We start from the raw sequence: 50908 nt of genomic DNA on the forward strand, positions 1-50908 counted from the left end.
TGCCATCACGTCGCGGCCCAGGTTCAGCGTGTAGGCTGCAAGTTCCTCCAGCGCGGCCTGGGCGGCGGCGGCATCACGTGTTTCGATTGCGTCGGCGATGCGCGTGTGAAGGTCCACGATCGCCCCGCGCGACCGGGCGGTGAACGTGATCATGTTCATCAGCGGCTGCATCGCCTCTACCGCCCCGGCCAGCTGGTAGCTCAGCACCGGGTTGCCCGCGGCATCCACCATGGCACGGTGGAACGCAACGTCCGAGGCGCAGAAGCTCTCGTCGCTGAGCCCCGGCTGTGACTGGCGGTGGATCTCGGCGCGCATGGTGGCCAGGTGGTCGGGGCTGCGGCGGGCTGCGGCCAGCGCCGTGCAGGCGCCCTCAAGCGCGTAGCGCGCCTCGCACGCGGTCTCGAAGCTAACCGCGTTCATGGACAACAGCAGGGTGGAGGTCGTGATCTGCTGGCCGTACGCCTCCTCGTAGGACAGGCGCTTGACGAAGGCGCCGCCGAACGCGCCGCGCTGCGTGCGTATCAGCGATTGCGCCGCCAGCCGCTTCAGCGCCTCGCGAACCGTCGGCCGCGAGACCTCGAACTGCTCGGCCAGCTCCGCTTCCGACGGGAGCCGCTCGTCCTCGATCATCCGGCCGTCCACGATGGCATCGCGGATGGCCTGGGCGATCTGGGCCGAAAGGTCGGGCTTGGCAGCGGCCGGGGCGCGTGGGGGCTGTGTAGTTTTCATTTGTCTTACATTTAAATGTCTGACAATTTGTGCGCAACAACGGACTCAATCGACCGGGCCGAAATGCTGACTGCGCGGATCAGACGGATGACGGGTGTGCACTGGATCGCGCTGTTCGCGCTGATCCTGGCCAGCTGGACCGCGCTCTACCTCATGGCGGTGCCGGCCGAACTGCGTGCGCTCGGGCACCTTTACGGCGCGGATTTCTGGGCAGAATTCTGCCGCGTGACGCCGGACGCGGCGGGGTATCTGCGCATCTCGGCCATGTGGATGCTCATGTCGGCGGGAATGATGGCGCCCACCGTGCTGCCGGCACTGGCCACCTATGACGACATCGGCAACGCCGGTCCGACACGTTTCGGATCGCTGCTAGCGGGCTACCTTGCCGTTTGGCTGGGCTTTGCCGCGCTGGCGGCGGGGCTTCAGCTGGGGCTGTTCAACGCCGGTCTGGTGAGCGCCTTCGGCGACAGCCGCTCGGGCCTGCTGACCGCCGCGTTGCTGGCGCTGGCAGGCGGCTACCAGTTCAGCCCGATGAAGGAGGCCTGCCTGTCACGCTGCCGGGCGCCGCTGACCTTTTTCTTCCAGCACTGGCACGAGGGACCGTGGCGCATGGGGCTTCGGCTGGGGCTTGTGTGCCTGGGCTGTTGCTGGGCGCTGATGCTGCTGGCCTTTGCCGGCGGTGTGATGAACCTCGGCTTCATGGGGCTGGCCATGCTGCTGATGGTGACCGAGAAACTGCCCCAGCTGGGCCGGCCGTTGACCAAGCCGCTGGGCGGACTGCTGCTTGCGTTGGCAGGCTGGTCTGCCCTGACCGCCGTGACTTGAAACAGGAGACACCGAAATGCCGTCGGAAAAACTGGAAACCGCCGAGCGTATCGATAACCGGATGCCGGGTGCGCCGAAATCGGGCGACGGCACCGTGCCGTGGGCGATCAGGGGCGAGCTGATCCTGAATTGCAACTGCACGGTGTTTTGTCCCTGCGTCATCAGCCTCGGCGACCATCCCCCCACCGAGGGGCATTGCATGGGATGGGCAGGTATCCGGATCGACGAGGGCCATTACGGCGACACGGACCTGTCGGGGCTCAACGTCGGCCTGTTGCTGGAAATCCCGGGAAGGATGGCGCGCGGAAACTGGAAAGCGGCGGCGTATATCGACGAGCGTGCCAGCGATGATGCCTACCAGGGGCTGGTGGACATCATGAGCGGAAAGGCCCGCGGCACAACCGGGCTCTTCAAGGTGCTTGTCAGCGAATTCCTCGGCGCCGAGCGCGCGCCGATCGCCTTCGAGACCGAGGGCAAGACGCGCCGCCTCATGGTCGGGCGCGCGATCAACGGGGCGGTCACGCCGGTCGAGGGCGCCGACGGCGAAGACGTCGTTGTCACCAACACCAAGTACTGGATGGGCCCCGACATCACCGTGGCAAGGGCCGACCAGGGCCGGGTGCGCGCCTTCGGCCGGGTCTGGGATTTCGACGGGCGCAGCGCCGAGATCTGCCAGATCGACTGGAAGGGGCCGCGCTGACCGACACGGCTGGAGGAGGCCGTAACGTGATGATCACGCCGGAGTACTGCCGCCTGATGGCGCGCTACAACGCGTGGCAGAACCGCCAGTTGGCGCGCCTGCTGCGCGACGTGCCGCTTGATGATCTCAAGGCCGATCAAGGGGCCTTCTTCGGGTCGATCCTGGGTACGCTCAACCATGTTCTGTGGGCCGACAGGATGTGGATGAGCCGTTTCGACGCCGGGTTCGCGAAACCGGAGGGCGGGATACGCGAAAGCGTCGATCTCTGCCCGACGCTCGGGGTGTGGGACGCGGAGCGCTTTGCCATGGACGGCAGTATCGCCGCGTGGGCGGACCGTTTGGGCGCCATCCGGCTGTCGGGCGATTTGTCGTGGCACTCGGCCGCGTCCGGGCGCGATCAGAGCAAGCCGCTGGCGCTTTGCGTGGTGCACATGTTCAACCACCAGACGCATCACCGCGGGCAGGTCCACGCGATGATGACCCGTGCCGGATTGGAGGCGCCCGTGACAGACCTGTTCCTGATGCCGGAGGATGATACATGACCGCGCCACTTCTTTCGCCGTCGCGCCGGCTGCGCCGCACGCCCTTCTCGGAGGGGGTCGAGGCGGCCGGTGTCAAGGCCTACACGGTCTACAACCACATGCTCTTGCCCACCGTGTTCCGGTCGCTGGAAGAGGATTACCGCCACCTCAAGGAAGCGGTGCAGGTCTGGGACGTGGCCTGCGAGCGGCAGGTGGAGCTGCGCGGGCCCGATGCCGGGCGGCTGATGCAGATGATGACCCCGCGCGATCTGCGCGGCATGCTGCCGGGGCAGTGCTTTTATGTCCCGATCGTGGACGAGACGGGCGGGATGCTCAACGACCCCGTGGCGGTCAAGCTCGCCGAGGACCGCTGGTGGATCTCCATCGCCGACAGCGACCTGCTGTTCTGGGTGAACGGCGTGGCGCAGGGCTGGCGGCTGGACGTGCTGATCGACGAGCCGGACGTGTCGCCGCTGGCGGTGCAGGGGCCCAAGGCCGACGAACTGATGGCGCGGGTGTTCGGGGACGCGGTGCGCGATATCCGTTTCTTCCGTTTCGCGCCGCTCGAATTCCAGGGCCGGGCGCTGGTGGTCGCGCGATCGGGCTATTCCAAGCAAGGGGGCTTCGAGATCTACGTGGAAGGCTCCGACATCGGCATGCCGCTTTGGAATGCACTCATGGAGGCGGGCCGCGATCTCGACGTGCATGCCGGCTGCCCGAACCTGATCGAGCGCATCGAGAGCGGGTTGCTGAGCTATGGTAACGACATGACGGATGACAACACGCCGCATGAATGCGGGCTTGGCCGGTTCTGCAACACGCAGTCGGCCATCGGCTGCATCGGGCGGGACGCGCTGCTCCGGGTGGCCAAGGAGGGGCCGGTCCAGCAGATCAGGCCGCTGGCTATCGAGGGGGCCCCCGTGCCCGTCTGCGACGTGTGGTGGCCGGTCACGGCCGGCGGCAAGCCCGTCGGGCGGGTGAGTTCGGCGGCATGGAGCCCGGATCACGATACGAACGTGGCGATCGGGATGGTGCGCCTGAGCCACTGGGATCCCGGAGACACGGTGGAGGTTCACGCCCCCGACGGGGCGCGCCGGGCCGTGGTGCAGCCGGGGTTCTGGAACTGAAAAGCGACTGCCGGGAGCGAGGGGCCAGTCCCTCGCGCTCCCCGGGATATTCGAGGCCAGAAGAAACGGCGGGGGGCTGGCCCCGCGCAGGCGAAAGGGAAGGACATGTTCAACGCTCTGGTGGTGGAAAAGGACGAGGACAGCGGCAAGACGTCCGCGGCGGTAAAGCAGATCGGCGAAGATGATCTGCCCCATGCGGATGTCACGGTGGCGGTGGAGTATTCCACCTTGAATTACAAGGATGGGCTGTGCATCGGCCCGGGTGGCGGGCTGGTGCGGCATTACCCGCACGTGCCCGGCATCGATTTTGCCGGCACGGTCGAACACAGCGACGACGACCGCTACAAGCCCGGCGACAAGGTGGTGCTGACGGGCTGGCGCGTGGGCGAGGCGCATTGGGGCGGCTACGCGCAGAAGGCGCGCGTCAAGGCGGATTGGCTGGTGCCGCTGCCCGACGGGCTGGATACCCGCGCGGCCATGGCCGTGGGAACCGCCGGGCTGACGGCGATGCTGGCCGTGCAGGCGCTGGAGGATCACGGGCTGGAGCCGGGGCATGGCCCGGTTCTGGTGACGGGCGCCGCGGGCGGCGTGGGATCGGTCGCCACGGCGATCCTTGCCAATATGGGGCACGAGGTCGCTGCTGTGACCGGGCGGCCCGAACAGGCGGAGTATCTCGGGGGGTTGGGTGCAACGCAGATCGTGCCGCGCGACGACCTGACCGACGTGACCAAGAAGCCGCTGGAGAGCGAGAAATGGGTCGGCTGTGTCGACTCCGTTGCGGGGTCCATGCTTGGCCGGGTGCTCAAGCAGATGAAGTACGGAACCTCGGTCTCGGCCGTCGGTCTTGCCGGCGGGCCGGCGATCGAAGGGGCGCTCATCACCCCGTTCATCCTGCGGGGCGTGAACCTGCTGGGAATCGACAGCGTCATGCAGCCCTACGAAAACCGCGTGCGGGCGTGGCAGCGGATCGCGCGCGACCTGCCCATGGAAAAGCTGGAAGCGATGGTGCAGCCCGCCGGGTTGTCCGACCTGCCGCGGCTCGGCGCGGATATCCTCAAGGGGCAAGTGCGCGGGCGTGTCGTGGTGGACGTGAACGCCTGATGCGCGCCCGCGCCTGACGACAGGGCCATCCGCGGTATCCCGCGGATGGCCCTTTTTCTTGCGCGTGCCCGGCTGAGGCCGCGGCGGGTGACAGACGCCCGTGTTTGATTTCCCGAATCACCTGTGCGACAAGACGGCGGCGGCGCAAGCCCGTTATCCGGCTTTTTCGGCGTTGTTTTGATAATTTTTTTGGGAAATCACGGGAAATCATGGGCGCTATTGTGATACCAATATATTGTGCAAAGTTTCATAGAAAACGCTAATTGAGCCACTCAAACTGACCAATCGGGCACATGATCTTGATTCTGTCAGGGTTCAAAATCAAGATTGTGCGGCTGTTTCCCAGAAAAAAGAATTGATTTCCATGAATTCCCATGGCATCCCTGATACCACGATGAGGACGGGCACAAGGGGCAGCAGAGAAGACCCCGAACAAACTCCCAAGTCAGGTTTCATACAGGCACCCGCTTTCATCGACCAAAAGATCCGGCGCGCGGGCAACGCAGACATCCCCCCAGGTAGCGCGCGTAGTCGGACACCCGCAGAGGCGGGACGAGGGCGGCGGATTGGGCACTGGCAGCAGCTCAATCCGCCGTTTCGCTTCGGGGTACCCCGATCAGGGACGGGGGAGAGGAGAGGCAGGCACGCGTGGTTTCGAGCTTCCTTGGCGAATACAACCAGAAGGTTGACAGCAAGGGTCGCATGTCGATCCCGGCCGACTTTCGCGCGGTTCTCGCCGAGGGCGACCCCAACTGCCCCGAGAACCCGCTCCCAAGGGTTGTCGTTCTCCATGGCGAGCATCTAAAGAATTGCCTGCACGCCTACACGGTCGAGGCGATGGCCGAGATCGAGGAAGGCATCAAGAGCCTGCCGCGTGGCTCCGAGCGGCGCCGCCGCGCCAGCCGGCTGATCCTCAGCAAGGCATGGCGCACCGAGATCGACAAGGACGGCCGCATCGTCCTGCCACAGGAGATCCGCCAGAAGATCAACCTGGAAGGCGAGGCCAAGATGGTCGCCATGGGCGACTATTTCGAGATCTGGAATGCAAAGACCTTCGACCAGGTGGACGGGGCCGAGATCGAGGCATGGCTTGCCGAGCAGGGAGACGATTTCGATCCGCTCGCCCTGATCGACCCGCAAGCCGAGGAGTGAGCGATGGCCGCCGCTGCCCGCGCCGCCGACACCGACCTGCATATCCCCGTCCTGTTGCGTCCGCTCCTGGCCGCGGTGGCGCCCGTGAAAGGAACCTGGATCGACGGCACGCTGGGGGCGGGAGGTTATGCGCGCGCATTGCTGCGCGAGGGGGCGGAGCGTGTCATTGGCATCGATCGCGACCCCCTCGCGCTGGAGCTCGCCCGGGGCTGGGCCGCGGATTACGGCGACCGGCTCGTGCTGGTTCAGGACACGTTCTCGCGGATGGACGAGCATGCCGCCGCGGCCGATGGCGTCGTGCTGGATCTCGGCGTGTCCTCGATGCAGCTGGACCGGGCCGAGCGCGGGTTTTCCTTTGCGCGCGAGGGGCCGCTCGACATGCGGATGAGCCAGCAGGGGCCGACGGCCGCGGACATCGTCAATACCGTGCCCGAGGCGGAACTGGCCGACATTCTCTACCTCTACGGCGAGGAGCGGGCCAGCCGGCGCATCGCCCGCGCCATCGTTCGTGCCCGCGCGCAGGCCCCGGTCGAGACGACCTCTCAGCTTGCAGAGATCGTCGCCGCCTGTCTGCCGCGCCCCAAGAAGGGTCAGGCACATCCTGCGACGCGCAGCTTCCAGGCGCTGCGGATCGCGGTCAACGACGAGTACGCCGAGCTGGTCGGGGGGCTGGAAGCGGCCGAACGCGTCCTGCGCCCGGGGGGCTGTCTGGCCGTCGTGACATTCCATTCCATCGAGGACCGGATCGTGAAGCGGTTCCTGCAGCTGAAATCCGACAGGGGCGGCGGCGGAAGCCGCCACGCACCGGCGCCGGCTGAAAGGACGCCGACCTTCACGCTCGCGCGGCGCAAGCCGATCGAGCCTGCCGCCGAAGAGCTTGCCGAGAACCCGCGCGCCCGCAGCGCCCGCCTGCGCGTGGGCATCCGCACCGATGCCCCCGCCGCGCCGGCAGACCGCCGCGCCCTGGGCATGCCGCAAGCGGAACGGAGGATGTGATGCGCAGCCTGTTCTACCTGTTCACCGCGCTGTTTGTCATCGGGCTGGCCTTCTGGGCTTATCACGAGAACTACAAGACGCAGGAGGCGCAGGCGCGGGCCGAGAAGCTTCAGCGCGAGATCGGGCTCAAACGCCAGCGGCTGCGCATGCTTCGCGCCGAATGGGCCTATCTGAACCGCCCCGAACGGCTGCGGGAGCTGGCCGAGATCAATTTCGACAGGCTGGGTTTGCTGCCCTTGCAACCCTACCAGTTCGGCCGGATCGACCAGGTGGCTTATCCGGGGCGGGTGCCGCTGGAGGTGACGGACCCGGTTGCCGTCTCCGGCATGGAGGCAGCCGGTGACCACGCGCGCAAGGAGGAGGCAGAATGACACGCACGCCGCTGCGCCCGCTGGCGCGTATCCTTCAGGCCCGAGATCGCGGTGAAAACCCCGACGTGATCGAACGCGAGAATATCCGCCGCCGCCACGAGGAGATGCGCGACCGGGCGCGGCGCCGCGCCGAGGGCCGGCTGCTGGTTCTGGGGTTGTTCTTTTTCTGCGCCTTCGCCGTGATCGGCGGGCGGATGGGCGTGCTGGCCAATTCCGAACCTGCCGAGCCTCAGGCCAGCGTGGCCGGGGCGCAGATCCTTGCGCAGCGGGCCGACATCGTGGACCGCAAGGGCCGGATACTGGCCACAAACTTCGAGACCCACAGCCTGTACGCCCAGCCCGAGCAGATGATCGAGCCCGAGCGCGCGGCGGCGGCGTTGGCCCGGATCTTTCCCGATCTGGATCGCGCGCGGCTGGTCCGGGATTTCACGGGCAAGCGCAAGTTCCTGTGGATCAAAAAGAAAATAAGCCCCGAGCAGAAGCAGGCGGTGCACGATATCGGCGAGCCGGGGCTGCTGTTCGGCCCGCGCGAGATGCGCCTTTATCCCAATGGACGGCTCGCCGCGCATGTTCTGGGTGGGGCAAGCTTCGGGCGCGAGGGCGTGCACGCGGCCGAGGTCGTCGGCGTGGCCGGTGTGGAAAAGCATTTCGATACCCGCCTGCGTGACCCCGCCCGCGGGCACGAACCGCTGACGCTGTCGCTTGATCTCTCGGTGCAGGCGGCGGTCGAGCGGGTGCTCGGCGGTGGCATGACTCTGATGAATGCCCGTGGGGCGGCGGCCGTTCTGATGGATGTCGAGACGGGCGAGGTGATCTCGCTCGCGTCCCTGCCGGATTTCGATCCCAACGACCGTCCGCGCCCGCCGGTGGCGGGGCGGGCGTCGGACAGCCCCCTGTTCAACCGCGCGGTGCAGGGGCTCTACGAGCTCGGCTCGACCTTCAAGATCTTCGCCGTGGCCCAGGCGATGGAGCTGGGGCTCGTCGATCCGTCCACGCGGGTCGACACGAGCGGGCCGCTGAAATGGGGCCGGTTCACCATCCGCGATTTCCATGATTACGGCGACGAGCTCTCGACCTCGGAGGTCATCGTCAAGTCCTCCAATATCGGGACGGCGCGGATCGCACAAAAGATCGGCGGCGATCGGCAGCGCGGTTTTCTCGACCGTCTCGGGCTGCTGTCTCCGACCGGGCTCGAAATGGTCGAGGCTGCGGGCGCCAAGCCGCTTCTGCCTCCGAAATGGTCCGAGCTGTCGACGATGACGATCTCTTACGGGCATGGCCTGTCGGCCAGCCCGCTGCATCTCGCCGCGGCCTACGCAACGATCGCCAACGGTGGGCGGCGCGTCACCCCGACCCTTCTCAGGCAGGCGGCGGTCCAGCCCGGCCCGCAGGTCATGTCCGAGCAGACAGCCGCCGATGCCTTGACGATGCTGCGAAAGGTCGTGCGCGAGGGAACGGCATCGCTGGGGGACGTGCCGGGATATGCGGTCGGGGGCAAGACCGGCACCGCCGACAAGCCCAAGGAAAACGGCCCCGGCTATCACGAGGACAAGGTGATAGCGACCTTTGCCAGCGTCTTTCCGGCGCATGATCCCGAATACGTGCTCGTTGTCACGCTGGATGAACCGGTGGAAACCTCCGGTGACGAGCCGCGCCGCACCGCCGGCTGGACCGCGGTGCCCGTCACGGCCGAGATCATCCGACGTGTGGCGCCGCTTCTGGGGCTCCGTCCCGAGATTGAACCGGCGGAACTGGCTGGTATAACGCTTACGTCGGACTAGGCCGGCAACGGGCCAGAACGGGGCGGAACGATTTGGCGCAGTCGAAATCACTTGCAGAGCTGGGCCTGACTGCCCGCGACGGGCGCAAGGCCCGGATCACCGGGCTGTCAGTCGACAGCCGGGCGGTGAAAGAGGGGCACCTGTTCGCCGCATTGCCGGGAACACGCGTTCACGGTGGCGAATTCATTCGTTATGCCCTGAGGATGGGTGCCGCGGCGGTGCTGACGGATGCACAAGGGGCGCGGATCGCCGCCGAAACGCTGGCCGCGCATGACGCCGCGCTGATCGTGGCGGAGGATCCGCGGCAGGCCCTCGCCTACACGGCCGCGCTGTGGTTCGGGGCGCAACCCGAAACGCTCGTCGCCGTGACAGGAACGAACGGCAAGACCTCGGTGGCCAGCTTCACCCGCCAGATCTGGGCGGCAATGGGATTGGACGCCATCAGCATCGGGACCACGGGGGTCGAGGGTGCCTACGAGACACCTCTCGCGCACACCACGCCCGACCCGATAACCCTGCACCGCGTTCTGGCCGAGGCCGAGGCGGCGGGCGTGACCCATGCCGCGATGGAAGCCTCCAGCCACGGCTTGCAGCAGAGGCGTCTGGACGGCGTGCGGCTGGCGGCGGCGGCGTTCTCGAATTTCAGCCAGGATCACCTCGATTATCATGCCAGTTTCGAGGAATATTTCGCCGCGAAGGCGGGCCTGTTCTCGCGCGTGTTGTCCGCCGACGGTGTTGCCGTGATCAATGTCGATGACGCCAAGGGCCCCGAAATGGCCGGGATCGCCCGGGCGCGCGGGCAGCAGGTGCTGACGGTCGGGCAGACGGACGGCGCGGACCTGCGCATCCTTGCCCGCAACTTCAGCCCGACGGGGCAGGTGCTGCGCTTCGAGTGGCAAGGGCGCGCGGCGCAGGCCGAGCTGGCGCTGATCGGCGGCTTCCAGGCGGAGAACGTTCTGCTGGCGTCAGGGCTGGCCATCGCCGCCGGGGGCGATCCTGACAGGGTTTTCGAGACGCTGCCCCGGATGGAGACGGTTCGGGGGCGGATGCAGCTTGCGGCGCGCCGGGCGAGTGGGGGCGCGGTCTTCGTCGATTACGCGCACACGCCCGGTGCCTTGGCGACGGCGCTCAGGGCGTTGCGTCCGCATGTCATGGGCCGCCTCGTGGTGATCGTGGGCGCGGGTGGTGACCGCGACCGCGCCAAGCGTCCGATGATGGGGCAGGCGGCGGCCGAGAACGCCGATCTGGTCATCGTGACGGACGACAACCCGCGGGGCGAGGATCCCGCGGCGATCCGCGCCGCGGTCATGCAGGGATGCCCGGAGGCGCTGGAGGTGGGCGACCGGGCCGAAGCCATCCTGCGGGGCGTCGACGCGCTCGGGCCCGGTGACACGTTGTTGATTGCCGGCAAGGGGCATGAAACCGGCCAGGTGGTGGGCGACGACGTGTTTCCCTTCGATGACCGCGAGCAGGCAAGCGTCGCGGTTTCCGCCCTTGATGGCGGGTTGCCATGACCCTTTGGACCGCAGACGAGGCCGCGGCGGCGACGGGTGGCCGCGCCACGCGCGACTGGCAGGCGCGCGGCGTTTCCATCGACACGCGCACGCTCCGGCCCGGGGATTTGTTCGTGGCGCTCACCGCCGCGCGGGACGGGCACGATTTCGTTGCGCAGGCACTGGAGAAGGGGGCCGCCGCCGCGCTGGTCAGCAGGGTGCCCGACGGCGTGCCCGCGGATGCGCCGCTGCTGGTCGTGGAGGACGTCCAGACCGCGCTGGAGGCCCTTGGCCGTGCGGGCCGCGCCCGGACGCGGGCCCGTGTTGTCGCCGTAACCGGTTCGGTCGGCAAGACCTCGACCAAGGACATGCTGCGCCACGTGCTGGGCCGCCAGGGCCGGACCCACGCCGCGGAGGCCAGTTACAACAACCATTGGGGCGTGCCGCTGACGCTGGCGCGGCTGCCACGGGATGCCGATTTCGCGGTTGTCGAGATCGGCATGAACCATCCCGGGGAAATCGCACCGCTGTCGCGGCTTGCCCGTCCCCATGTCGCGATCGTGACGACGGTCGCGCCCGCCCATCTGGAGGCGTTCGAGTCCATCGAGGGCATCGCCCATGAAAAGGCCGCGATCTTCGGCGGGCTGGAACCGGGCGGCGTGGCCATCATGAACGGCGACATCGCAACCGCCCCGGTCCTTGCCGAGGCGGCCGGCCGCGCGAGGGCACGCCTTGTTACCTTCGGGGTCGGTGCCGGCCACCATCACCGCCTGCTGAGCACGGAGCTGCATGCATCGGTCACGGTGGCCCGTGCCCGTGCGTGGCGCACGCCGCTGGTTTTCAAGGTGGGCGTGGCAGGGCGGCATTTCGCGCTGAACGCGCTCGCCGTTCTGGCAGCCGTGTGGCAACTGGGTTGCGACCGGGCCGTGGCGATTGCCGATCTGGCAAGTTGGCGCCCGCCTTCGGGCCGCGGAACGCGCGAGGTCTTGCAGCTGGACAGCGGCGAGGAGGGCTGGACCATCGACCTTATCGACGACGCGTTCAACGCCAATCCCGCCTCGATGGCGGCCGCGCTGGACATGCTGGCCGCCAGCCATCCGCGCGATGACCTGGGCCGGATCGCGCGCGGCCGCCGGCTCGCCATTCTCGGTGACATGCTCGAGCTGGGCGAGGACGAGGCGGCGCTGCATGCCGGGCTGGCGGATCTGCCGTCGATGCGCGATATAGACGAGGTGCACTGCGTGGGGCCGCTCATGCGGACTCTCTGGGCGGCGCTGCCCGAGGCGAAACGCGGGCACAGCGTCGACCGGGCCGAAGAACTGGCCGGCCGGGCCCACCGGCTGATAGACGCGGGCGACGTGGTGCTGGTCAAGGGGTCCAAGGCCAGCCGCGTCAGCCTCGTGGTCGAGGCCCTGCGCAGATCGGGGCGCGCGCTGCGCCGCGAAGAAGAGGACGTCTGAATGCTCTACTGGCTGACCCTGTTCTCGGACGGCGGGGATTTCTTCAACCTGTTCCGCTACATCACGTTCCGCTCCGGCGGGGCGTTCATGACGGCGCTGGTGTTCGGCTTCATCTTCGGCCGTCCGCTCATCGACGTTCTGCGCAAGAGCCAGGGCAAGGGCCAGCCCATCCGCAGTGACGGGCCAGAGGGGCACATGACCAAATCCGGCACGCCGACCATGGGCGGGCTGCTGATCGTCGGCGCGCTGATGACGTCCTCGCTGCTTTGGGCGCGGCTCGACAACCCGTATGTCTGGTTGGTGCTGTTCGTGACGCTGGCCTTTGGGCTGATCGGCTTCTGGGATGATTATGCCAAGGTGTCCAGCCAGACGAGCAAGGGCGTGCCGGGCAGGGTGCGGCTGATCCTGGGCTTTGCCATTGCCGCGCTGGCCGCGATCTGGGCATCGTGGCACCACCCGGCCGAGCTGCAGAACCAGCTTGCGTTTCCGTTTTTCAAGAACCTGCTTCTCGATCTCGGGCTGTTCTTCATTCCCTTTGCCATGTTCGTCGTGGTCGGGGCGGCCAACGCCGTGAACCTGACCGACGGTCTGGACGGGCTGGCCATCATGCCGGTGATGATCGCGGCGGGTGCACTGGGCATCATCGCCTACGCCGTGGGACGGGTGGATTTCACCGACTATCTCGAGGTGCACTACGTCCCCGGTACCGGCGAGATCCTTGTCTTCGTCGCGGGGCTCGTTGGCGGCGGGCTGGGGTTCCTTTGGTACAACGCCCCCCCGGCGGCGGTGTTCATGGGCGATACCGGGTCGCTGGCGCTCGGCGGGGCGCTCGGCGCGATCGCGGTGGCCACCAAGCACGAGATCGTGCTGGGCATCGTCGGCGGCCTGTTCGTGGTCGAGGCGCTCAGCGTCATCATTCAGGTGATCTATTTCAAGCGCACCGGCAAGCGGGTGTTCCTGATGGCCCCCATCCACCACCACTACGAGAAGAAGGGCTGGGCCGAACCCCAGATCGTCATCCGCTTCTGGATCATCGCGCTCATCCTCGCGATGATCGGTCTGGCGACGCTGAAGGTGCGGTGAGGATGGCAACGCCGGTGCACGAGACGGCCGCGATGATCGCCGGAATGGCGCCCGTGCGCGACCCCGCGACATGGCATTTCTGCACCGTCGCGGACGCGGCCGGGGCGGCGCTGCATTTCCCCGAGGCGCTGGCCATCTTCCGCGAGGCGGAAGGCATATCCCTGGTCCTGGACGCGCAGGCCGCCGCGCGGCACGGCTTCGACACCGGCCTGCCGATGGCGCGCATCACCCTGTCGATGCATTCCGCGCTTGACGGGGTGGGGCTGACCGCCGCGGTGGCGCGGGCGCTGGCGGGTGCCGGCATCCCCTGCAACATGGTTGCCGCCTACCACCATGACCATGCCTTCGTGCCCCTCGAGGACGCGGACCGCGCGATGGCCGTCTTGCAGGATCTCAGCCAGAGGGGGGCGCCATGATCCCGGTGCACGGTTTCGAGGGCGCGCGTATCGGCGTGCTGGGGCTCGGCCGGTCGGGCATGTCCGCCGCGCGTGCATTGCGTGCGGGCGGCGCCCGCGCCGTCTGCTGGGACGACAACCCGGCAGCGCGGGAGGCGGCACAGGAGGAAGGCTTCGACGTGGCCGACCTGACCCGCGCCCACGCCTTCGACGATATCGCCCGGCTGATCGTTTCACCCGGAATCCCGCATCTCTATCCCGAGCCCAACCGGGTCGTGCGCGCCGCGCTGGAGGCCGGCGTGCCGGTGGACAACGATATCGGCCTGTTCTTCCGCTCGCTTGGCAGCGGCGCATGGGACGACTTCGACCAGCCGCCAAGGGTGGTGGCGGTGACCGGCAGCAACGGCAAGTCGACCACCGCTGCCCTTGTCCACCACGTGCTGGAGCATGCCGGCACGCCCGCGCAGCTGGCCGGAAACATCGGGCGCGGCGTACTTGACATCGACCCGCCGGGCGACGGCTCGGTGGTGGTGCTGGAGCTTTCCTCCTACCAGATTGACCTTGCCCGCGCACTGACGCCGGACGTTGCGGTTTTCACAAATCTCTCGGCGGATCACCTCGACCGGCATGGCGGTCTGGGCGGGTACTTCGCGGCCAAGCGGCGGCTTTTTTCCGAGGGCGGTCCCGATCGCGCCGTGGTGGGCGTGGACGAGGCCGAGGGGCTCTTTCTCGCCGGCCAGCTGGCCGAGGGGCCGGGGGACGCGCGGGTCATCCGGGTGTCGGCCACGCGCAGGCTGGCCGGGCCCGGCTGGTCGGTCTTCGCGCGCAAGGGATTTCTCAGCGAGTATCGCAAGGGACGGCAGGCGGGGGCGATCGACCTGCGGACCATCAAGGGCCTGCCCGGCGCCCACAACCATCAGAACGCCTGCGCCGCCTATGCCGCGTGCCGCGCGCTCGGGCTGGCGCCCCGCGTGATCGAGCAGGGCCTGCACAGCTTTGCCGGGCTGCCGCACCGCAGCCAGGTGATCGCCGAGGCCGCCGGCGTCACCTATGTCAACGACAGCAAGGCCACCAACGTCGACGCGGCGCTGCGCGCGCTCATGGCCTTCGACCGCATCCGCTGGATCTGTGGCGGGCTGGAAAAGGAGGGCGGGCTTTCCGCGCTCGCCCCCGGTCTTGCACATGTCGAGAAAGCCTACGTCATCGGCCGGGACGCCGCGCAGTTCGCGCTCGGCCTGGACGGTATCGAGGCCGAGATCTGCACCACGATGGCCGCGGCGGTCGACCGCGCCATGGCCGACGCCCGGCCCGGGGAGACCGTGCTTCTGGCCCCCGCCGCGGCCAGCTTCGACCAGTACGACAATTTCGAGCAGCGCGGCGACGACTTCATCGCGCAGGTGCGTGCCCGGCTCTGAGGCCGGGATCGTGGGTATTTTCGCCAAGAAGATGCGCCGGCCCGTGGCTTCTTCTTGGTCCAAATATCCCGGCGCGCCGGTCGCGGTGCGTGTATGTGGTCACCTGCCTTGCGTGATGGCCCGGCCCGCGGCCCAGCCCGAGGACCAGGCCCACTGGAAATTGTAACCGCCCAGCCAGCCGGTCACGTCCACGCCTTCCCCGATGAAGTAGAGCCCGGGCACGTTTCGTGACATCATGGTTCGCGAGGACAGCCCGGCCGTGTCCACGCCGCCGAGGGTGACCTCCGCGGTGCGGTAGCCCTCGGACCCGGTCGGCTTGAGCCGCCAGTCCCTGAGCGCGGCCACGATCGCTGCGAGGCGCGTATCCGGCTGGTCGGCGAGGTTGCCCGAAAGGCCGAGCGCGGGGGCAAGGTGCTCGACCAGCCGGGCCGGAAGGTGGCGCCCGAGCTCGGTGGTGATGTTGCGCCGCCCCGAGACCTGTCGCTGCGCCCGCAATTCCCCCAGCAACCGCCCGTCGGGATCGAGATCGATCACGATCCCGTCGCCGTCGCGCCAATAGGAGGACGCTTGCAGCACCGCCGGGCCGGACAGGCCGCGATGGGTGAAAAGGACCGCCTCGTCGAAACTGGCGTCCCCCGCTTTCACGCGGGCGGGCGTGGCGGTGCCCGAAAGGGGCGCGAACCGCTTGTCCGAGAAGGTGAGCGGCACCAGCGCGGGACGCGTCTGCGTGACCGCATGTCCGAACCGGCGCGCGATGTCATAGGCCATCCCGGTGGCACCCATGCCGGGGATGGACTTGCCGCCCGTGGCCACGACGAGATGATCCGCCGTCACGGTCCGGCGCGTGCCCTGGCAATCGAGTTGCGCGGTGAAACGGGTGCCATCATGGCCGAGATCGACCAGCGACGTGCGCAGCCACAGATCCGCCCCGGCCGCCGCCATCTCGTCGCGCAGCATGGCGATGATCTGGGGCGAACGGCCGTCGCAGAAGAGCTGGCCACGTGTCTTTTCGTGCCAGCCGATCCCGTGCCGGGCCACGAGGTCGATGAAATCCCACTGGGTATAGCGGCTCAGCGCGGACTTGCAGAAATGGGGATTGGCCGAGAGAAAGGCCTCCGGCGCGGTATGCAGGTTGGTGAAATTGCATCGTCCGCCGCCTGAGATGCGGATCTTCTCTCCCGGCGCGCGGGCGTGGTCGATCACCAGCGTGCCCGGGCCGGCATGGGCCGCGCACATCATGCCGGCCGCGCCGGCGCCGAGGATCAGGGTGGTCACATGCATCCCCGCCCCGTGCCCCACCGCTCAAGGAAGGTCAAGTTCGCGCGAGCGCCGTTGCAGGGACGGGGCCGTTTCGCGCAGATGTGGAGCGTCGCGCAACGCAGGAGGACCCCAGGATGCAGATGCTGAAAGCCGGCGCACCGTTTCCGAAACAGGATGTCCCGGAGCTCGGCGGGGGCACGCTGACGCTCGGCAAGGCCGGGCGCGGACATGACTGGCAGCTGGTGGTCGTCTACCGCGGCCTTCACTGTCCGTTGTGCAAGACGTATCTCGCAAAGCTCGACGAACTCAAGGGCCGGTTCAACGCGCTTGGGGTCGACGTGGTGACCGTCTCGGGCGATCCCGGGGACAGGGCGCGGGCCATGGCCGAAGAGCTGCAGCTGTCGATGCCGGTGGGCTATGGTCTGAGCACCGACCAGATGCGCGCGGTGGGCGTCTATGTCTCAGAGCCGCGCGGCCCGCAGGAAACCGACCGTCCCTTTCCGGAGCCCGGGGTGTTCGTCATCAATGGGGCGGGGCGGTTGCAGATCGTCGATATCTCCAACGCGCCGTTCTCGCGCCCCGACCTCGAATCGCTGGCCGGCGGGCTGGAATTCATCCGCGCCAACGACTATCCGGTGCGCGGAACCTGGGCGGCCTGACGGTGCGCGGGGGCGGCGGTGAACGGGCCGGTCATGGACCTTGCCGCCCGGGCGTCGGCGCGCGGGCCGGGCCCGTCACGGGCCGCCGGTTGCGGCCATAACGCTTTCCTCCTGCGCGCCGACCTGCTAGGCTGCGGATGAACGCCCCCGTCAAAGAGGGGCCCGACCGAGAGGCAGAGCGGCGGAACATGACGGAAATGGTGTATGGGGCGGTCCCCGCGCGGGATGGCGACCCCGTCCTTCCAAGGTGGTGGCGCACCATCGACAAGTGGTCGATGTCCTGCGTGCTGATCCTTTTCGGCATCGGGCTCCTGCTGGGCCTCGCCGCATCCCCGCCGCTTGCCGAACGCAACGGGTTCGATCCCTTCCATTACGTCGAACGTCAGACGGTTTTTGGCGTAACGGCGCTCCTGGCCATGCTGGTCACCTCGATGCTCAGCCCGGTGCTGGTCCGCCGGCTGGCCGTGCTGGGGTTCATGGCGGCCTTCATCGCGCTGGCGCTGTTGCCCTTCTTCGGCACGGATTTCGGCAAGGGCGCGGTGCGGTGGTACAGTCTCGGCTTCGGCAGCCTGCAACCCTCGGAATTCCTCAAGCCGGGGTTCGTTGTCGTCGCCGCATGGCTGATGGCCGCCAGCGAGGAAATCAACGGCCCCCCCGGCAAGAGCTGGTCGCTGCTATTGGCGCTGGTGATCGTGGCGTTCCTGGCCATGCAGCCCGATTACGGGCAGGCCTGCCTTGTCCTCTTCGGCTGGGGGGTGATGTATTTCGTGGCCGGGGCGCCGATCCTGCTGATGGTGGGCATGGCGGCCTGCGTGGTGGCCGCCGGCAGTTTCGCCTATTCCAACTCCGAGCATTTCGCGCGCCGCATCGACGGTTTCCTGAGCCCGGACGTGGACCCCAACACGCAACTGGGCTTTGCCACCAACGCGATCCGCGAGGGCGGGTTCTTCGGCGTGGGGGTGGGCGAGGGCGAGGTGAAATGGAGCCTGCCCGACGCGCATACCGATTTCATCATCGCCGTCGCAGCCGAGGAATACGGGCTGGTGCTGGTGCTCTGCATCATCGCGCTTTATACCCTCGTGGTCATCCGCTCGCTGCTGCGCCTCATGCGTGAGCGTGACACGTTCATCCGCCTCGCTGGCACGGGGCTCGTGGCCGTATTCGGCGTGCAGGCGATGATCAACATGGGTGTGGCGGTGCGCCTGCTGCCGGCCAAGGGCATGACCCTGCCCTTTGTCAGCTACGGCGGGTCCTCGCTCATCGCCGGCGGGATCGCGGTAGGGATGCTTTTCGCCTTTACCCGGACCCGGCCGCAGGGCGATATTCGCGACATCCTACGGGGGCGCGCGCGCCACTCTGCTTGACCGGTGCGCAGGAAAGGAAAGACGGCGGCGTGAGCGCAGAACGGCCATACCTTGTCATCGCGGCGGGCGGCACCGGCGGGCACATGTTCCCCGCACAGGCGCTGGCCGAGGTGATGCTGCGCCGGGGATGGCGCGTGCGGTTGTCGACGGATGCGCGGGGGGCACGCTATGCCGGCGGTTTCCCGCGCGCGGTCGAGATCGAGCAGGTGGCCAGCGCCACCTTCGCCCGCGGGGGCATTCTCAACAAGATCATGGCGCCGTTCCACATCGCGGGCGGGATCCTAGGCGCCACGTTCCGGATGCTGCGCGGGCGTCCCGACGTCGTCGTGGGCTTCGGGGGTTATCCCACGATCCCCGCGCTCGCGGCGGCATGGATGTTGCGCCTGCCGCGCATGATCCACGAGCAAAACGGCGTTCCGGGGCGGGTGAACAGGCTGTTTTCCAAGCGCGTCGACGTCGTTGCCTGCGGCATGTGGCCCACCGAGCTGCCCGCCGGCGCGCCCGGGCCGCCCCGTGGCAACCCCCTGCCGGCGGCGGTGCGCGCTACCCCCCGCCCCCGATAAATTCCGCCGGGTGATTACCCGATGTCGGTGCTCGTGATCGGCGGCAGCCAGGGGGCGCGCGCCCTGAGCGACACGGTGCCGCCGGCCATCGCCGGTCTGCCCGCGGAGGTGCTGGGGAACCTGCGCATCAGCCACCAGGCGCGCAAGGAGGACGCCGAGCGCGTCGTCGCCGCCTATGCCGAGCACGGCAGTCCGGCCGAAGTCGAACCCTTTTTCCCCGACGTGCCGCGGCGGATCAGCGAGGCGCAGCTGGTCATCAGCCGCGCCGGGGCGTCCTCGGTGGCCGACATCGGCGTGATCGGCCGGCCCGCGATCCTCGTGCCGTATCCTTTCGCGGCCGCAGATCATCAAAGCGCGAATGCGCGGGGTCTGGCACAGGCCGGCGCGGCCATCGTCATCCCGGAATCGAGGCTGGATGTCCAAACCCTGACGGAGCAGATCGCGGCGGTGCTGACCGATCCCCAGGGGGCGGCGCGCATGGCGCAGGCCGCCTTGGACGCGGCCATGCCGCAGGCACATGAAACGCTCGCCGACATCGTCGAGGAGCTGGCCCAGAAAGGACGAAAGCGATGAATTCCGCCACCAAGCTTCCCGGCGATGTCGGGCCGATCCATTTCGTCGGGATCGGCGGGATCGGCATGTCGGGCATCGCCGAGGTGCTGCTCGATCATGGCTACGTCGTTCAGGGCTCGGACCTCAAGCGCTCCAAGCTGACCGCGCGGCTGGAGGAGATGGGCGCAACCGTGTTCGAGGGGCAGAGGGCGCAAAACCTGGAAGCGGCGGAGGTGGTGGTGATCTCCTCGGCCATCAAGCCGGACAACCCCGAACTAATGGAAGCACGCCACCGGGGCCTGCCGGTGGTGCGCAGAGCCGAGATGCTGGCCGAGCTGATGCGGCTCAAGTCGAACGTCGCGGTGGCGGGCACGCATGGCAAGACCACCACGACCACCATGGTCGCCGCCCTGCTGGACCACGGCAATTTCGACCCCACGGTGATCAACGGCGGCATCATCCACGCCTATGGCAGCAACGCCCGCGTGGGGCAGGGCGAGTGGATGGTGGTCGAGGCCGACGAGAGCGACGGCACGTTCAACCGCCTGCCCGCCACCATCGCCATCGTCACCAACATCGACCCCGAGCACATGGACCACTGGGGTGATTTCGACACGCTGCGGCAGGGATTCCACGACTTCGTCAGCAACATCCCCTTCTACGGGCTGGCCGTCTGTTGCACCGATCATCCGGAGGTGCAGGCGCTGGTGGGGCGCGTCACCGACCGCCGCGTGGTGACCTACGGTTTCAACGCGCAGGCCGATGTGAGGGCGGTGAACCTGACCTACAGCCTGGGCGTGGCGCATTTCGACATTGCCATCCAGGGCGAAGAGAAAGCGATCGAGGGGTGTTCGCTGCCGATGCCGGGCGATCACAACGTCTCGAACGCGCTGGCGGCGGTCGCGGTGGCGCGGCACCTCGGCATGACCGGCGACGAGATCCGCGATGCGCTGGCCGGGTTCGGCGGGGTGAACCGTCGCTTCACCCGCGCGGGCGAGGTGGACGGCGTGGCCATCATCGACGATTACGGTCACCACCCGGTGGAAATCGCCGCCGTGCTGCGCGCGGCGCGGCAGGCGTGCACGGGGCGCGTCATCGCCGTGCACCAGCCGCATCGCTATACCCGGCTTGCCAGTCTGTTCGACGAGTTCTGTGGCTGCTTCAACGAGGCCGATATCGTTGCCATCGCCGGCGTCTACGCCGCGGGCGAGGAGCCGATCCCGGGGGCCAGCCGCGATGACCTTGTCGCCGGGCTGATCCGCCACGGCCACCGCGATGCGCGGGCCATCACAGACGAGGCGGATCTGGAACGGCTGGTGCGCACCGAGGCGCGCCCCGGCGACATGGTTGTCTGTCTCGGCGCGGGGACGATCAGCCAATGGGCGATCAACCTGCCGGACCGCCTGCGCCGGAAGGCTGGCTGATGGCCCTGCCGGCACATCTTGGTCGGCATCGCGGCATCCCGCCCGACCGGGTGGATTGCGAACTGCACGGCTGGAGCCGAGGCCATGGCCGATGAACTGAAGCGCCGCATCGGGCTGGGTCTTCTGACCGCCTATGGCGTCGGGGTCATGGTGGGCGCGGGCATCTATGTGCTGGTGGGCGCCGTCGCGGCCGACGCCGGGGTCTGGGCGCCGGTTTCCTTCCTGATCGCCGGGCTGGTCGCTGCGCCCACGGCGCTGAGCTACGCGGAGTTCACCACCCGCCTGCCCGAGGCGGGCGGACCGGCCGCGTTTGTCGCCAAGGCCTTCGGGCGCAACTGGATCGGCGTCATCGTCGGCTTCGGCATCGTCGCCGCCGGCACGGTCTCGGCTGCTGCGGTGCTGCGCGGGGGGGCGGGCTATCTCGTCTCGGTCGTCGATCTGCCGCTCATGCCGACCGTGGCGGTGTTTGGGGTGCTGCTGCTGGCGGTGGCGATCGTCGGGGTTCTGGAAAGCCTGAGCGTGGCCGCGATCTTTACCGCGATCGAGGTGGTGGGCCTCGCGGTGGTCATCTACGCCGGCGGCACTGCCGAGCCCTCGTCCGACTTCTCCGCGCCGGCGCCGATCGTGTGGCCGGGGGTGGCGGCGGGTGTCATGCTGGCCTTTTTCGCCTTCATCGGGTTCGAGGACATCGTCAACATGGCCGAAGAGGTGAAGGACCCCTATCATAACCTGCCGCGCGCGATCCTGCTGTCGCTGGCGATCACCAGCCTTCTCTACGCGCTCGTCACCTTCGCGGCGGTGCGCGCCGTGCCGCTGGACAAGCTTTCGGTCTCCGAGCAGCCGCTGTCGCTCGTGTGGTCCGAGGCGCGCGGGACGAACGCCGCGTTTTTATCGCTCATCGCCGTGGCGGCGGCACTCAACGGGGTGCTGGCCCAGATCGTCATGGCCTCGCGCGTGCTGTTCGGTCTGGGCAAGCGCAACCCGCGGCTCGGGGTCTTTCACCACGCCCATCCGCGCCTCGGCACGCCGGTTCTCGCCACCGTTCTGGTCGGGGTCGCGGTGATCGGCGGCGCGCTGTTTCTGGAGGTGGCCGACCTGGCCGAGGCGACAACGGCGATTCTCCTGACGGTTTTCACGTTGGTGAACGCCGCGCTGATCGTGGTGAAACGCCGCGATGCGCAGGCGCCCTTCCGAGTGCCGTTGGCCGTGCCGACCCTTGGGCTTGTGGCCTCGGCCGGGTTGCTGGGCGTCACGCTCGCGGGGGGCGGGGCATGAGCCTGACGCTGGTACTCGCCTGTCTGTGGGTCCTTGCGGGGGCCGGGGTGGCGATGCTGCCGATGCGCTGGCAGATCATCCCCGGTCTGCTGCTTCTCGCCGCGGCGCCGGTCCTGGTCTGGCGCCTCGCGCACGAGGCCGGGATGCTCGCGGCGGGGCTGGCCGCGCTGGCGGTGCTGTCGATGTTCCGAAGGCCCCTGCGACACGGCTTGAAACGGGCCGCGGCGGTGCGCAAGTGAACCTGTCACTGCTTCTCGCCTGCCTCTGGGCGGTCTCGGCCAACGTCGCGGCGATGTTCCCAAGCCGTGACAATCACTGGCGGCTTGCCTACGCGCTCATTGCCGTGGGTATTCCGCTGACCGGGTTCGTGACCTACCAGAACGGCCCGTGGTGGGGCATGGCCGTCCTGCTGGCAGGGGTCAGCGTGCTGCGCTGGCCTGTCATCCACTTCGGCCGCTGGACACGGCGGTTCTGGCCGGGCGGGCGGGATACAAGATAGACGGCCGCGCGTCAGGGGCTTTGCGTTGGAAAAGGGTCGCGCATCGGCACGGCGCCGTGTCGAGCCCGCCCCGGCACGGCCGGAGGTGCATCTCTCTCCCTGTTCAACTTCGTGATCGCGCCGCGGCCGGGGCGTTTCGGGCTGCCGGCGCGGGAGAAAGGCACGGCAGGGCGGTCGCGGGGCTTGCGGCCGGTGCGCGGCGTCAGTAGCAGACGGTCATGACCGATCTTCCGACGCCCCGTGGCCGCCTGACCGCCGGCAAACCGCTGTCCGATCTCACATGGCTTCGCGTGGGCGGGCCCGCGGACTGGCTGTTCCAGCCCGCGGACACCGGGGATCTCGCGCAGTTCCTGCGGAAGCTCGACCCGGCCATACCGGTGTTCCCGATGGGCGTGGGCTCCAACCTCATCGTGCGTGACGGGGGGCTGCGCGCAGTCGTTGTCCGGCTGGGACGCGGTTTCAACGCGATCGAGATATCCGGCCGGAGGGTCACGGCCGGGGCCGCCGCGCTCGACGCGCATGTGGCCCGCAGGGCGGCGGAGGCCGGCATCGACCTGACCTTCCTGCGCACGATCCCCGGCGCCGTGGGCGGGGCGGTGCGGATGAACGCGGGCTGTTACGGCATCTACACCGCGGACGTGTTCGTGGAGGCGCAGGCGGTCACCCGGTCCGGCGAAATCGTCACCCTGACGGCGGACGATCTGAACTTTCGTTACCGCCAGACCGATCTGCCCGATGGATGGGTGATCACCCGGGCGACCTTCGAGGGGCCCGCGGGCGACCCCGACGCGCTGCAGGCGCGGATGGCCGCGCAGTTGAGCAAGCGCGACGCGACACAGCCCACCAGGGCGCGCAGCGCCGGATCGACCTTTCGCAACCCCGCGGGGTTTTCCAGTACCGGCCGGGACGACGACGTGCACGACCTCAAGGCGTGGAAGGTCATCGATGCCGCGGGGCTGCGCGGCGCGCGCCGCGGCGGCGCGCAGATGAGCGAGAAGCACGCCAACTTCCTCGTCAATACCGGCACCGCCACGGCCGCGGACCTCGAAGGGCTGGGCGAGCAGGTGCGAAAAAGGGTTTTCCAAGAAAGCGGAATAGAGTTACATTGGGAAATCATGAGGGTCGGCGAACCGTCCCCTGAAGGCTCCTGAGAGCCGGGCAAAGAACAATGGGTCGGAAAACGGCCCTGGATATCTGAGGCACAACGGTGGGTCAGTCGGGCAGACAACCCCCCAACGTGGCGGTGATCATGGGCGGCCCGTCGGCCGAGCGCGAAGTGTCGCTGTCGACCGGGCGCGAATGCGCCGCCGCCTTGCGGGACGCGGGATACGAGGTCGCGGAGATAGACGCCGGCCGCGATCTTGCACAACATCTTTCGGACATGGCGCCGCGGGTTGTCTTCAACGCGCTGCACGGCCGTTGGGGCGAGGATGGCTGCGTGCAGGGTTTGCTGGAATGGATGCAGATCCCCTACACCCATTCCGGCGTGCTGTCCTCGGCGCTGGCCATGGACAAGCAAAAGACCAAGGCCGCGTACGTGGCCGCCGGCCTGCCCGTTGTCGAGAGCCTCATCGCCCCTGCCGACGATGTCCGCGCCCGCCACGTGATGCCGCCGCCCTACGTGGTCAAGCCCAATAACGAGGGCTCGTCGGTGGGTATCTACATCGTGCAGCAGGACGCCAACGGGCCGCCGCAACTGTCCCGTGACATGCCCGCCGAGGTGATGGTGGAGCAATACGCGGCCGGGCGCGAACTGACGGTTTCGGTGCTGGGGGACACGGCGCTGACCGTCACGGACATCATCACCGAGGGCTGGTACGACTATCAGGCCAAGTACGACACCGGTGGTTCGCGCCACGTGGTGCCTGCGGACGTGCCGCGCGAGATTTTCGACGCCTGCATGGACTACGCCCTGCGCGCGCACCGGGTTCTGGGGTGTCGCGGACTGTCGCGGACCGATTTCCGGTGGGACGAGGCGCGCGGGCTGGATGGCCTGGTTCTGCTGGAAACCAACACCCAGCCCGGCATGACGCCCACCTCGCTCAGCCCCGAACAGGCCCGCGCCGTCGGCATCCCGTTCCCGGAACTGTGCCGCCGTCTGGTGGAGGACGCCTCATGCAACAGGTAGACCGGCGTCCCGATCCCGCGCCCTCGCGCCTGGCTTACCGTTTGCAGCGGCTGCTTCTGACCCCCCTTTTCCGCAGGCTGATGCGCATCGGGGTGCCGTTCGGGCTGGCACTCGCGGCGGGTACGGCGTATCTGGCCGATGACGCGCGGCAGGAAAAGCTTGTCATGGCGCTTACCGATCTGCGCCACAGGATCGAGACCCGGCCGGAGTTCATGGTGCGTCTTCTGGCCGTCGAGGGCGCCAGCGCGCCGGTCGAGGCACGGATCCGCGAGATATTCCCCTTCGAGTTGCCGACCAGTTCCTTCGACATCGACATTGACGATCTGCGCGCTCAGATCGCGGCGTTGCCGGCAGTGGCGGATGCCGACCTGCGCATTCGGCGGGGCGGCACGATGGTGGCCGCGATCACCGAGCGCAAGCCGGTGGCGATCTGGCGCAACGACGAGGGGCTGGGCGTCGTCGACCGCGAGGGCGTCGTCGTGTCCGATGGTGCCGACCTGGCCGCGCGCTCCGACCTGCCCGTGATCGCCGGGGCCGGGGCCAACCGGGACGTGCCGGGTGCGCTGGACATACTGCAGGCGGCAAGGCCCTTGGGCGACAGCGTGCTCGGGCTGGTGAGAATGGGCGAGCGGCGGTGGGATGTGGTGCTCGACCGCGACAGGCGCATCCTGTTGCCAGAGCGCCGCCCGGTGCGCGCGCTGGAACGCGTGATCGTTCTGGACGACGTGCATGACCTTCTGGAGCGCGACATCGCGGCGGTGGACATGCGGTTGCCGGCGCGGCCGACCGTGCGGATGAACCCGGCGGCCGTCGATGAATGGTGGCGTCTTGTGGACATGATGACAGGGACGGACGACAGATGATCGAGCTTTACGACAGTCAGCGGGCGATGCGGAACATGCGCAAGGCGGCGATCCAGAGGGGCGTCGTGGCGGTGCTCGACGTGGGCACCTCCAAGATCGCCTGCCTCGTTCTGCGCTTTGACGGAACGGAGCGGCTGAAGGAAAGCGACGCCATCGGGGCGATGGCCGGGCAGGCCGGCTTCCGCGTGATCGGGGCGGCAACGACCCGCTCGCGCGGGGTGCGCTTCGGCGAGGTCGCGGCGATGGCCGAGACGGAGCGCGCGATCCGCACGGCGGTGCAGGCGGCACAGAAAATGGCGGGCATCCGCGTGGATCATGTCATCGCCTGCTTCTCGGGGGCTGCGCCGCGGTCCTACGGTCTCGCGGGGCAGGTCGAGTTGGAGTCGACCAGCGTGACCGAGCAGGACATCAGCCGGGTGCTGGCCGCCTGCGAACTGCCCGACTACGGCGAGGGCCGCGAGGTGCTGCATGCCCAGCCGGTCAATTTCGCTCTGGATCATCGCTCCGGCCTGATCGACCCGCGGGGCCAGATCGGGCAGACGCTCTCCACCGACATGCACATGCTGACGATCGATGCCGCGGCGGCGCAGAACCTCGCCCACTGCATCAAGCGCTGCGACCTTGAGCTGGCGGGGCTTGCCTCGTCGGCCTACGTGGCCGGCACGGCCGCGCTGGTGGAGGACGAGCAGGAACTGGGGGCGGCCTGCATCGACCTGGGCGGCGGGTGCGCGGGGATCTCGATCTTCATCCGCAAGCACATGATTTATGCCGACAGCGTGCGCATGGGCGGCGAGCATGTCACCGGCGACATCTCGATGGGGTTGCAGGTGCCACGGACCGTCGCGGAGCGGATCAAGACCTTCTACGGCGGGGCGGTGGCCACGGGTATGGACGACCGCGAGATGATCGAGATCGGCGGCGAAACCGGCGACTGGGAGCACGACCGCCGCCGCATATCGCGCGCCGAGCTCATCGGCATCATGCGGCCGCGGATCGAGGAAATCCTAGAGGAGGTGCGCGCAAGGCTGGACGCGGCGGGCTTCAACCACCTGCCCAGCCAGCAGATCGTGCTGACCGGCGGCGGCAGCCAGATACCGGGCCTGGACGGCCTGGCAAGCCGGATACTGGGCCAGCAGGTGCGCCTTGGCCGGCCGCTGAGGGTGCACGGGCTGCCACAGGCCGCGACCGGCCCGGGCTTTGCCAGCGCGGTGGGCATGTGCCTGTTCGCGGCGAATCCCCAGGACGAATGGTGGGACTTCGAGATCCCGGTCGACCGCTACCCGGCGCGGTCGCTGCGGCGGGCGGTGAAATGGTTCAGGGACAACTGGTAGACCCAACATGTCGCCATTTCGGCGAAATCCCGCGATTCCGGGCGAAAAATCAGCCATATTTTGTGGTTTTGCGGTGTTTTTGGGGTGACGAAAAGGCCAGTGATCGGTAGGATCAGGCCAATATAGGCGGAAAAAGCCCGGGAATACGGGCACAAGCAGCAGGCGGACAGAGCAATGACATTGAACCTCACGATGCCCGGACAGGATCAGGAGCTGAAGCCACGGATCACCGTTTTCGGTGTGGGTGGCGCTGGCGGCAATGCCGTCAACAACATGATCGAGAAACAGCTCGACGGGGTCGATTTCGTCGTCGCCAACACCGACGCCCAGGCGCTGAGCCAGTCCAACGCGCAAAGCCGCATCCAGCTTGGCGTCAAGGTGACCGAGGGGCTCGGGGCCGGCGCCAAGGCGACCATCGGCGCCGCGGCCGCGGAGGAAAACATCGAGCAGATCGTCGATCACCTGGCCGGGGCACACATGTGTTTCATCACGGCCGGAATGGGCGGGGGCACCGGCACGGGCGCCGCGCCGATCATTGCACAGGCCGCGCGAGAGCTGGGCGTGCTGACCGTCGGCGTCGTGACCAAGCCGTTCCAGTTCGAGGGCGGCAAGCGGATGCGGCAGGCCGAGGATGGCGTGGACGCGCTGCAAAAGGTGGTCGATACCCTGATCATCATTCCCAACCAGAACCTGTTCCGTCTCGCCAACGAGAAGACGACCTTTACCGAGGCGTTCTCGATGGCCGACGACGTGCTGTATCAGGGCGTCAAGGGCGTGACGGACCTGATGGTGCGGCCGGGGCTGATCAACCTCGATTTCGCCGACGTGCGCGCGGTGATGGACGAGATGGGCAAGGCCATGATGGGCACCGGCGAGGACAGCGGCGAGGATCGCGCGGTGCAGGCCGCCGAGAAGGCCATCGCCAACCCGCTGCTGGACGAGATCAGCCTCAACGGCGCGCGCGGCGTGCTGATCAACGTGACCGGCGGGCATGACCTGACACTTTTCGAGCTGGACGAGGCCGCCAACCGCATCCGCGAAGAGGTGGACCCGGACGCAAACATCATCGTCGGCAGCACGCTGGATTCGGGTATGGAGGGGACCATGCGCGTGAGCGTGGTGGCCACCGGAATCGACGCGTCGAATTCACACGCGGACATACCGGTGCCGCGCCGCTCGCTCGCCGAGCCGCTCAAGCCGGCGCAGGAAGAGGTGACCGCTGGCGATGACGATGTCTCCGTCACGGAATTCCCGGCCGCGGCCACCGAGCCCGAGGCGTCTCCGCAGCCGGCGGCCGCACAGGCTGAATCCCAGCCCGCGCTTTTTAACGGTTTCGATGCCCAGAGTGCCGCGGCGCAAGAGCAGATGGAGGACATCTTTGCCGGCGAGGAGGACGCGGTGGCCGTGTCCGAAGATGACGACGGGCTGCCGCCGCCCGCCTATCAGCCCGCGCGCGATGAGCCGGCGCACATGACGCCCCCCGAACCCGACACGGAAGACCCGCGCGAGACGTATGTCGCGCCGCGGGCGCCTGCCCTGGGCGAGCCGTCGCCGGATGCCATGGCGCGGCTCGAAGCTGCAGTCGGCCGTAGCGGTCGCGCCGCGCCCGCGTCGCGGCAGGACGATCACCACGGCGCCGAGAAATCGCGCTTCGGCATCAACTCGCTGATCAACCGCATGACGGGCGCCGCCGGCGAGGGCCAGAAATCCGCCCCCCGGCCGAGCCGTCAACAGCCGCCCGTGCAGGCACAGCAGGTGACGCAGGACGACTACGAGGAAGAGGACGAACAGATCGAGATCCCCGCCTTCCTGCGCCGCCAGGCGAACTGACGACGGGGTGAATCCGGTGTCCAAAGGGCCGCTTGATGCGGCCCTTTTTATTTGGGAAACCAGATGCTTGTGTCGCGAACTTGCCGCATGAGCGGGAACCCGCCAAGACCGGGGCGGCGATGTTTCAGGACGTTGCAAAGATTGAATTGTGTCTTTCTTGATGCCCGATTAGACCGCTGCACAGAACGATGTGTCGGTGTCTGCCGGGAAGAGGTCCGTTTTGCAAAACACGATCAAATCCCCTGTTTCGTTCGAGGGTGTCGGGCTTCATTCCGGCCACGCGTCACGGCTGACCATCCGCCCAGCCGGTCCGGATACGGGCATCGTGTTCCGGCGGACAGACTGCCGCGTGGGGACGGGCGACATTCCGGCCCGTTGGGATAACGTCAGACAATCCGCTCTCTGCACGCGGCTGGTAAACCGTCACGACATCGAGATATCGACGGTCGAGCATGTCATGGCCGCCATGGTCGGGTGCGGGCTGCATAACGCTCTGGTGGAGGTCGAGGGACCCGAAGTGCCGATCCTCGACGGCAGCGCGTCGGTGTTCGTACGGGGCATCCTGTCGCGCGGGTTGCGCGTGTCGGATGCGCCGGTCACGGCCCTGCGCGTCCGCAAGCCGGTAGAGGTGCGCCGCGGCGACGCCGTTGCCCGGCTTCTGCCGCACCAGACACTGCTGATCGAGTTCAGCATCGATTTCGAGGATGCCGCCATCGGGCAGCAGAAAAAGTCGCTGAATATGTCCAACGGCAGCTTCGTGCGCGAGCTCAGCACCAGCCGCACCTTCTGCCGGCAATCCGACGTCGAGGCGATGCTTGCCAACGGCCTCGCGCAGGGCGGCAGCCCGGGCGAGAACGCCGTCGTTTTCGACGGGGACAGGGTGATCTGCCCCGGCGGGTTGCGCCACGCCGATGAGCCGGTGCGGCACAAGATGCTTGATGCCCTGGGCGATCTCGGACTGGCCGGTGCGCCGATCCTTGGTCATTACCAGGGCGTGCGCGCAGGCCACGCGCTGACCAACGACCTGCTTTGCGCGCTGTTCTCGGATGCCGAGGCGGTGGAGTGGGTCGAGTGCGATCTCGAAACCGCCGCGCGCCTGCCGGGGGCGGGCGTTCACGCCGGTGAAATCCCCGAGGTCGCCTGAGCCTGCGCGATGCGGGCAAAGTGATTTTGCTAGCCGGATTTATGTGCTAGGACCGAGCGCGAGCGCCGGGCGCATGTCCGGACATGATCGGACTGGGTGAGTTATAGCATGAAAACGGTGGGATCGCGTGCAGCATTGGCCTGCGTTCTGGTCGCCAGCCTTGCGCTGTCGGGCTGTGGCGGCGCGGACGTCGTGGAACGCGGCGATGTCAACTACGAGAACTACACGGCCAAGCAGATCTACGAGCGCGGCGAATACGACATGGCCCGCAACAACCCCGAGCTGGCCGCCGATGTCTTTGCCGAGGTGGAGCGTCTCTATCCCTATTCCGAATGGGCCAAACGCGCCGTCATCATGCAGGCCTATGCCTATCACGAGGCCAAGGATTACGAGAACAGCCGCTCCGCGGCGAAGCGGTTCATCGAGTTCTACCCGACCGACGAGGATGCCGCCTATGCCCAGTATCTGCTTGCGCTGAGTTATTACGACCAGATCGATGAGGTTGGCCGGGACCAGAAGCTTACCTTCGAAGCGTTGCAGGCCCTGCGAGAGGTGATCGAGCGTTACCCCGAAAGCGAATACGCCAAGTCGGCCTCGCTCAAGTTCGATCTTGCGTTCGATCACCTTGCGTCCAAGGAAATGGAGGTGGGCCGTTACTACCTCAAGCGCAAGCACTACACCGCCGCCATCAACCGGTTCCGCGTCGTGGTCGAGGATTTCCAGACCACGACCCATACCGCCGAGGCGCTGCACAGGCTGGTGGAGGCATACCTTTCGCTCGGGCTGACCGACGAGGCGCGGACCGCGGGTGCGATACTGGGGTACAATTTCCAGGGCACGGAATGGTACGAGGACAGCTATTCGCTATTGACCGGGCAGGGGCTGACCGTCGAGGCGGCGGGTGACAACTGGCTACGCCAGGTCTACCGGCAGATGATCCAGGGCCGGTGGCTGTAGGAACGGGTGGCGGGGCGCCGCGGCGTCCCGGCCCGCCGGGTAGAGCTGATGCTGCGCGCGCTTGATATCCGCGACATCCTGATCATCGACCGCCTCGAGCTGGCATTCCAGCCCGGACTCAACGTCCTGACCGGGGAAACGGGCGCGGGCAAATCCATCCTGCTCGATGCGCTCGGCTTCGTGCTGGGATGGCGCGGGCGCGCGGATCTGGTTCGGCAGGGGGCCGCGCAGGGCGAGGTGACGGCCGAGTTCGATCTTGCGCCGGGCCACCCGGCCCGCGCCGTGCTGGCAGAGGCGGGATTGCCGGAGGATGACGCGCTCTTGCTACGCCGGGTCAATGCGCGCGACGGGCGCAAGACGGCCTATGTGAATGACCGCCGCTGCTCGGGCGAGGTGCTGCGCCAGCTTTCGGAAAGCCTCGTGGAACTTCACGGGCAACAGGACGACCGCGGCTTGCTCAACCCGCGCGGGCACCGCGCCCTGCTTGATGATTTCGGCGGTCTCGCGGGCGAGCGTTCGGCCGTGCGCGCCGCGTGGCGTGACAGGCGCGGCGCGCTTGACCGGCTCGAGGCGGCCCGCGCCGCGCTGGAGCAGGCCCGCGCCGACGAGGAATTCCTGCGCCACGCCGTGACGGAGCTGGACCAGCTGTCCCCCGAACCCGGCGAGGAGGAGGAGCTGGACCGCCGCCGCCGCATGATGCAGGGCGCCGAGCGGATCCGCGAGGATATCGGCAAGGCGCAGGCGGCACTCGGCCCGCAGGGCGCCGAGGGTGCGGCCGGTGACGCGATGCGATGGCTGGAGGGTGTCGCCGACCGCGCCGAAGGGGCGCTGGACGAGCCGATCGCCGCCATCAGCCGGGCCCTCGTGGAACTGGACGAAGCCGCCTCGGGCGTGGCGCGTTTCCTTGACGCGCTCACCTTCGACCCTGCCGAGCTGGAAGAGACCGAGGAACGTCTCTTCGCGCTGAGGGCAATGGCGCGCAAGCACGGCGTCATGCCGGACGAGTTGACCGATCTTGCCGGGGAGCTGCGCGCGCGGCTCGACGCGGTGGACCAGGGCGAGACGGATATCGCCAGGCTGCAGGACGAGGCAGAGGCGGCCGATGCGGCCTACAGGCAGGCGGCAGACGCGCTCACGCAGGCCCGGCGCGCGGCCGCCCTGCGGCTGGACGCGGCGATGGAAGCCGAACTGGCCCCGCTGAAGATGGAGCGCGCCGTGTTCGAAACCCGCCTGGAACAGGCCGATCCGGGCCCCGACGGGCAAGATGGCGTGACGTTCACGGTGGCCACGAACCCCGGCGCGCCGGCAGGGCCCCTCAACAAGATCGCGTCGGGCGGCGAGCTCAGCCGTTTCCTGCTGGCGCTCAAGGTCTGCCTGACGGGTGATGACAGCGGCCTGACGATGATATTCGACGAGATCGACCGCGGGGTAGGCGGGGCGACCGCCGATGCGGTCGGGCGGCGTCTGGCGCAACTCGCCGAGCAGGGTCAGGTGCTGGTCGTCACCCATTCGCCACAGGTGGCGGCCAAGGCCGCGCATCACTGGCAGGTGGCCAAGCGGGTGGAGGGTGCGCAGACGCTGTCGACCGTGATGCCCCTGTCCGGTGCCGAGCGGGTGGACGAGATCGCGCGGATGCTGTCCGGCGACACGGTCACGCCCGAGGCACGCGCTGCGGCCGAAAAGCTGATGGCGGGCTAGGCCGCACTGGTTTCCGGCCGGTGCGCCTGCGGCGCGCAGTCCGGTAACGCGTTCGGGCCACGCAGGCCCTGGGGGCGCTGCCCCCAGACCCCCGGGGTATTTTTCCCAAGAAGAAGCAGGAGGCCGGGCCGCTCGCCGGCCCGTCGCGGCAGGCTCAGCCCGGCGGGGGGATCAGCTTGCCGGGATTCAGTATGCCGGCGGGGTCGAGCGCCTGCTTGAGCGTGCCCATCATCGCCCAGGCCGGGCCGTGTTCGCGCGCCATGTAGCCCAGCTTGCCAATGCCGATGCCATGTTCGCCGGTCGCGGTGCCGCCGAGGGAGAGCGCCAGGTCTACCAGCCGGTCCGAGGCGGCGAGCACCCGCTCCTTCTCGGCCGTGTCGGCGGGGTCGAACATCAGGACGGCATGGAAGTTGCCGTCGCCGACATGGCCAAGGATCGGCCCGTGGATACCCGCCCGGGCGAGGTCGGCGCGGCATCTCTCGATCGCCTCGGCGAGGCGGGAGATGGGAACGCAGATATCCGTCACCACGGCGCGGTGACCCGGCCGGGCCGCGAGGATGGCGTGGTAGGCGTTGTGCCGCATGGTCCACAGGGCGGTGCGGTCCTCGGGCTTGCGGGCCCAGTCGAAGCCGGATCCGCCGTGATCCCGTGCGATCATGCCGAAGGTTTCGGCCTGCTCTGCCACACCCGCCTCGGAGCCGTGGAATTCCAGCAGCAGGTGCGGCCGTTCCGGCAGCGCGGTGTCGGCGTAGGCGTTGACCGCCCTGACGCTGTCGGTGTCCACGAGTTCGATCCGGGCCATTGGCAGACCCATCTGGATGGTGTCGATCACGCAGTTCACCGCGGACTCGACGGTGTCGAAGCCGCAGACCGCCGCCGAGATCGCCTCGGGTATGCCCTGAAGCCGCAGGGTGAGCTCGGTCACGAGCCCCAGCGTGCCCTCCGAACCCACGAAAAGACCGGTCAGGTCGTAGCCGGCCGAGGTCTTGCGCGCCGCGCTGCCGGTACGGATCACCTCTCCCGTCGCGGTCACGACCTCGAGCGCCATCACGTTGTCGCGCATGGTGCCGTAGCGCACCGCCGTCGTGCCAGACGCGCGGGTGGCGGCCATCCCGCCGAGCGAGGCGTTGGCCCCCGGATCGACCGGGAAGAACAGCCCGGTGGCGCGCAGCTCCTCGTTGAGGGACTGGCGCGTGACGCCGGGCTGGACGCGGGCATGCATGTCGGCCTGTGCCACCTCGAGCACGCGGTTCATGCGGGTGAAATCCACGCTGACGCCGCCCTGCACCGCCTGGGCCTGTCCCTCGAGCGAGGTGCCGGTCCCCCAGCCCACGACCGGGCAGCCATGCCGCGCGCAGACCGAGACGATGCGGGCCACATCGTCGGTGGTTTCGGGATAGGCCACCGCGTCGGGCGGGGTGAGGGGAAAGTGCGTCTCGGACCGGCCGTGCAGGTCGAGATCGGACTTGGAGCAGGTCAGGCGTTGTCCTAGAAGGGAAGACAATTCGCTGATCGCACTCTGGATAGGCATGCCGGGATCCCCAAGCTGTTCTTGCGCCGACCATATGCGAAGCTGTCCGGCTGTGAAAGCGGGTGCGGCGCGGGACGGGCGTGCCGCATGACGCTGTCGCTGCGGCCTTTCCTTGCCCAGAAGGCCACCGCGGCCGGGGCGGCGGTGCGCCGGGGCTGGCAGGTTCTGCACGACAAGGGGCCCAGCCAGTTCCAGTTCTGGCTGATCGCGCTGGTGATCGGCATCGCCGCGGGGTTCGCCGCGCTTCTTTTCCGCAAGGCGATCACGGCCTTGCAGACCTTTGTCTACGCGGCCGAGGACATGGCGCACGTGCACAGCGCCGCGGAGCTTCTGCCATGGTACTGGGTGCTCGTGGTGCCCATCATGGGCGGGCTTGTCGTGGGGCTGATCCTGCACCGCTTCACCCCGGACGCGCGCGTGCGCTCGGTCGCCGACGTGATCGAGGGCGCGGCCCTTGACGAGGGACGCGTGGAGGGGCGCGAGGGGCTTGCATCGGTGGCCGCGTCGATCATCACGCTTGGAACGGGCGGGTCCAGCGGGCGCGAGGGCCCTGTCGTGCACATGGCTGCCGTCATCTCGTCATGGGTCAGCAACAGGATCAACGCCGATGGGGTCACCGGGCGCGACCTGCTTGGCTGCGCCGTGGCGGCGGCGGTTTCGGCCTCTTTCAACGCGCCGATCGCCGGGGCGCTTTTCGCGCTGGAGGTGGTGCTGCGGCATTTCGCGCTGCACGCTTTCGCGCCCATCGTGATCGCCTCGGTCGCAGGAACGGTGATCAACCGGCTGGAATTCGGGGACGTGACGGAGTTCGCGCTTCCGGTGGCGAGCGCGCTGGAATTCTATGTCGAGCTGCCGGCCTTCCTGCTTCTGGGGGTGATCTGCGGACTGGTGGCCACGGTGCTCATGCACGCGATCCTGTTCGCCGAGGACATGGCCTCTTACGTGCAGATGCGCACCCGCCTGCCGCGGTGGCTGCGCCCGGCGGTGGCGGGTGCGCTGCTTGGCGGGCTGGCGATATGGTTCCCCCATATCATCGGCGTGGGATATGAAACGACCTCGCTCGCACTAACCGGTCAGCTGATTCTGCACGAGGCGGTCGTGTTCGCCGTGGTCAAGGTGGCGGCGGTGGCGGTCACGCTCGGCGGGCGCATGGGGGGCGGGGTGTTCTCGCCCTCGCTGATGGTGGGGGCGCTGACCGGGGTAGCCTTCGGTCTGGTGGCGACCGGGATATTCCCCGAGGTGTCGGGCTCGCACACGCTCTATGCCCTTGCCGGGATGGGGGCCGTGGCGGCCGCGGTTCTGGGGGCCCCGATCTCGACCACTCTGATCGTTTTCGAGCTCACCGGTGACTGGCAGACCGGGCTTGCGGTCATGGTGGCGGTATCGATGTCCACGGCGCTCGGGTCCAATCTCGTGCGGCGCTCGTTCTTTCTCACGCAGCTGGAACGGCGGGGCGTCAGGGTGGCGGCCGGTCCGCAGGCTTACCTGCTGTCGATGTATCGCGTCAGCAAGGTGATGCGCGCGCCGGACCACGCCCGCGCCGCGCCGGAGGACCGATGCTGGGACCTTATCGCGGAGGGTGTCTATATCGACGGGCAGAGCACGCTGGAGGCGGCCATGCCGGTGTTCGAGCGTGCCGGTGTCCCGTATATCCCGGTCGTCAGTCTCGTCGGCGAGGGCAAGCCGCCAAGATTGCAGGGGGCGCTGTTTCACGTCGACGCGCTCAAGACCTACAACCGAGCGTTGGCCGCGGTGTCCCGCGAAGAGCACAGCTAGCCGGCCGGGGGTTACCGCGACAGGGTATCGGCCATGCCGGCATCGGGAAAACAGGTCCGGGGCGCCCCGGTTTCAGCCTGCCAGCGCCCGATGGAGCGGCGCGTCTTGTAACCTGGCAGGCCGTCCACACCGCCGACATCGTGCCCCCGCCGGACCAGCGCGCGCTGGATGGTGGCGATATCCGCGCGGGAGATTCCGCCGACATCGCCCCAACGGCCGCGGAAGTCCCCCATGCCAAAGGCGATGCGGTCCCCGACATGCCCGACGAAGAGCGCGTAGAGGTCGCTCTTGTTGTAGTCCTTCAACACGTAGAAGTTCGGCGTGACGACGAAGGCCGGGCCGTGCCGCCCCGCGGGCATCAGCAGGTAGCCCTCTCCCGCGCGCTCGTGGTCGGGGAAGGGGCGGCCGGAAACCCGCGTGAGTCCCATCGCGGCCCATTCCGCGATCGGGCGGCCCTGGTCGGGTCCTTCCAACGCGCAGGAAACACTGTCCGGCACGCGAACCTCGAAGCCCCAATCGCGACCGGCCACCCAGCCATGGCGGTCAAGGTAGGTGGCGATCGAGGCGATCGTGTCTATCTCGGAGCGCCAGATGTCGCTTCGGCCGTCGCCGTCGCCGTCCGTCGCGTGGTCAAGGAAACTCGTGGGCATGAACTGGGGCTGACCGAGCGCGCCCGCCCAACTGCTTTTCATGGCCGCGGCTGGGACATGGCCCTGCTCCACGATGCGCAGCGCCGCGATCAGTTCCTTGGTGAAATACGGTCTGCGGGTGCTCAAGAAGGCCTTGGTGCCCAGCACCTCGAACGCGTCATGGGGCAGGGCGGCGCGGCCGTACCCGCTCTCGCGGCCCCAGATCGCGAGGATGATACGTGACGGTACGCCGGTCGCGGCCTCAACAACGGCAAGGGGCCGGGCATGGCGGCGCGCCATGCGCCGCCCCCCCGCGGTGGCGGCACGCAGCTTGGCGGGGGCAAAATACGAGGCGGGGGCCCCGAATTCCGCCTGACGCCTTTGGCCGGGTTGCCCCGTCCCGGCGCCGGAAGGCACGAGGCCGGGCAGGTCCCAGTTCAATTCCACGCCGGAAAGGGCCGCGTCGAACGTGTCGCGCGACACGCCACGCGTCCGCGCGCGCGGCCATATCGTCTCTTCCAGCCACGCGCGGTACTGGCGCTCGGTCTCGGCGCGGTCACTTGCACCGGCGGGCAAGACGGCCAGTGCCAGCGACACCGACAGCAGCAATGTCAGGATGCGCGGTGACATGCCTGGGGTCCGGCAAACGCGGCGGGCATGAGATCGCCGTCGCGCGTCCTCCGCCCCGGCCATTGTCGCTGCATGTTCATACCCGTTCGACCGTCACCTCGTCGCCGGTGTGGAAAGCGATGTGGTTTTCTATCCGCGCGACATCGGGGTCGGGGGTCTCATAGCTCCAGGCCGCGTTATCAAGGGTCTGGCTGTTGGTCACGATGGAAAAATAGGTGGCGTCGCCCTTGTGCGGGCAATGCGTCTTGTGGTCGGTCCGGTCGAGAAAAGCCATCGCGACGTCCTCGCGGGGGAAATAGATCACCTCGTCGCGGCCTTCCTCGGCCAGTGCCAGCGCCTGCTTGCTTTCCACCAGGATCGCGCCGCCTGCGCGGACGGTCCACGTGCCTTCCGCCTTGCGTATCTTGATATCCGTCATTCCCTCTCCCTCTCCTTTCCCTGCGGTCCGTGCCCTGCATCCTACCCGAATGCCCGGGCGATATGACGCCCATGTGTCACAGCGGCGCGGTCGCCGCGTCAAGCCAGTCGCGCGTCGGCCCGTCGAGCTGCGGCCCGATCTTCTCGCGGCAGGCGGCATGGTAGCCGTCGAGCCATTCCCGCTCGGGCGGCGTCAGCATCTCGACCACGATCAGCCGCCGGTCGATGGGCACGAAACTCAACGTCTCGAAGGCCAGCCTGTCCGCGGTGTCGCCGCCGGGCAAGGGGGCCGCGGGCTCCACCACGACGAGGTTCTCGATGCGGATGCCGAAGGCACCCTCGCGATAGTATCCCGGTTCATTCGAGACGATCATCCCCGGCTGCAGGGCCACCTCGCCGGTCCGGGCCAACCGCTGCGGCCCTTCATGCACGCAAAGATGCACGCCCACGCCGTGTCCCGTTCCGTGGGCATAATCCTGATCGGCAAGCCACAGCGGATAGCGCGCGATGGCATCGAGGTCGCGCCCGGCCAGCCCCCGAGGCCAGCGTGCGCGGCTCATCGCGATCATGCCCTGGAGAACGCGGGTGAAGGCGGCGCGTTCGTCGGGGCCGGGCACTCCCACGGGCAGGGTGCGCGTGATGTCGGTGGTCCCGTCGAGATACTGTCCGCCGCCATCGAGCACCAGCAGGTCGCCCGCCTGCAGGACGCGGTTGGTCGTCTCGGTGACCCTGTAATGGGCGAGGGCGCCGTGCGGACCCGAGCCGGCGATCGTATCGAAGCTGATGTCGAGCAATTCGCCCGACGCGCGGCGCTCGACCTCCAGCCGTGTCACCACGTCGATCTCGGTGATCGTGCCTGGGGGCTGGGCATCGAACCACGCGAGGAACCGGCAGAGCGCGGCGCCGTCGCGCAGGTGCGCTGTTCGCGTCGCCGCGATCTCGGCGGATGTCTTGCAGGCCTTGGGCATGACGCAGGGGTCTGTTCCCCAAGCTACTGGCACGCCGGCCTCCTCCAGCTGCCGGGCCACCCAGAGCGGCGCGCTCGACTTGTCCAGCCGCGCCGTCCCGTCAACGTCGCGCAGCGCCGGGCCGAACGCATTCGGCGGGTGGATGCTCACCCCGTCGCCCAGATGCGCGCGCACCGCGTCATCGAGCTTGGCGTCGTCGACGAAAAGGGCAAGCTGCCCGGTGTCGTGCAGAATGGCAAAGGCGTGGGGGACCGGGTTGCGGGGGATGTCGCTGCCGCGGATGTTGAGAAGCCACGCGATGGAATCGGTCAGGGTCAGCACCGCCGCGGACTGTCCGGCCGCGTGCAGGTCACGGGCCAGCCTTGCGCGCTTGGCGGCGTGACCCTCGCCGGCTAGCTCCTCGGGGTAGATGCGGATCGCGCCCTGCGGCGGGGCGGGGCGGTCGGGCCAGATCCGGTCGATCAGGTTGTCGGTGGGCCGCAAGCTTATGCCGGTGCCGGTCAGGCCTTTCTCCAGGGTCTCGATTTGCTCGGGCGTGTAGAGCCACGGGTCGAACCCGACCGCGCCGCCATCGGGCAAGTGCTGGGCCAGCCACGGCGCCGGCTTCGTCTCGGGCCAGTCGACCGGGGTGAAGTGGCCGGTATCCACCTGCACCTTGACCTGCGCGCGGTAGCGCCCATCGACGAACACGCCGGCCCTGTCGGCCAGTACGATGCAAAACCCCGCCGAGCCGGTGAACCCGGTGAGCCATGCCAGCCGGTCGTCGCACGGGGCAACGTATTCGCCCTGATGCGCGTCGGCGCGGGGCACGAGGACCCCCGCCAGCCCCTCCCGTGTCATCTCCTCGCGCAGCTGCGCCAGGCGCGGCGGCCCCTGCTCTGGGTGGGCGGTATCCTGAAAGGACTGGAACATGACGGCCCCGCGGTTCGGTCAGCCCCACATTGCTAGGGCAGGGCGGGGGCAAGATCAATCGGCTTCGCACGCCGGGGGTCGGCGGGCGCCCGCGTTTCCGGCGGCGGTGTCCTCGCGGTGCGCCCGCGGCGCGCGGTTTCTTTTCGCGTTCGGGCCACGCGGGCCCTGTGGGACCAGCGTGGTCGCCGGTGTCGCCCGGACCAATGGCGCGGCGCTGCCGTCCCCGCGGGATATTTCCGCCCGGAAGAACCGGCTGCACGTTCCGGTGCGTGTTCTGGCCTCAAATATCCCCGCCGGAGGCATCCGACGGGGCGGCCGGGCGCGGTCAGCTGGCCTTCTTTATCCCCATGACGCGGGCGCGCGCCCGCGGATCGCTGTCGAACAGGGCGGCGAGCTGTTCGGTCATCGCGCCGGCCAGCTGATCGGCGTCGGTGATGGTGACCGCGCGTTCGTAATAACGGGTGACGTCATGGCCGATGCCGATCGCCAGCAGCTCGACCTGCTTGCGCCGTTCGACCATGTCGATCACGTCGCGCAGGTGTTTCTCGAGGTAGTTCGCGGGGTTCACGCTGAGCGTGCTGTCATCGACCGGCGCGCCATCGGAGATCACCATGAGGATCTTGCGTTGCTCGCGGCGCCCGATGATCCGGCGGTGCGCCCATTCCAGCGCCTCGCCGTCGATGTTTTCCTTGAGCAGACCTTCCTTCATCATCAGGCCGAGATTGTCGCGCGTGCGTCGCATGGGCGCGTCGGCGGACTTGTAGACGATGTGGCGCAGGTCGTTGAGACGACCTGGCAGCTGCGGGCGGCCTTCGCCCAGCCAGGCTTCGCGCGATTGGCCGCCCTTCCAGGCGCGGGTGGTGAAGCCGAGGATCTCGACCTTGACCTGGCAGCGTTCCAGCGTCTTGGACAACACGTCCGCGCAGATCGCGGCGATCGATATCGGCCGCCCGCGCATCGAGCCGGAATTGTCCAGCAGAAGCGTCACGACCGTGTCGCGGAATTCCATGTCCTTTTCGACCTTGAACGACAGCGGCGTCGTGGGATTGGCCACGACCCGTGCCAGACGCCCCGCGTCGAGGATGCCTTCCTCGCGGTCGAATTCCCATGAGCGATTCTGTTGCGCCTGGAGCCGGCGCTGCAGCTTGTGCGCAAGGCGCCCGACCGCGCCCTTGAGCGGCTCTAGCTGCTGGTCGAGATAGGCGCGCAGGCGTTCCAGCTCCACCGGTTCGGCGAGGTCCTCGGCGCGGATTTCCTCGTCGTAGTCGGTGCTGTAGACGGTATAGTTCGGATCGGCTTCCGAGATGGGCTGCGGCTCGGGCGGCTCCAGCGGGGCCTCGCCCTCGGGCATCTCGGTCTCGTCGCCCATGTCCTGGTCGGCCATGTCGTCCATGCTGACCTGGGCCTGGGTTTCGTCCTGCTGTTGCTCCTGGCTCTGGTCAGGCTCTGCGTCGGCCTGGTCGTCGTCGCTTTCGTCCTCGCCGGAGCTTTCGGGCTGCTCCTCTTCCTGCGTCTCTTCCTCGGCCTCGTCCTGCTCGTCCTCGTCGGGGGCGTCGGGGTCCTCGCCCAGCTGATCGCCGTAGCCGAGATCCTTGATGATCTGCCGGGCGAAACGCGCGAATTCCGTCTGGTCGGCCAGCTTGTCCTTGAGGTCCTCCAGCGTGCCGCCGGCGTGGTCCTCGATGAAGCCCTGCCACAGCTCCATGACATTCCGCGCCGCGGGCGGCAGCTCGCGCCCCGTCGCCAGATGCCGTATGAGATATCCCGCGGCGGTGGCCAGCGGCGCGTCGGATGCGTCGGTGATCTGGTCGAAGCCCCGGCGCCGGGCCTCTGCACCGATGCGGGCGTCGATGTTGCCCGCGGTACCCGGCATCTCGTGGGCGCCCATGGCCTCGCAGCGCGCGGTTTCCATCGCGTCGTAGAGTTCGCGCGCCATTTCGCCGGCGGGGTTGTAGCGCGCGTGCAGGGTGTTGTCGTGATACTTGTGCTTCAGCGCCAGGGCATCCGCCGTGCCGCGGGCCTGCAGGACCTCGTCGCGCGACATCCGGCGGCTGATCTGGGGCAGGCGCATCGATTCGCCCGAGACGCCCGCCGGGTCGACGGAATACGACACGTTCAGGTCAGGGTCGTCGGCCATGACCTTGGTGGCCTCGGCGAGGGCCTTCTTGAAGGGGTCTGCGGGGTTGTCGGACTGGGCCATGTTGGGATTCCGGCTGTGGTGCTTGCCTGCTGACAAACTAGTGGGCGCGGCACGAAATGACCAGTGCGCGGTCACCAGGTCGGAACGGCAGGCCATGCGCGGTGTGCCCAAGGGCCAGGGGCCGTCGCGCATGCCCCCCGCACCGGCCGGTGGCAGGCATGCCCGACACCGTCACCGCGCGGTTTCGCAGGGTCAGTCCAGGCTCACGCTCGCCGCGCTCTCGGGCAGCTCCTCGTCGAAGCAGCGCTGGTAGAACTCGGCCACGGTCTGCCGCTCCAGCTCGTCGCACTTGTTGAGGAAGGTCAGGCGGAACGCGTAGCCCACGTCGCGGAAGATGTGGGCGTTCTGCGCCCAGTTGATCACCGTGCGCGGGCTCATCACCGTGGACAGGTCGCCATTTATGAAGGCGGTGCGCGTCAGATCGGCGACGGTGACCATCTGGCTGACCTCGCGGCGGCCCTTCTCGGTGTTGAACAGCGGGTTCTTGGCCAGCACGATCGCAGACTCCGCGTCGTGGCTGAGATAGTTGAGCGTGGCGACCATCGACCAACGGTCCATCTGTGCCTGGTTGATCTGCTGAACGCCGTGATACAGCCCCGTGGTGTCGCCCAGCCCCACGGTGTTGGACGTGGCGAACAGGCGGAAGCAGGGGTGCGGCGTGATGATCTCGTTCTGGTCGAGCAGCGTCAGCTTGCCGTCATGCTCCAGCACGCGCTGGATCACGAACATCACGTCGGCACGCCCGGCATCGTACTCGTCGAACACGATGGCGACGGGATTACGCAGCGCCCAGGGCAGGATGCCCTCCTGGAACTCGGTGACCTGCTTGCCGTCCTTGAGCTTGATGGCGTCCTTGCCGATCAGGTCGATCCGGCTGATATGGCTGTCGAGGTTCACCCGCACCGCCGGCCAGTTGAGACGCGCGGCCACCTGTTCGATGTGGGTGGACTTCCCGGTGCCGTGATACCCTTGGATCATCAGCCGGCGGTTGTGCGAGAACGCAGCGAGAATGGCCAGCGTCGTGTCAGGGTCGAACTTGTAGGTGCTGTCAACCTCGGGCACCCTGTCCGACCGTTCGGAAAACCCCTTCACGACCATGTCCGTGTCGATGCCGAACACGTCACGGACCGAGATTTCCTCGGTGGGTTTCGCGTTCGCGTCGATGCTTCCATCCGCCATGTGGCCCAATCCTTCAACTCCGGTTCGCGCGTTGCGGCACGTGGTGCAACATAAAGCGCGAAAGGGCAAGGGGTAGGCAAAGTTTAACTGGACGTCCCGCGAGACGTTGGTCAACGTGGGCCCCAACCGCGCGGGGTGTGATGTCGCAACGTGACGAAGTCGAGGAGCTGATCGCCCGGATGGCCATGGGCGAGCGCGCCGCGTTCCGGTCGGTCTATTCCCGGAGTTCTGCGAAACTTTTCGGTGTGATCCTGCGTGTGTTGGGCGATCGGGCAGAGGCGGAGGACGTGCTTCAGGAAGTCTACGTCAAGGTCTGGAACAACGCCTCGACGGGGACAGCTATGCCGGGCTCGCGGCGCATTTCGACGTGCCGCTGAACACGATGAGAACATGGTTGCGCCGCAGCCTGTTGAAACTGAAGGAGTGCCTGTCGCGATGAGCGGAGAGACGCCATATCGCGACGACGATGATGTCGTGCGCGCGGGTGAATACACCCTGGGCCTGATGCCGGATGACGAGGCCGAGGCGTTCGAGGCCCGCCTCGCCGCCGAGCCCGAGCTGCGCGCCTTGTGCGCCGCTTGGGCATCGGAATTCGCGGCGATGACCGAGGAGCTCGACCCGGTGCGCCCCCCGGCGAGGGTGCAGGCCGCGCTGGAGCAGCGCCTCTTCGGTCGCGCGCGAAAGGGGCCGGGGGTGTTGGGCTGGCTGGCCGGGATGGCGGCGGTCGTGACCGCCGCGGTCATCCTTGTCATGACATCGGGCCTGCTAGAGCGCGGTCCCCTGCCGCCCGATGAGCCGGTTTACCGCGCCGAGATCGCAGCAGAGGATGGCAGCCTGCTGGTTCGGGCGGCCTATGACGCCGAGACGGCGCGGCTGTACCTGGAGCGCGAACGCGGCGCCGCGCCGCCGGGCCGTGCGCTTGAACTATGGCTGATCGCCGGCGATGAATCGCCCGTGTCGCTCGGCGTGTTGCCGACGGAAACCGAGACGGTCCTGCCGATCGAAGAGCCGTTGCGGCCGAAACTCGATGGTGGCCTCCTGGCCATTTCCGAAGAGCCGCCGGGCGGCTCTCCCACCGGCGCGCCCACGGGCGATGTTCTCGCGGTCGGACCCATATCGAACGTCTGACGGTCAGCGCCAGCCGCGCAGGTGCATCAGCCGCGCAAGCTGCGACTCGGCGGATTCCACGTCCGAGAACACGAAATCCACGTCCGCGATCTCGGAGATGTCGGTGCTCCCTTCGGTTCCCGCGCCCGCAACCACGATGAGCGCGCCGGGCGCGATAAGGCGGATCGACACGCAAAGCGTGCTCAGCGCCTCCATCCTGCCGCTGCCGCCCACCGATATGCCGACGATCGCGGGCGCCGTATCGGAGATCCGGGCGACAAGCTCGTTGTGGCCCATGCCGGTGCAAAGATCTATGTCCCAGCCCGCGTCGCGAAACACCTCGGCCGCGACCGTCACGCCGAGGCTGTGGTCCTCGCCCGGAACGGTGGCAAAAAGCGCGTTCTTGGTGTCGGGCGCGGGCTGCGCCGTGTCGGGGGTCTCTGGCCGCAAGGCGCGGATCAGCCCATAGAGATACCCGCTGGCGGTCGTCACCTGGACGAAGCTGACGAGGTCCGCCTCCCACATGTCCCCAAGGCGGCGCGCTGCGCCCGAAATGTAGCCGAGGCAAACATCGCGCGTGCTGAGACCGCCGCGCATCTCCTTTTGCAGCAACGCGAGCGCGCCGTCCGCGTCATCTTTCAGCAGATGGTCGCAAAAGGTATCGAGCCGCTCTGCCGGGGCGCTGAACGGCCGCTGCGGCGACGCGGCGGACAGGCGCGCGGCATGGATCATGACCTCGCGGGCAAGCTGTTCCAGCGCCGCCTCTGGCAACCGGTCGCGCTTGCGCGCGAAAAGCCCGGATGTTTCCGAGAACACGCCCTGGTCCAGCACGACGTCGTACTGCGTTTTCATGTCTCCCTCCCTACAGGAAACATAGCAAAGCCTGCGCGGTGTCAATAATACAAAATCTTTCCTGACAACATTGGTTTACATGCTGGGCGGCGCGCGGCGGTAGAATCGCCCGCGCGGTCCGGCGGGGCGCCTGCTTCACGCCTTCGTGATCGATCCGGATGAAATCGGTCGAAACTCCCGGCCAGCCCCATGCGTGCCTCCCCTGCGAGCCGGGCCGAACCGGCCGTATCAAAGGAGGATTTAACCATGTTCGGAAAACTAGCGATTGCCGCAACCACCGCCATGCTGACCGCCAGCGCCGGTTTCGCCGCGAACCCCATGGTGGGCGGGGCCCCCATGTATGCCGACAAGACCATCGTCGAGAACGCCGTCAATTCCGACGATCACGAGACCCTCGTGACGGCGGTCAAGGCGGCCGGTCTGGTCGAGACTTTGCAGGGCGAAGGGCCGTTCACCGTCTTTGCCCCGACCGACGCGGCGTTCGGCAAGCTGCCCGACGAGACCGTGAAGGCGCTGCTGACGCCACCTTACAAGGATAAGCTCACCGAGATCCTGACCTGTCACGTCGTTCCGGCCGATGCCATGGCCGCGGATATCAGGGGGATGATCGATGATGATGGCGGGATGCATGTCGTGCCCACGCTCGGCGGCTGCGAACTGGAGGCGCGCCATGATGGCGCAAACCTGATGCTCACCGACGAGCGCGGCCAGACCATCAAGGTCACGATCGCGGATGTTGAGCAGTCCAACGGCGTGATCCACGTCATCGACACGGTGATCCTGCCAGGCATGGAATGATGCCGGTTCACCGTTTCGTGCGGGGCCATCCCCTTGCCGGGTGGCCCCGCGGTTCGCATCTTGCCCTGTAGATCAATTTCGCAAGGAGATTGGATATGCAACGACGCAGTTTCATCGCGACGGTCCTGATGGGCGGGGGGGCTGTGGCGTTCTTCCGCGGAATGCACGCATCGGCCGCGTCAGGCGAGTTCGAGGTCACGCGCACCGAGCAGGAATGGCGCGCCATGCTGACCGATCAGGAGTACGAGGTTCTGCGCCAGGAGGGAACGGAACCTGCCTTCAGCTCGCCGCTTCATGACAAGAAGGACGCGGGAACGTATCATTGCCGTGGGTGCGACCTGCCGCTGTATTCCTCCCGGCACAAGTACGACAGCGGCACGGGCTGGCCCAGCTTCTGGAAGTCCCTGCCGGACGCCATCGGGACGAAGCCCGACGATACGCTGTTCTACACGCGCACCGAATGCCACTGCCGTCGCTGCGGCAGCCATCTGGGCCATATTTTTGATGACGGTCCCGAACCCACGGGCAAGCGGCACTGCATCAACGGCGTGAGCCTCGTTTTCAAGCAGGCATGAGGCGCGGCGCCCGGCGCCCGAGGCCGCCGCGGGTTACTTGAAGCTGCGGCTGTCCTTGATCTGCTCCCACGCCCACATGACCTTTTGCAGCTGCTCCTCCTGGCTGCGGTCGCCGCCGTTGATGTCCGGGTGCAGGACCTTGATGAGCGCCTTGTAGGCCTTGCGTATCTCTGCCTTGGTCCAGTTGTCGCCGGCCTCGAGGATCTCGATCGCCTGGCGTTCGGTCGGCGGCAGCTTGCGTTGGCCGGAGCGCTGTTTGCCGGGGTTCTTGGTGGCGTTGTCGCCAAGAACCTGATGGGGGTCCTCGATGCCCAGCCGGGCCCACGCGCGCGCCTCGGGGTCGTTGAACGCGCGGGTCTTGCGCTCCCAGACCTTGTCATCCGACATCTGGGCGTTCATCTCCGCCTCGGTGGTGCCGTCGAAGAAGTTCCATTTCAGGTTATACTCGCGCACGTGATCCTTGCAGAACCAGTAGTAGTCGTCGAGCACGTCGGGCGCCTTGGGCGCGCGGTAAAGGCCGGGTTCGTCGCACCCTTCCTTCTCGCAGATGCGCGTCGATGTTTCCTGGGCGCCCGACATGCCCCGCCGGCCGCGGGGCTTCTTTTTCTTCGAAGCGCTGACGGAGATATCGAAACCGAATGGGTCGGACTTGGACATGGGGAACACCTCCACGAGTCGGAGCGGGGATTGTAGATTACTGGACAGCAAATTGAAGAGGGCAGCCGAGAATTTCTTGCGTTCTTGCGGATGTGCCGCGCTTGCCCGCCGCCGGTCAGTCGCGTCGCCCATCCGTCCGCTCGTCAACGGCGGGGTCCCGCGCGTCGGGGCCTGTATCGTCCTGCCTGCCATACGTTTGTTCGACCGCTTCTTGCAGATGGGGCGGCGCGTGCTCCGGCTCAAGAGGGGGCGCGCCGGTTTCCTGCGCCGCCTCCTGGTCAGACGCGGAGTCCGCCCCGGCCGCCGGTGCCGCGGGATCGGCCATGTCGGACGCCCCCGGCGCCGTAAGCGGCGGTTCGGCGGCGGGCGCGGCGGACTCCGCCTCGGCGCCGCGGCGAAACACGAGCACGCTGCGATAGACGGTCTGCGTGGATGCCAGCCCCTGCCGCTCCTCGCTCGGCAGGATGTCTGCGCGCAGGTATTCCCAGCCCTGCGCCGCGAGTTCGTTCATGGCCGTCTCGAGCCCGTGGGCGAAGCGCGCTTCCGCGCCCTTGATGCCGGGGGCCTTTCGGCCCCTCGCCGGGGCCGGGATCACCTTGTATTCGTATCGCGCCATGCGGTCCGCCCTCGCCGAAACGCGCGCATCCTAGCGGCATGGCGCCGCAGTGCAAGGGCTACTCGGCCGGTTGCGCCGTTGCCGCGGGGCGTACCGGTGACAGTGCCCGGTTTGCCACGACCGCCCCGATGATGATGGCCGCCAGCGCGAGGCCTGCGGCGAGCGAGAGGGTGGACACGCCCGACAGCCCGGCCCCGACCGAGCAGCCCCCCGCCAGTACGCCGCCGACACCCATCATCATGCCCCCGGCAAGGTAACGGCCGGTTTCCCCTGGGCTGGCAAAGCTTTCCCACCGGAACCGTCCGCTGAGCAGCCCGGCCGCCAGCGCCCCCAGCAGAACACCGCCGACGAGCCCCGTGCCGAATCCCGCCGGGATGGCGGTGGAGGCGACGGTGAAGAAAAGCGAGTCCGCCACGGTGGAGGTGAAGGCCAGCGATTGCATCGCGATCGGGTCGAAGGCGTCGTGCAGGACATACCCGGTGCCGACCCAACCCGCGGGCACGAGCGCGCCGATCAGGGCCGCCAGCAGCAGCGTGCCCGCCCGATTGCCCGACCGCAGCGCAACCGCCACGGCTACCGCCGCGATGGCGCCCGCCCAGATCAGAGGGCTGCCGGGCAACGCGGCGGCCTCCATCTGCAGCGTGACCGATCCCAATGACACGCGCAGGGGGGCCAGAACCCCCTTGAGCGTGGCGTGTGCCGAGATCGCGAAGACGACAAGAACCAGCGCCGCGCGCAGGTTGCCTGCACCGGCAAGAACGGTCAGGCGCGAAATGCAACCGCGTGTCAGCACCATGCCCGCGCCGAACATCAGACCGCCAAGGGTGATCGCAAGCACAGGCAGCCCGGTGGCCATGAAACGATGTTCTGCGAAACCGATCCAGCCCTGGGCCACTGCCGCCTGCGTGCCCGTCACGGCCACGGCGAGTGCCGTCAGCCAGACGCCGGCGGCCTGCCGGCGGTCCGTTCCCACCAGGGCGCGGCGCAGGCAGAAGCGGGTGAGTTGGGCCAGCGCCCCGAAGGCCAGCCCGAGCGCCAGTGCGAACCAGATCGCGGCCTGCGGGGCGGTGAGCGTTTCGAAGCCGAGCGTTTCGAACATTACGTGTCTCCGGGTTGCGGGAATTCTTCCCAGCTGGCGCGGATTTTCCGGCCGATCAAGTATTCATGGGTCTGAATGTCCGGTTCGGATCGGGAAGATTTCCCGCGTCTGCCGCCGTACCGGGACCTGCGTTCCTGCGGACGGCGCCCGGCTGATCGGGCGTTCGGCCGGCGCAGGTGTCGCGGCAACCAGGTTTCTTTTTTGCCATGGTCGGGCCGGCGGCGTTCAACGGCCGCGCAGACGCGGATCGAGCGCATCGCGCAGCCCGTCGCCGAGGTAGCTGACGCTGAGCACCGTGAGCGAGATCAGCAGACCCGGCCAGAACACCCGCTCGGGGTAATCCTGCAGATAGACGGTCGCGTCGTTCAGCAGCCTCCCCCATGTCGGGAAATCGGGCGGAAAGCCAAGGCCGAGGAAGCTGAGCGCCGACTCGGTGATGATCGCGTTGGCGATGCCCAGCGTGGCCGACACCATGATGGGAGAGAGCACGTTCGGCAGGATGTGCCGTGTGACGAGGTGGAAATCGGTCGTGCCGATCGACCGCGCGGCGAGGATGAATTCCCGTTCCTTCAGCGCCATGACGTCGCTGCGCACGACCCGTGCCGTGGGCATCCAGCTCGTCAGGCCGATGGCCACCACGACCAGTATGAATATCCCGGTTTCGGGGCCGAAGGTGGTGCTCAGCGCCTCGCGGAACAGCATCACCATCACCAGAAGAAGCGGCAGGATCGGCAGCGAAAGGACAAGGTCGGTGAATCGCATCAGCGGGCCGTCGAGACGGCGGAAAAACCCCGCCAGAACACCGATCAGGGTGCCGAGACCAAGCGCCAGCAGCATCGCCGTCAGCCCCACGGCGATCGAGGCCTGCCCGCCGGCCATCATGCGGGCAAGCGTGTCGCGGCCCAGCTGATCGGTGCCGAAGGGGTGCGCAAGGCTGGGCCCCTCGTTGCGGGCGCGCACGTCGATGTGGGTTGGGTCGATCGTCCAGACCAGCGGGCCGAGGTACACGGTGACGATGATGACGGCGAAAAGAATGCCGCCGACAAGCGCGCCGCGATGACGCTTGAACTGGTCCCAGACATCCCGCCAGCGGCTGTGCGGCGGCCTGTCGGGCGGGGGGGCGCCGACCGGTGTCGCGGGGGTCGGATCAGTCATAGCGGATCCTTGGGTCGAGCAGGCCATAGAGCAGGTCGGCGACGATGTTGAAAAGGACGATCAGCACCGCCAGCATGAATGTCACGGTCTGGACCATGGGCACGTCGTTGGCCTGTATCGCCGTGATGAGAAGCTGGCCAAGCCCGTTCACCTTGAAAATCTGTTCGGTGATGATGGCCCCGCCGAAAACCTGTGGCAGGCCGAGGGCGATCACCGTGACCACCGGGATCATCGAGTTGCGCAGAACGTGGACCATGACGACCACGGCCTCGGACAGCCCCTTGGCGCGGGCGGTGCGCACGTAATCCTGGCCCAGGTTGTCCAGCATCGAGGCGCGCATGAAGCGCGATATCTGCGCCGTCGTCTGCAGCGCCAGCACCATGACCGGCATCACCATCTGCTTGATCTGCACCTTGAAGCTTTCCCAGTCCGTCACCTCGTGCGTCGTGTCGTAGATGGATGGCAGCCACCCCAGCTGGACCGAGAAGATCACGATCACCAGGACGCCTGAGAAAAACGGCGGCACCGAGTAGCCCACCATGGTGACGAAGGTGCCCAGCTGGTCGAAAACGGAGTATTGCCGGTAGGCGGAATAGATGCCGATGGGCAGGGCGATCAGCACCCCGACGACATAGGCCATGGCCACCACCCACAGCGTCTGCGGCATCCGCTGCACCACGATGTCCATGACCGGCGATCGGGTCTGCCAGCTGATGATCCGGCTTGCATCCGCCGCCCAGCCCGTGCCCAGCAGGTGGTCGGCCAGCACCACCGGCTCGACCACGAAGAACTGCCACAGCCATTTGCCGAAGCGGATATGGGTGGGCTCGCCGAGGCCCAGCGCCTCGCGCATCTGCGCCTTGACCTCGGGTGGCACGGTCAGCGGCACCTGTGCCATCGGGTCGCCCGGCGCCAGTTCCAGCAAGAGGAAAATGACAAGCGAGATGAACAGAAGCGTCGGCACCGCAAGGACGAGCCGTCGGATCGTGTAGGTCAGCATTCAGGCGCGCCCCGCGGGCCGGGGGGGGGGGGGGGGGGGGGGGGGGGGGGGGGGGGGGGGGGGGGGGGGGGGGGGGGGGGGGGGGGGGGGGGGGGGGGGGGGGGGGGGGGG

The 50908-nt window shown here is 67.9% G+C and carries 46 protein-coding genes and 2 pseudogenes (1 of these 48 cut by a window edge); 34 read left to right on the forward strand and 14 right to left on the reverse strand.

Features of this window, described 5'->3' with window-relative positions; all coding sequences use genetic code 11:
• Positions 1-729: the 5' portion of an FCD domain-containing protein gene (locus ACH13J_RS05235; protein WP_397542256.1), read on the reverse strand. 18 nt of this gene lie to the left of the window's left edge; only the first 729 of its 747 coding nucleotides appear in the window; its start codon is at positions 727-729; its stop codon lies beyond the left edge, outside the window.
• 87 nt (positions 730-816) lie between these two features.
• Between ACH13J_RS05235 and ACH13J_RS05240 the strand changes: the two genes are divergently transcribed.
• The 14 genes from ACH13J_RS05240 to murD all read left to right on the forward strand — a co-directional run bounded on the left by ACH13J_RS05240 (position 817) and on the right by murD (position 15149).
• A complete protein-coding gene (locus ACH13J_RS05240) occupies positions 817-1554 on the forward strand; it encodes a DUF2182 domain-containing protein (protein ID WP_397542257.1) in 738 nt (245 codons plus the stop codon).
• Between the two features lie 61 nt (positions 1555-1615).
• Entirely contained in the window at positions 1616-2254 is a 639-nt protein-coding gene (locus ACH13J_RS05245; protein ID WP_397542301.1) for a DUF1326 domain-containing protein, read from the forward strand.
• A gap of 29 nt (positions 2255-2283) precedes the next feature.
• The gene (locus ACH13J_RS05250; RefSeq protein WP_397542302.1) at positions 2284-2796 is read left to right on the forward strand and encodes a DinB family protein; all 513 of its coding nucleotides are present in this window, start codon (positions 2284-2286) and stop codon (positions 2794-2796) included.
• Positions 2793-3902 carry a dimethylsulfoniopropionate demethylase gene (locus ACH13J_RS05255; RefSeq protein WP_397542258.1) on the forward strand — a complete coding sequence of 370 codons (1110 nt, stop codon included), beginning with the start codon at positions 2793-2795 and terminating at the stop codon, positions 3900-3902. The genes ACH13J_RS05250 and ACH13J_RS05255 overlap by 4 nt, the downstream gene beginning before the upstream one ends.
• 105 nt (positions 3903-4007) lie before the next feature.
• On the forward strand, positions 4008-5003 hold the full coding sequence (gene acuI / locus ACH13J_RS05260) for an acryloyl-CoA reductase (RefSeq protein ID WP_397542259.1): 996 nt from the start codon (positions 4008-4010) through the stop codon (positions 5001-5003).
• 648 nt (positions 5004-5651) lie between these two features.
• Entirely contained in the window at positions 5652-6155 is a 504-nt protein-coding gene (locus ACH13J_RS05265; protein ID WP_397542260.1) for a division/cell wall cluster transcriptional repressor MraZ, read from the forward strand.
• Between the two features lie 3 nt (positions 6156-6158).
• The gene (gene rsmH / locus ACH13J_RS05270; protein ID WP_397542261.1) at positions 6159-7151 is read left to right on the forward strand and encodes a 16S rRNA (cytosine(1402)-N(4))-methyltransferase RsmH; all 993 of its coding nucleotides are present in this window, start codon (positions 6159-6161) and stop codon (positions 7149-7151) included.
• Entirely contained in the window at positions 7151-7522 is a 372-nt protein-coding gene (gene ftsL / locus ACH13J_RS05275; protein WP_397542262.1) for a cell division protein FtsL, read from the forward strand. Before rsmH ends, ftsL begins: the two co-directional genes overlap by 1 nt.
• Positions 7519-9303, forward strand: a complete 1785-nt coding sequence (locus ACH13J_RS05280) for a penicillin-binding transpeptidase domain-containing protein (protein ID WP_397542263.1) — start codon at positions 7519-7521, stop codon at positions 9301-9303. The genes ftsL and ACH13J_RS05280 overlap by 4 nt, the downstream gene beginning before the upstream one ends.
• A gap of 32 nt (positions 9304-9335) precedes the next feature.
• Positions 9336-10817, forward strand: a complete 1482-nt coding sequence (locus tag ACH13J_RS05285) for a UDP-N-acetylmuramoyl-L-alanyl-D-glutamate--2,6-diaminopimelate ligase (protein WP_397542264.1) — start codon at positions 9336-9338, stop codon at positions 10815-10817.
• A complete protein-coding gene (locus ACH13J_RS05290) occupies positions 10814-12256 on the forward strand; it encodes a UDP-N-acetylmuramoyl-tripeptide--D-alanyl-D-alanine ligase (RefSeq protein WP_397542265.1) in 1443 nt (480 codons plus the stop codon). The genes ACH13J_RS05285 and ACH13J_RS05290 overlap by 4 nt, the downstream gene beginning before the upstream one ends.
• A complete protein-coding gene (gene mraY, locus ACH13J_RS05295; protein WP_397542266.1) occupies positions 12257-13339 on the forward strand; it encodes a phospho-N-acetylmuramoyl-pentapeptide-transferase in 1083 nt (360 codons plus the stop codon).
• A 2-nt stretch (positions 13340-13341) separates the two neighbouring features.
• Complete coding sequence (locus ACH13J_RS05300) at positions 13342-13755, forward strand: ACT domain-containing protein (RefSeq protein WP_397542267.1); 414 nt, start codon at positions 13342-13344, stop codon at positions 13753-13755.
• On the forward strand, positions 13752-15149 hold the full coding sequence (murD, locus tag ACH13J_RS05305; RefSeq protein ID WP_397542268.1) for a UDP-N-acetylmuramoyl-L-alanine--D-glutamate ligase: 1398 nt from the start codon (positions 13752-13754) through the stop codon (positions 15147-15149). The genes ACH13J_RS05300 and murD overlap by 4 nt, the downstream gene beginning before the upstream one ends.
• A gap of 99 nt (positions 15150-15248) precedes the next feature.
• Here murD and ACH13J_RS05310 read toward each other — a convergent pair whose 3' ends face one another.
• Complete coding sequence (locus tag ACH13J_RS05310) at positions 15249-16430, reverse strand: aminoacetone oxidase family FAD-binding enzyme (protein ID WP_397542269.1); 1182 nt, start codon at positions 16428-16430, stop codon at positions 15249-15251.
• A gap of 113 nt (positions 16431-16543) precedes the next feature.
• Here ACH13J_RS05310 and ACH13J_RS05315 point away from each other — a divergent pair, with 113 nt between their 5' ends.
• The 15 genes and pseudogenes from ACH13J_RS05315 (at position 16544) to recN (ending at position 32696) form a co-directional block, all read left to right on the forward strand.
• Positions 16544-17068, forward strand: a complete 525-nt coding sequence (locus ACH13J_RS05315) for a redoxin domain-containing protein (RefSeq protein WP_397542270.1) — start codon at positions 16544-16546, stop codon at positions 17066-17068.
• A 188-nt stretch (positions 17069-17256) separates the two neighbouring features.
• On the forward strand, positions 17257-18432 hold the full coding sequence (gene ftsW / locus ACH13J_RS05320; protein WP_397542271.1) for a putative lipid II flippase FtsW: 1176 nt from the start codon (positions 17257-17259) through the stop codon (positions 18430-18432).
• Between the two features lie 29 nt (positions 18433-18461).
• Positions 18462-19568 (forward strand): annotated as a pseudogene (locus ACH13J_RS05325) (UDP-N-acetylglucosamine--N-acetylmuramyl-(pentapeptide) pyrophosphoryl-undecaprenol N-acetylglucosamine transferase).
• Positions 19565-20971, forward strand: coding sequence for a UDP-N-acetylmuramate--L-alanine ligase (murC, locus tag ACH13J_RS05330; RefSeq protein ID WP_397542272.1), 1407 nt, complete (start codon positions 19565-19567; stop codon positions 20969-20971). Before ACH13J_RS05325 ends, murC begins: the two are co-directional and overlap by 4 nt.
• 84 nt (positions 20972-21055) lie before the next feature.
• Positions 21056-22246 carry an amino acid permease gene (locus ACH13J_RS05335; protein WP_397542273.1) on the forward strand — a complete coding sequence of 397 codons (1191 nt, stop codon included), beginning with the start codon at positions 21056-21058 and terminating at the stop codon, positions 22244-22246.
• Positions 22243-22485, forward strand: a complete 243-nt coding sequence (locus tag ACH13J_RS05340; protein WP_397542274.1) for a DUF2484 family protein — start codon at positions 22243-22245, stop codon at positions 22483-22485. The genes ACH13J_RS05335 and ACH13J_RS05340 overlap by 4 nt, the downstream gene beginning before the upstream one ends.
• Complete coding sequence (locus ACH13J_RS05345) at positions 22482-22745, forward strand: DUF2484 family protein (protein WP_397542275.1); 264 nt, start codon at positions 22482-22484, stop codon at positions 22743-22745. Before ACH13J_RS05340 ends, ACH13J_RS05345 begins: the two co-directional genes overlap by 4 nt.
• 218 nt (positions 22746-22963) lie before the next feature.
• Complete coding sequence (gene murB, locus ACH13J_RS05350) at positions 22964-23896, forward strand: UDP-N-acetylmuramate dehydrogenase (protein ID WP_397542276.1); 933 nt, start codon at positions 22964-22966, stop codon at positions 23894-23896.
• Between the two features lie 98 nt (positions 23897-23994).
• On the forward strand, positions 23995-24873 hold the full coding sequence (locus tag ACH13J_RS05355) for a D-alanine--D-alanine ligase (protein ID WP_397542303.1): 879 nt from the start codon (positions 23995-23997) through the stop codon (positions 24871-24873).
• Positions 24861-25736: a cell division protein FtsQ/DivIB gene (locus tag ACH13J_RS05360; RefSeq protein ID WP_397542277.1), complete on the forward strand. Its 876-nt coding sequence runs from the start codon at positions 24861-24863 to the stop codon at positions 25734-25736. The genes ACH13J_RS05355 and ACH13J_RS05360 overlap by 13 nt, the downstream gene beginning before the upstream one ends.
• On the forward strand, positions 25733-27067 hold the full coding sequence (gene ftsA / locus ACH13J_RS05365; protein WP_397542278.1) for a cell division protein FtsA: 1335 nt from the start codon (positions 25733-25735) through the stop codon (positions 27065-27067). The genes ACH13J_RS05360 and ftsA overlap by 4 nt, the downstream gene beginning before the upstream one ends.
• Positions 27068-27241: 174 nt before the next feature.
• Positions 27242-28897, forward strand: a complete 1656-nt coding sequence (gene ftsZ, locus ACH13J_RS05370) for a cell division protein FtsZ (protein ID WP_397542279.1) — start codon at positions 27242-27244, stop codon at positions 28895-28897.
• Between the two features lie 220 nt (positions 28898-29117).
• Positions 29118-30041, forward strand: a complete 924-nt coding sequence (gene lpxC, locus ACH13J_RS05375) for a UDP-3-O-acyl-N-acetylglucosamine deacetylase (RefSeq protein WP_397542280.1) — start codon at positions 29118-29120, stop codon at positions 30039-30041.
• 108 nt (positions 30042-30149) lie between these two features.
• Positions 30150-30998 (forward strand): outer membrane protein assembly factor BamD, encoded by an 849-nt coding sequence (locus tag ACH13J_RS05380; protein WP_397542281.1) that lies wholly within the window; start codon positions 30150-30152, stop codon positions 30996-30998.
• 48 nt (positions 30999-31046) lie between these two features.
• A complete protein-coding gene (gene recN / locus ACH13J_RS05385; RefSeq protein WP_397542282.1) occupies positions 31047-32696 on the forward strand; it encodes a DNA repair protein RecN in 1650 nt (549 codons plus the stop codon).
• A gap of 154 nt (positions 32697-32850) precedes the next feature.
• Here the strand turns inward: recN and ACH13J_RS05390 are convergent, their stop codons facing one another.
• Positions 32851-34227 (reverse strand): FAD-linked oxidase C-terminal domain-containing protein, encoded by a 1377-nt coding sequence (locus tag ACH13J_RS05390; protein WP_397542283.1) that lies wholly within the window; start codon positions 34225-34227, stop codon positions 32851-32853.
• A gap of 87 nt (positions 34228-34314) precedes the next feature.
• Between ACH13J_RS05390 and ACH13J_RS05395 the strand changes: the two genes are divergently transcribed.
• The gene (locus ACH13J_RS05395; RefSeq protein WP_397542284.1) at positions 34315-36003 is read left to right on the forward strand and encodes a chloride channel protein; all 1689 of its coding nucleotides are present in this window, start codon (positions 34315-34317) and stop codon (positions 36001-36003) included.
• An 11-nt stretch (positions 36004-36014) separates the two neighbouring features.
• On the opposite strand, the gene ACH13J_RS05400 is transcribed toward ACH13J_RS05395, so the two are convergent.
• From ACH13J_RS05400 to cobS, 5 genes are all read right to left on the reverse strand, one after another.
• Positions 36015-37262: a lytic murein transglycosylase gene (locus tag ACH13J_RS05400; RefSeq protein WP_397542285.1), complete on the reverse strand. Its 1248-nt coding sequence runs from the start codon at positions 37260-37262 to the stop codon at positions 36015-36017.
• Between the two features lie 76 nt (positions 37263-37338).
• Entirely contained in the window at positions 37339-37680 is a 342-nt protein-coding gene (locus tag ACH13J_RS05405; RefSeq protein WP_397542286.1) for a DUF427 domain-containing protein, read from the reverse strand.
• 76 nt (positions 37681-37756) lie between these two features.
• A complete protein-coding gene (locus tag ACH13J_RS05410; RefSeq protein ID WP_397542287.1) occupies positions 37757-39559 on the reverse strand; it encodes a M24 family metallopeptidase in 1803 nt (600 codons plus the stop codon).
• Positions 39560-39884: 325 nt separating this feature from the next.
• A complete protein-coding gene (cobT, locus tag ACH13J_RS05415; RefSeq protein WP_397542288.1) occupies positions 39885-41759 on the reverse strand; it encodes a cobaltochelatase subunit CobT in 1875 nt (624 codons plus the stop codon).
• A gap of 192 nt (positions 41760-41951) precedes the next feature.
• A complete protein-coding gene (gene cobS / locus ACH13J_RS05420) occupies positions 41952-42938 on the reverse strand; it encodes a cobaltochelatase subunit CobS (protein ID WP_397542289.1) in 987 nt (328 codons plus the stop codon).
• 140 nt (positions 42939-43078) lie between these two features.
• Here cobS and ACH13J_RS05425 point away from each other — a divergent pair.
• Together ACH13J_RS05425 and ACH13J_RS05430 are read left to right on the forward strand one after the other, a co-directional pair.
• Positions 43079-43377 (forward strand): annotated as a pseudogene (locus ACH13J_RS05425) (sigma factor).
• A complete protein-coding gene (locus ACH13J_RS05430; protein WP_397542290.1) occupies positions 43374-44066 on the forward strand; it encodes an anti-sigma factor in 693 nt (230 codons plus the stop codon). The pseudogene ACH13J_RS05425 and the gene ACH13J_RS05430 overlap by 4 nt, the downstream one beginning before the upstream one ends.
• 3 nt (positions 44067-44069) lie before the next feature.
• Here ACH13J_RS05430 and ACH13J_RS05435 read toward each other — a convergent pair whose 3' ends face one another.
• The gene (locus ACH13J_RS05435) at positions 44070-44897 is read right to left on the reverse strand and encodes a cobalamin-dependent protein (protein ID WP_397542291.1); all 828 of its coding nucleotides are present in this window, start codon (positions 44895-44897) and stop codon (positions 44070-44072) included.
• Positions 44898-45143: 246 nt separating this feature from the next.
• On the opposite strand from ACH13J_RS05435, the gene ACH13J_RS05440 reads away from it, so the two are divergent.
• Entirely contained in the window at positions 45144-45695 is a 552-nt protein-coding gene (locus ACH13J_RS05440; protein WP_397542292.1) for a fasciclin domain-containing protein, read from the forward strand.
• A 95-nt stretch (positions 45696-45790) separates the two neighbouring features.
• Entirely contained in the window at positions 45791-46270 is a 480-nt protein-coding gene (gene msrB, locus ACH13J_RS05445) for a peptide-methionine (R)-S-oxide reductase MsrB (protein WP_397542293.1), read from the forward strand.
• A 33-nt stretch (positions 46271-46303) separates the two neighbouring features.
• Here the strand turns inward: msrB and ACH13J_RS05450 are convergent, their stop codons facing one another.
• The 5 genes from ACH13J_RS05450 to ACH13J_RS05470 form a co-directional block, all read right to left on the reverse strand.
• Positions 46304-46927 (reverse strand): DnaJ domain-containing protein, encoded by a 624-nt coding sequence (locus ACH13J_RS05450; protein WP_397542294.1) that lies wholly within the window; start codon positions 46925-46927, stop codon positions 46304-46306.
• A gap of 115 nt (positions 46928-47042) precedes the next feature.
• On the reverse strand, positions 47043-47543 hold the full coding sequence (locus tag ACH13J_RS05455) for a DUF4177 domain-containing protein (RefSeq protein ID WP_397542295.1): 501 nt from the start codon (positions 47541-47543) through the stop codon (positions 47043-47045).
• A gap of 58 nt (positions 47544-47601) precedes the next feature.
• Positions 47602-48642 carry a YeeE/YedE thiosulfate transporter family protein gene (locus ACH13J_RS05460; RefSeq protein WP_397542296.1) on the reverse strand — a complete coding sequence of 347 codons (1041 nt, stop codon included), beginning with the start codon at positions 48640-48642 and terminating at the stop codon, positions 47602-47604.
• Between the two features lie 225 nt (positions 48643-48867).
• Positions 48868-49797, reverse strand: coding sequence for an ABC transporter permease subunit (locus tag ACH13J_RS05465; protein ID WP_397542297.1), 930 nt, complete (start codon positions 49795-49797; stop codon positions 48868-48870).
• Positions 49790-50797 (reverse strand): ABC transporter permease subunit, encoded by a 1008-nt coding sequence (locus tag ACH13J_RS05470; protein ID WP_397542298.1) that lies wholly within the window; start codon positions 50795-50797, stop codon positions 49790-49792. Before ACH13J_RS05470 ends, ACH13J_RS05465 begins: the two co-directional genes overlap by 8 nt.
• Positions 50798-50908: the final 111 nt, after the last annotated feature.

The sequence above is a fragment of the Roseovarius salis genome (assembly GCF_044472985.1).
In the GTDB taxonomy this organism is placed as follows: domain Bacteria; phylum Pseudomonadota; class Alphaproteobacteria; order Rhodobacterales; family Rhodobacteraceae; genus Roseovarius; species Roseovarius salis.

Bases quoted from the DNA above. Each gene is read 5' to 3' on its own strand.
- ACH13J_RS05250 (WP_397542302.1), top strand. From the start codon at position 2,284: ATGATCACGCCGGAGTACTGCCGCCTGATGGCGCGCTACAACGCGTGG.
- mraY (WP_397542266.1), top strand. From the start codon at position 12,257: ATGCTCTACTGGCTGACCCTGTTCTCGGACGGCGGGGATTTCTTCAAC.
- ACH13J_RS05470 (WP_397542298.1), bottom strand. From the start codon at position 50,797: ATGCTGACCTACACGATCCGACGGCTCGTCCTTGCGGTGCCGACGCTT.
- ACH13J_RS05380 (WP_397542281.1), top strand. From the start codon at position 30,150: ATGAAAACGGTGGGATCGCGTGCAGCATTGGCCTGCGTTCTGGTCGCC.
- ACH13J_RS05405 (WP_397542286.1), bottom strand. From the start codon at position 37,680: ATGACGGATATCAAGATACGCAAGGCGGAAGGCACGTGGACCGTCCGC.
- ACH13J_RS05430 (WP_397542290.1), top strand. From the start codon at position 43,374: ATGAGCGGAGAGACGCCATATCGCGACGACGATGATGTCGTGCGCGCG.
- ACH13J_RS05360 (WP_397542277.1), top strand. From the start codon at position 24,861: ATGCAACAGGTAGACCGGCGTCCCGATCCCGCGCCCTCGCGCCTGGCT.
- ACH13J_RS05410 (WP_397542287.1), bottom strand. From the start codon at position 39,559: ATGTTCCAGTCCTTTCAGGATACCGCCCACCCAGAGCAGGGGCCGCCG.
- murD (WP_397542268.1), top strand. From the start codon at position 13,752: ATGATCCCGGTGCACGGTTTCGAGGGCGCGCGTATCGGCGTGCTGGGG.
- ACH13J_RS05340 (WP_397542274.1), top strand. From the start codon at position 22,243: ATGAGCCTGACGCTGGTACTCGCCTGTCTGTGGGTCCTTGCGGGGGCC.
- ftsW (WP_397542271.1), top strand. From the start codon at position 17,257: ATGACGGAAATGGTGTATGGGGCGGTCCCCGCGCGGGATGGCGACCCC.
- rsmH (WP_397542261.1), top strand. From the start codon at position 6,159: ATGGCCGCCGCTGCCCGCGCCGCCGACACCGACCTGCATATCCCCGTC.
- ACH13J_RS05460 (WP_397542296.1), bottom strand. From the start codon at position 48,642: ATGTTCGAAACGCTCGGCTTCGAAACGCTCACCGCCCCGCAGGCCGCG.
- ACH13J_RS05440 (WP_397542292.1), top strand. From the start codon at position 45,144: ATGTTCGGAAAACTAGCGATTGCCGCAACCACCGCCATGCTGACCGCC.
- ACH13J_RS05390 (WP_397542283.1), bottom strand. From the start codon at position 34,227: ATGCCTATCCAGAGTGCGATCAGCGAATTGTCTTCCCTTCTAGGACAA.
- cobT (WP_397542288.1), bottom strand. From the start codon at position 41,759: ATGGCCCAGTCCGACAACCCCGCAGACCCCTTCAAGAAGGCCCTCGCC.
- ACH13J_RS05290 (WP_397542265.1), top strand. From the start codon at position 10,814: ATGACCCTTTGGACCGCAGACGAGGCCGCGGCGGCGACGGGTGGCCGC.
- recN (WP_397542282.1), top strand. From the start codon at position 31,047: ATGCTGCGCGCGCTTGATATCCGCGACATCCTGATCATCGACCGCCTC.
- ACH13J_RS05240 (WP_397542257.1), top strand. From the start codon at position 817: ATGACGGGTGTGCACTGGATCGCGCTGTTCGCGCTGATCCTGGCCAGC.
- ACH13J_RS05395 (WP_397542284.1), top strand. From the start codon at position 34,315: ATGACGCTGTCGCTGCGGCCTTTCCTTGCCCAGAAGGCCACCGCGGCC.
- ACH13J_RS05245 (WP_397542301.1), top strand. From the start codon at position 1,616: ATGCCGGGTGCGCCGAAATCGGGCGACGGCACCGTGCCGTGGGCGATC.
- ACH13J_RS05435 (WP_397542291.1), bottom strand. From the start codon at position 44,897: ATGAAAACGCAGTACGACGTCGTGCTGGACCAGGGCGTGTTCTCGGAA.
- ACH13J_RS05465 (WP_397542297.1), bottom strand. From the start codon at position 49,797: ATGACTGATCCGACCCCCGCGACACCGGTCGGCGCCCCCCCGCCCGAC.
- ACH13J_RS05335 (WP_397542273.1), top strand. From the start codon at position 21,056: ATGGCCGATGAACTGAAGCGCCGCATCGGGCTGGGTCTTCTGACCGCC.
- ftsA (WP_397542278.1), top strand. From the start codon at position 25,733: ATGATCGAGCTTTACGACAGTCAGCGGGCGATGCGGAACATGCGCAAG.
- ACH13J_RS05355 (WP_397542303.1), top strand. From the start codon at position 23,995: ATGGGCGGCCCGTCGGCCGAGCGCGAAGTGTCGCTGTCGACCGGGCGC.
- ACH13J_RS05450 (WP_397542294.1), bottom strand. From the start codon at position 46,927: ATGTCCAAGTCCGACCCATTCGGTTTCGATATCTCCGTCAGCGCTTCG.
- ACH13J_RS05455 (WP_397542295.1), bottom strand. From the start codon at position 47,543: ATGGCGCGATACGAATACAAGGTGATCCCGGCCCCGGCGAGGGGCCGA.
- ftsZ (WP_397542279.1), top strand. From the start codon at position 27,242: ATGACATTGAACCTCACGATGCCCGGACAGGATCAGGAGCTGAAGCCA.
- ACH13J_RS05255 (WP_397542258.1), top strand. From the start codon at position 2,793: ATGACCGCGCCACTTCTTTCGCCGTCGCGCCGGCTGCGCCGCACGCCC.
- acuI (WP_397542259.1), top strand. From the start codon at position 4,008: ATGTTCAACGCTCTGGTGGTGGAAAAGGACGAGGACAGCGGCAAGACG.
- murC (WP_397542272.1), top strand. From the start codon at position 19,565: ATGAATTCCGCCACCAAGCTTCCCGGCGATGTCGGGCCGATCCATTTC.
- murB (WP_397542276.1), top strand. From the start codon at position 22,964: ATGACCGATCTTCCGACGCCCCGTGGCCGCCTGACCGCCGGCAAACCG.
- ACH13J_RS05315 (WP_397542270.1), top strand. From the start codon at position 16,544: ATGCAGATGCTGAAAGCCGGCGCACCGTTTCCGAAACAGGATGTCCCG.
- ftsL (WP_397542262.1), top strand. From the start codon at position 7,151: ATGCGCAGCCTGTTCTACCTGTTCACCGCGCTGTTTGTCATCGGGCTG.
- cobS (WP_397542289.1), bottom strand. From the start codon at position 42,938: ATGGCGGATGGAAGCATCGACGCGAACGCGAAACCCACCGAGGAAATC.
- ACH13J_RS05300 (WP_397542267.1), top strand. From the start codon at position 13,342: ATGGCAACGCCGGTGCACGAGACGGCCGCGATGATCGCCGGAATGGCG.
- ACH13J_RS05310 (WP_397542269.1), bottom strand. From the start codon at position 16,430: ATGCATGTGACCACCCTGATCCTCGGCGCCGGCGCGGCCGGCATGATG.
- ACH13J_RS05280 (WP_397542263.1), top strand. From the start codon at position 7,519: ATGACACGCACGCCGCTGCGCCCGCTGGCGCGTATCCTTCAGGCCCGA.
- ACH13J_RS05400 (WP_397542285.1), bottom strand. From the start codon at position 37,262: ATGTCACCGCGCATCCTGACATTGCTGCTGTCGGTGTCGCTGGCACTG.
- msrB (WP_397542293.1), top strand. From the start codon at position 45,791: ATGCAACGACGCAGTTTCATCGCGACGGTCCTGATGGGCGGGGGGGCT.